We start from the raw sequence: 56,034 nt of genomic DNA on the forward strand, positions 1-56,034 counted from the left end.
TCAGCCGCGCCCGACTGGCGCTGCTCGAAGCCATTGAAGGCGACAATGTTCGGCCTATCGTTTCAGGCCGCAGCAATGCGAAACGATGACATGAAGATCACTTGGGAAACCCTCAACGCCTATGTCGATGGCGAGCTCTCGCCCGATGCCGCAGCGGCAGTGGCGGCGGCGATCGCCGCCGACAAGGCCATGGCCGCGCGCGTGGCCACGCTGACCCGCCTGCGCGCGGTTTCCAGGAGGCTCGCTGCCCCGGCGAAAGCTGAACAGCGGCGCCACCGGCCGGGCTGGAAGCCTGTTGCGCTGACTGCCTCGCTCGCCGCAGTGCTGGTAGCGGGCGGGCTTTCGTGGTCGCTGCGCCCAACGCCCGGGTCCGAGGTCAATGCGGCAATTGCCGCGAACGAGACATGGCTGGCGGCGGACCTCCATCCTGACGCCGATGGGGTGATGAAAGCGGCGGCCGCGACATCCGTAGCCGGCGCCTTGCCCGACCTTTCGGCGGCCGGCCTGCAACTCGTCTATCTGTCGTCGCAGCCTTTCGACGCTGGCGAGGCGATATTCGCCGGCTATCAGGGGCCGCACGGTTGCCATCTTGGCTTGTGGAAGGCGAGATCGGGCAGCGAGACGGCGCTTTCGGCGCTCGCACCCTCCAAGCAGGCCGGTTTGTCCGTGCGTCAATGGGCAACCGACAACGCCCGCTATGTGCTGGTCGGCCATGGCATGGATGCGCAGCGCTTCGACCGCATGGCCGATCTCGTGGAACAGCTCATCCAGCAAGGCCACGACGCGACGCCCGAACAACGTATCGCGCTTGAGGAAGCCAGCCGCATCGGTGCCCCCTGCCAATCCTGACCCGCATTTTGCCGGGTTCGCGCCATGTTCCCCGACGGCAGCGTTATTCTCTTTAGGTAAAACGGAATAAAGGGCGCCGCGTCTGCGTCTTTTCCCGCGATGTGAACACATCCAAGGAGAAACGCGATGTTCAACAGACGACAGATTTTGAAATCTGCCGGGGGTGCGGCGCTGGGTCTGAGCGGGGGAATGCTGGCCGGATCTCCGCTGGCCGCCTTCGCCGAAGAAATGATCAAGCTGCCTTTCGACAATGGCGAGCGACCGCTGGTCAAATATCCAGGCAAGCGCCCGTTGATCGGGCATACGGCGCGCCCGCCACAGCTGGAGACGCCCTTCAGCGTGTTCGATGAGGGCATAATCACGCCCAACGATGCCTTCTTCGTGCGCTACCATCTGGCCGACATCCCGCTGGAGATCGACCCGGAAGAGTTCCGCATCGCTATCAAGGGCAAGGTCGACAAGGAACTGTCGCTTTCGCTGAACGACCTCAAGACCGACTTCGAGCCCATCGAGATCGTGGCAGTGCATCAATGCTCAGGCAACAGCCGCGGCTTCGTCAATCCGCGTGTAGGCGGCGGCCAGCTCGGCAACGGCGCCATGGGCAATGCGCGCTGGAAGGGCGTGCCGCTCAAGGGCGTGCTCGACAAGGCCGGGGTGCAGGCCGACGCCGTGCAGGTGTCCTTCGGCGGGCTCGACGGCCCGGCCCTGCCCGAGACGCCCGACTTCGCCAAGGCGCTCGACATCGATCACGCCCGCGACGGCGAGGTGATGATCGCCTATGAGATGAACGGCGAGGATCTGCCCTGGCTCAACGGCTTCCCCGTGCGACTGGTGGTGCCCGGCCATTACGGCACCTACTGGGTCAAGCATCTCAACGAGATCACCGTGCTGGACAAGGCTTTCGACGGTTTCTGGATGAAGTCGGCCTACCGCATTCCCGACAATGCCTGCGCCTGCACCGAGCCAGGCGGCAAGATGGACAAGACCCGGCCGATCGGCCGCTTCACCGTGCGCTCCTTCATCACCAACGTCACCGATGGCGCAAAGCTTGCCGCCGGCAAGGTTCCGTTGCGCGGGATCGCCTTCGACGGCGGCTACGGCATCACGAATGTCGAGATCTCGGCCGACGAGGGACGCACCTGGCGCTCCGCCACACTGGGCGAGGACCTCGGCAAATATTCGTTCCGTGGCTGGACGATGGAGATCGATCTGCCCAAGGGCGAGCACAGGCTGATGGTGCGCGCCACCAACCGCATCGGCCAGTCGCAGCCGCTGGAGCCGCTGTGGAGCCCACCCGGCTACATGCGCAACGTCGTCGAAACCACCCGCGTCGTGGCAGCCTGAAGGGGAAGCAATCATGAGCATCGCAAGAACAGCCATTGCCGCTTTCGGCCTCCTCGCGCTGGGTGGCAGCCTCGCGCTCGCCGCGTCGAAGACCTACGAACTGCCTGACGAGACGGCGACCTTCAAACCCGGCCCCGGCGTGGAATTTGCGGAGAACAACTGCACTGCCTGCCATTCGGCCGACTACATCAACTTCCAGCCGCCGAAGAAGGGCGCGGCTTTCTGGGAGGCCGAGGTGCAGAAGATGATCAAGGTCTACCACGCGCCGATCGAAGAGGCAGACGCCAAGGCGATCGCCGACTATCTGGCCAAGACCTACTGAGCCCCCGCTCGCGCCTGTCCCGCAGCTTCCCGGCGGGGCAGGCATCCTCACTACTCGCCGTAAATCCGCTCCTCCAGCGGTGTCTCGGCGATCAGCGCCTGCAGGCCTGCCAACAGCGCGCGCTCGGCGCGGTTCATGGTCTTTTCCGGGTTCACCACCAGGAAGATGTCGATGGCAGGCGGCGCATCATAAGGCGGCAGGCGCCACAAAAGCCCGTCGGCCACGTCGCGGCGGGCGACATGGAGCGGCAGCGGGCCAATGCCGAGCCCGGCGATAATCATGCGCCGCACCTCTTCGAGGCTTGAGGACACGCCCACCACGTTGGCGTCCAACTTGGCCTCGCTCCGCAAAAGTGCGACCGGGCGCAGAGCATCCGAAATATGGTCGGTCTGGAAGGAGACCGAAGGCTCGCCCTTCAGATCGGCAAGCGTCTGGCCTTCGCGACCGTAAAGCCGGTGCTGCGGGCCGCAGAAGAAGCCGAAGAACTCGCGGTACATCATCGTGTAATCCAGCGCAGGGTCCTTCTGCGCCACCAGGCAGATGCCGAAGGAGACCCGGCGCTCGCGCACCTGCTTGGTCACCTCCGTGCTCGCGGCGATGGACACGGTGAGGCTGGCGCGCGGATAGTTGCGGTGGAACTCGGCCAGCGCCCGGTCGTAGAGCGGCGAGACGACATGGCTGGCCGCGGCGATGGTGATGTGGCCGGTTACGTCGTCGCTCACTCCGCGCACGAGCAACGGAAGCTGTGAAATGGAGCCGAACACCTCGATGCTCTGCTCGTAGAGCAGCCGCCCAACTTCGGTCAGTTCAAAGCGCGTCGCGTCGCGCTCCACCAGCCGGCGGCCGATGCGATCCTCGAGGCGACGCAGCGCGTTGCTTACGCTGGGCTGCTTGAGGTTCAGCCGCTCGGCCGCGCGCGTGATGCTTTTGACCTCCGCGATCACCACGAAGGTGCGCAGGAGGTTCCAGTCCAGTTCCCAGACCAGTCTTTCGGAACGCGGCGACATCATTCCTGAAATCTATGTCCTCTATTCCGATTATCTATTTGCGCAATGCTATCGCAAAGGCAATCATGAATTCGGACCAGCGCAACGGCGCCTCCCAAGAACATCGACGCCAAGCGCTCACTCCAGAGGACAAGGACACCAGATGAACAAAATTCTATCCGGCCTCGCGGCCGCAGCCCTGATGATTGCCTCGAGCTTCGCCGCGGTGTCGGCCCAGGCCGACGATCTGGAAAAGATCAAGGCAGCCGGCGAAATGAAGATCTCCATGAGCGGCCAGTATCCGCCGTTCAACTTCGTCAACGAGCAGAACGAAGTGGTCGGCTTTGACGCTTCCGTCGGCAAGGCCATCGCCGAGCGTCTCGGCGTCAAGGGCACCATCGTCACCACCGCCTGGGACGGCATCATCGCTGGCCTGCTCGCCAACAAATACGATACCATCGTCGGCTCGATGACGATCACGCCGGAGCGCGAGAAGGTCGTGGACTTTGTCGGCCCCTACTATCACGCCGGCCGCGCCGTTTTCGTCAACGAGGAGTCGCCAGTCAAGAGCCTCGAAGACCTTAAGGGCAAGACGCTCGGCGTCACACTCGGCGAAACGCATGAGAAGTGGGCACGCGAACAGGGCGGCTGGGATATCCGCACCTACAAGGGCCTGCCGGAACTGCTTCTTGAGCTGAAGGCCGGCCGCGTAGACGCCATCGTCGTCGACAACATCCCGGTCATGGTCGCCATCAAGGAAACCGGCGACAAGATCCGCAAGCTCGAAACGCCGGATATCGAGGGCGGCAGCGTCGCCATCGGCATCGCCATCCGCAAGGGCAACCCCGAGCTGAAGGCAGCGATGCAGAAGGCGCTGGACGAAATGCTTGCCGACGGCTCCTACGAGAAGATCTCGAAGGAATGGATCGGCGCCGACATCCGCTGATCATCTCCTGAACGGCTTTCGGCCGCAGACACTGCGGCCGAGCCAACCGCCCGCCTCGCTACCGGAGTTCCCGATGGACTTTGCGCTGATGCAGCGCGTCTTCCCCTTCTTCGTGGAAGCCGCGCTGGTGACGGTCGAGATTTCCGCGCTCGCGCTTGCGCTCGGCCTCTTGGTCGCCGCGCTGGCTGCAGCCGCGAAACTGTCGCGCTCGCGGCTGCTGAGGGTGATCGGCACCGTCTATGTCAGCGTCTTTCGCGGTACTCCCTGCCTGATCCAGCTTTTCGTGCTCTATTTCGGCGGTCCGCAGATCGGCATCAATCTGGAGCCCTTCGCCGCCGGCGTCATCGGGCTGGGGCTGAACATCGGCGCCTACATGGCCGAGTCGATCCGCGGCGCGTTGCTGTCGGTCGATCGTGGCCAGGCGGAGGCGGCGCGCTCTATCGGCTTTAGCCGCTTTCAGACGCTGCGCAAGGTGGTACTGCCGCAGGCTGCAAGGCTGATGATCCGTCCGCTCGGCGTCAACACGGTGGCGCTCGTGAAGGGCTCGGCGCTGGTCTCGACCATCTCGGTGGTGGAGCTGACCTACACCGCCCAGCGCTTCATCGGCTCGACCTACAAGCCCTTCGAGATCTTCGGGGTGGCCGCGCTTCTCTACATGGTTGTCGTCTATGTCGTGGCCAAGGTCGTCGACCTGCTCGACCGGCGCTTCGCAATCGTCTGACGGGAGGGCGCGATGCAAGGTTTGGATTTCAGCATTGTCCTGCCCTACACCGACCTCTTGTGGATCGGCGCCTGGTGGACCTCCGTGCTCACCGTCTCGGCGGCGGCGCTCAGCTTCGTCTTCGGCATATTGTTCGCAGTCGCGGTGCTCTATGCGCCCAAGGTAATTGCCTGGCCGGTACGCTTCTTCATGTGGCTGTTCATGGGCACGCCGCTGCTTTTGCAGCTGTTCCTCATCTATTTCGGGCTGGTGCAGATCGGTCTCAACATTCCGGCGCTCGGCGCGGGCATTATCGGCCTCGGTTTGCATTTTGCGGTCTACAACGCTGATGTGCTGCGCGCCGGCATCGTCGCAGTCGATCCGGGGCAGACTGAAGGCGCGCGCTCGATCGGCTTCGGCCGCTGGCAGACGCTGCGCTATGTCGTCATCCCACAGGCGGTGCGCAACACGGTTCCGCCCATCGGCGGCAACATGATCGCGCTCTTGAAGGAATCTTCGATCGTCTCGGTCATCGGCATTGCCGAGCTGGTGCATTCGGCGCAGCTTGCCATCAGCGAAACGTTCCGCCCCTTCGAATTCTACATCACCGCCGCCGCGCTCTATTACATTCTCAATCTCGTTCTGGAGGGGGGCTTGCGCCTCGTCGAACGGAAAGTGGAGGTCTCGCGATGACCAGTCAGCAGCCAATGGTGGAGGTGCGCGGCGCGCACAAATCCTATGGCGCCTTCGAGGTGCTGAAAGGCATCGACCTCTCGGTGAACCGTGGCCAGATCGTCGCCATCATTGGCCCAAGCGGCTCGGGCAAGTCGACGCTGCTGCGCTCCATCAACCATCTGGAGACGCTGAACGGCGGCGAAGTGTGGCTGGACGGCGTGCAGGTGAACCAGCCGCTGCGCGGCCAGGCCTTCGAGCGGCACATCAACAAGGTGCGCCAGCAGATGGGTATGGTGTTCCAGCACTTCAACCTGTTTCCCCACCTGACCGTGCTCGACAACATCACTATGGGACCGGTGATTCTGAAGGGCATGGGTAAGGGCGAGGCGCGCGAGCTGGCGCTCGAGCTCCTCTCCAAGGTGGGACTCGCCGACAAGATCGACGCCTATCCGTCGCGGCTTTCGGGCGGCCAGAAGCAGCGCGTGGCGATCGCGCGGGCGCTAGCCATGCAGCCCAAGGTGATGCTGTTTGACGAAGCGACCTCCGCGCTCGACCCCGAGCTGGTCGACGAAGTCAACGCGGTCATGAAGCAGCTCGCCGCCGAACACATGACCATGCTGATCGTGACCCACGAAATGCGCTTTGCCGGCGAAGTGGCCGACCGGGTACTGTTCATGGATGGCGGCGTGGTGGTGGAGGAAGGCCCGCCATCCGAAATCTTCCGCGCGCCGCAGCAGGAGCGCACCCGCAGCTTCCTGCGCAAATATCTCGCCGCAGCCTGAGACCGACCATGCAGAACAGAACCAACGAATTTCCCGATTTCGGACTGACGCCGGAACAGCGCCGCGAGGCGGTGCTGGGCCACTATTACGAATATCCCGGCATGGACGGGGCGCGCGGCGAGATCTGGTGCTACACCGACACCTACTCCTACGCGCCAGGCGCCACCGCGCGGCTGCATGTCAGCTCCACAGCAGCTAGCTACCGGCTGGAGATCGTGCGCGACGGCGCCACCGAAACGCCAGTGTTGACGCGCGAGAATCTTGCCGCTCGCTGGCAAGACACACCGGACCAATGCTCAGTCATAGGCTGCGGCTGGGAGGCCTCCTTCGAATTCCGCGTGGAAGAAAGCTGGCCGTCGGGCGCCTATCGCATCACGCTGACGGCGGAGGGACGCGACGGCAGGCCGATCCAATGCCACCACCTTTTCATCCTGCGCCCAGCGCTGGGCCGCAAGCCCGGCCGCGTGCTGCAGGTGGCCGCCACCGGCACCTGGACAGCCTACAACACCTGGGGCGGCTCCAACCATTATCAGGGCATCACCGGGCCCGGTCGGGATCAATATGCGACGACGGTGAGCATCGAGCGACCCTTCTGCCGTGGCTTTGCGCTGCTGCCGGCCGATGCGCCGCGCGTACCGCTGGAAATCTATACGCCACCGGCAGCCACGCCGCGCTACCCGCATATGGAATGGGCTTTCGCCAACGGCTATTCGAAGAAATACGCTTCGTCGGGCTGGGCGAGCTATGACAGCCATTTCTTCCGCTGGGCCGAACGCGCCGGCTATGCGGTCGACCTTGCCAGCCAGCACGAGTTGCATTTCGAACCCGAAATCCTCGACGGCTATGACTGCGTCGTCTTCGTCGGCCATGACGAATACTGGACCTGGGAAATGCGCGATGCGGTCGACAACTATGTCGAGCGCGGCGGTCATGCGGCCCGCTTTGCCGGCAACTTCATGTGGCAGACGCGGCTTGAGGACAGTGGCAAGCGCCAGACCTGCTACAAATACCGCGCCCGCGCCGAAGACCCGGTCTATCGCTCAGCCGACCCCAGCCGCACTTCCGGCTGCTGGGAGGCAGCGGAAACCGGCCGGCCGGCCGCGCAGACCTTCGGGCTCAACGCCCTGCGCGGCCTTTATGTCGGCTGGGGCGGCTGCGCGCCGCGCGGCGTGCGCGGCTTTCCGGTCTACCGGCCGGAGCATTGGGCCTTTGCCGGCACCGGCATCTATTACGGCGACCTGCTGGGTGCTGACGGCCATGCCTTCGGCTACGAGGTCGACGGCCTCGACTACATCATTCGGGGCGGGTTGCCGGAACCGGCCGAGAATTCCGGCGCGCCGGAGGGCCTCGAAATCCTGGCGCTTGGCATGTCCTCGTTGAAGGAAGAAAGTGCCGACATTCCCGCCGACGACCAATTCCTCTCGGACGCCGATGCCAAGTTCGTCGCCGACATCATCGTCGGCAATGAGGGCGAGGCGGCTGTGGACCGCGTCAAGCGCGGCTGCGGCATGATCGTGAATTTCCCGCGCGGCAAGGGCGAGGTGTTCCACGCCGGAAGCTGCGAATGGGTGGCGGCGCTGAAGCGCCAGGACGCGATGGTCGAGCGCGTCACCGCAAATGTTCTCGACCGCTATCTGGGAGGCAAAGGGGCATGACCGTTCATTCCACAACGGCCGAGACTGGCCGCAAACCGAACCTCTTTCATTTTACCCGCGCGCCGCGGCCGATGGTGGACCGCGCCGACGGCATCTATCTGTGGGACAAGACCGGCCGCCGCTTTATCGACGGATCGAGCGGGGCGGTAAACGTCAATATCGGCCACGGCAACCACGTTGTCATCGACGCGGTAAAGCGCCAGATGGACCGCGTGAGCTTTGCCTACACCATCCATTTCGAGAGCGAGCCTGCCGTCGAACTGGCCCGCGAGCTAGCCAAGCGCCTGCCCAACGGGCTTGAGCGCATCTATTTCGTTTCCGGCGGCTCGGAGGCGGTGGAAGCCTGCCTGAAGCTCGCCCGGCAGTGGGCGGTTGCAACAGGCCAGCCGAACCGCTGGAAGATCATCGGGCGGATGCCCTCCTACCACGGCATCACCGTGGGCTCGCTCGGCGTCACCGGCGACGATGTGCTGACAAAAACCTTCGAGCAGATGGGCCAGCCGATGCCGCTCATCCCCGCGCCGATGGTTCATCGCGACAACGACAATCTGTCGCTCGAACAGCGCGGCCTGCGCTATGCCGACATGCTGGAAGCGAAAATCATTGAGGAGGGCCCGGAAAGCGTGCTGGCCTTCGTGATGGAGCCGATCGGGGGCGCGGCCACCGCAGCACTTGTTCCGCCAGACAGCTATTTCGCGCGCATCCGCGAAATCTGCGATCGCTACGGCATCCTGCTCATCCACGACGAGGTGATGACCGGCATCGGCCGCACCGGCAAATTCCTCGGCGGCGACCACTGGAACTGCAAGCCCGACATCATCTCGCTCTCCAAGGGTCTTTCCTCTGGCTATGCGCCGCTCGGCGCGCTGGCCGCGACAGAACGGATCGTCGGTCCGGTGATCGCCGCCGGCGGCTTCCTGCACGGCCACACCTACGGCGGCAACCCGGTGGCCTGTGCGGCTGGCCTTGCGGTGCTGGGTGAAGTCGACCGGCTGGGGTTGATAGGCAACTCGGCCGCGATGGGCGAAGTGCTGAAGGGCGAGCTTGAAGCGTTGACCAAGCGTTTCCCCTTCGTGGGCGATGTGCGCGGCAAGGGCCTGCTGCTCGGCGCCGAGCTCTACGCCGATCCGGTGACCAAGACGCCGCTGCCGGCAGAGCTCAGCGCCAATGTCCGGCTGATCGACCTCGCCTTCGAGCGCGGGCTGATCATCTATTCGCGCCGCGTGCGCGGCGGGCCGTTCAGCGACAATTTCATGGTCGCCCCGCCGCTCATCGTGACGCGCGAGGAGATCGGCGAAATCGTCTCCGTCCTCGGCGATACGCTGGAAGCGCTCGCCACCGAACTCGACCTTCCCGTGAACCGCTGAGGCCAATCATGACGGCTCCCACAAAATCATCGCGCCGCAAGGTCATCATCACTTGCGCTGTCACCGGTTCGGTCCACACGCCGACCATGTCGCCCTATCTGCCGATCACGCCTGACCAGATCGCTTCGGAGGCGATTGCGGCGGCGGAGGCCGGCGCCTCGATCCTGCACCTGCATGCCCGCGATCCGAAAGACGGGCGGCCGACCGCCGATCCGGACGTGTTCATGCAGTTCCTGCCGCGCATCAAGCAGGCGACCGAGTCGGTGATCAACATCTCCACCGGCGGCTCCTCGTTGATGACGTTGGACGACCGGCTCGCCGCCTCCCTGCGGGCAGAACCGGAAATGTGCTCGCTCAACATGGGTTCGATGAACTTCGCCCTGTTCCCCGCCCTCGACAAGCCGGCCGAATGGCAACACGAATGGGAGCCGAAGCTGCTCGAAGCCACGCGCAGTTCGATCTTCAAGAACACCTTCGCCGACATGGAATTCATCCTCGACCGGCTGGGCAAGGGCTGCGGCACACGCTTCGAGTTCGAATGCTATGATGTCGGCCATCTCTATTCGCTCGCGCATTTCCGCGACCGCGGGTTGGTCACCGGTCACCTGTTCATCCAGTTCGTGTTCGGTGTGCTTGGCGGCATCGGAGCCGACCCGGACAATCTCGCCCATATGAAGCGCGTTGCCGACAAGCTGTTCGGTGACGGCTACAGCTTCTCCGTGCTCGCTGCGGGCCGCCATCAGATGCCGATGATCACCATGGCCGCGGCCATGGGCGGCAATGTGCGCGTCGGACTAGAAGACAGCCTCTATGACGGGCGCGGCCAGCTTGCCCGCTCAAACGCCGACCAGGTCCGGCGCATTCGCAAGGTTCTGGAGGCGCTGTCGCTGGAAGTGGCCAGCCCCGCGGAGGCGCGCGACATGCTGGGCCTCAAGGGCGGCGACCGAGTGGCGTTTTGATGGTAGAGCGGATTGCTCGCAATTGATGCCGAGGACGCCGATGAGCCCCCCTCCCCCGAATGTCACCGTCAGGCCGGCTGAGCCCGCCGACGCGGAGATGATGCACGAAGCGATCCTGAGGCTCGGCCACCATCTCGGCATGAAGCTCAAGATCGCCAGCACGGCCGAAGATTTCCGCCGCTTCGGCTTCGGGCCGAATGCCGCGTTCTCGAGCCTGATCGCGGAAGTCGATGGGGAGTTCGCCGCGCTCTGCCTGTTCTTCCCGATCTTCTCGACCTGGCTCGGGCGACCCGGCGTCTATGTGCAGGACCTCTATGTCGACGAGCGGTTCCGCGGACGCAAGATCGGCGAGTGCCTGCTGCGCGAGGTGGCAAGGTGGTCGCGGGAGCGCGGCGGCGTCTATCTGCGGCTAGCGGTCGATGTCGACAATGTCTCTGCGCAGGGCTTTTACGAAAGGCTCGGTATCGGCTGGCTCGACAGCGATCGTGACCACGGTGCGTATGGCGAAGCCTTTCTTGCGCTGGCGCGCACCGATGCGAATTAAACCAGATATTCAGGAGCTCCCATGAAAGCCTTCTACGCCGACGAGCAGAAGCGTCACGACCCCAAGGCCTTTCTCTCCAGTGGGGCGCCTAAGCCCAATCCGGAGCAGCCTGAGCGGGTGGAGCGGCTGTTGATGGGCGCACGCGCCGCCGGCTGCGAGATCGTTCGGCCGCGCGAGCACGGGCTGGGGCCCGTCGCGGCTGTTCACACACCCGAATATCTTGATTTCCTCGAGCACATCTACGAGCGCTGGCAGCGCATCGAGGGCGCTTCGCAGGAGGTCATCCCCAACATCCATCCAATCGCGCGTGGCGGCAGCTATCCGGCCTCAGCTGTCGGCCAAGCCGGCTACCATATGGCCGACACCTCATGCCCCATCTCGGCGGACACCTGGGAAAGCTCTCTCTGGAGTGCGTGGAGCGCTGTTGACGCTGCGGAAGCCGTGATGTCGGGCGAGCCGGCGGCCTATGCGCTCTGCCGCCCGCCCGGGCACCACGCCTTTGCCGATGTGGCTGGCGGCTTCTGCTTTATTAACAATTCGGCGGTTGCCGCGCAGCGCCTACGGAAGAATGCCGCGCGTGTCGCGATCCTCGACGTCGACCTGCATCACGGCAACGGCACGCAGGGTATCTTCTATGCGCGGCCCGACGTGCTGACGGTATCGATCCATGCCGACCCGATCCGCTTCTATCCGTTCTTCTGGGGTCATGCTGACGAGCGTGGGGAAGGCCCCGGCCTCGGCTACAATCTCAACTTGCCGCTGGCGCGCAAATCAGCTGACGCGGAGTTCCTGGCGGCACTCGACAAGGGGCTGCAGCGCATCCGTGCCTTTGCGCCCGAGGCGATTGTCGTGGCGCTGGGGCTCGACGCTTTCGAGGGCGATCCATTCGGTGGCCTGTCAGTGACGACACCGGGCTTTGCGCGCATTGCCGAGGCGATTGCAAAACTTCGCCTGCCCACCGTCATCGTGCAGGAAGGCGGCTATCTCTGTGATGCCCTTTCCGACAATCTGACCTCGTTCCTCATCGGATTTGCTGGAGCGTGATCAAAGAGGACGTTGTTCGGTCATCGTTTCTTGCCGGCAGAAGTTCTTCGCGAAGGAATGCGATCGGGTGTTGGCGGAGGGTGGCCTACGGGTTCTAATTCGACCGAGCGGCGCTGGTGCTTTCGACTTGCAACGGCTTTCTGGTGGATCAGGACGGAAATATCTGCCGATGCGCTTGTGACCGAGAGCGGTCAGGTGCGCAGTGGCCGCAAAGCCGCCCGCCACCTCGCCCGGCACGATTGCCGCATGCTGGCGCGGATCGGCGTAGCAATTGAGAAGCACCGTCGGCATCGATTTCAACTCCGACGGCACGCGCACCTTGCGAGTGAAGATCGTGGCATAAACGACGCGGGCAATGGATGGATCGCGTAGCACTGCGCGCAGGACCGCCTGCTCGAGACCCGGATTGGATTGTGTGACATGAGCAGAAACCAGTAACCCTTGCTCGAAGGCATAGTCGCGAATGCCGTCGAGGATCCCGAGCACCAGACTGAGAGCGGAGATGCTGTCGACCGAAAGCTGGGTGCAGCGCTGCGTCTCGCTCGGCGAATAGCTGATCGCCGAGCTGGATGAGAACCGGCAGCAGGCGTGAAGTGGGACTGGCGCAATGGCTTTCGCGACACCGACGTCGGCACATCCGGACACGTGCAATCCAATGGTAAACCGAGAAGACATTCGTCGGCCACGCGCAAACAGAACGGACCGAAGGAGAAGATCCGCATCGTGTTGAAGCGCCTGCGCGGCGAGGAATCCATGCCATGACAAGTGCGCCTTAGGTGTGCGAATGCCGGCACCCTGCCGCGAACCGCTCCTGGAGCACGATCGCCTACCACCGCGACGCTGCCTGACGCCTTCTTCGCCCCCGACGATTTACCAATGTACATCATGGTCGAGCGGATAAATCGGCCTACTGATCTTGCGAAAAGAAAACAGTTCATAATCGGAACTGGTCACGCCCGAGCTTGCGCATTCCACAACCACCTTGCAGCGCGGTTCGAAGACCGGTCTGCAATACATGCGCGATTTAAGCACAAGATAGCGCGCCGCCAATGGATCGATTGCTGTGCACTGGAAGACGCCGAGGTCCCATGGCTCATGAGGAAGTTCGGTGATCAGGATGACGGCATCGTCCGTTTCGAACTTGACGGCACGACCCATCTGGCAAAGCTGGCCGGTATAGATTGGCCCCGAGACAATATAGGTCCCATCGCCGATCGCCGCGACGCGGCCCTCAAGTCTCAAGGGCGCGTGGGGCGGCACAAAGCCCTGCGCCTTTACCTTGTTGCCAAGCTCAATGGTGAGCGTGGCGCCGACGCCTGCAGCGATCAGCGTCGCGACAATTTCTGGGTCGCAGATCGGACCGGCGACAATTCCATCAAAGCGGGCGGCCAGCATTTCTTGCAGCACATCCATGTTGTCGCACGTGCCGCCGGACATGCAATTGTCGCCATGGTCTAGTAACAGAACCGGGCCGCTTCCCGGAAGCCCAGACCCTTCTCTTGCGGCGGCTAGCGAAGTCTCCAGCGGACCTTGTTCGTAAAGGAATTCCTCCCGCCTGCGCCACGCTTCGGCGGCAACTTCAATTGCCAGAGTTTCAGAAGTCGCAGCATCTTTTGCGACGGCAACGACCGAAACTCCGGTGTCGGGCGTGTCGGCAATCGGAAATCCGCCGAAAACCGTGACTGCATAAACGCCTTCCCCTTTCTCGGCCTCGCGCGCCAGATTGACTATGTCAGTCATTGCGCAGGGAACATTCGTGTTCATGCGCAGCGTTGCCGCGAGCATGGGCGGGTGAACACAGCTCTGATGTGGCCGTGGACCACCTTGCAGCATCATATCGATGATGCGCGTGACATGCTCGCCCGTCGCATACATATCGACATGCGGGTAGGTCTTGAAACCAACGATGCAGTCGCAGTTCTCAACCATGCGTTGCGTGACGTTACCATGAAGGTCCAGCGCCACACCCAAGGGAACCTCGGGCGTCTTGCGCCTGATCCGGGCGAGCAATTCCCCCTCGCCATCGTCAAACCGTTGCGTCACCATCGCGCCGTGCAGATCGAGCAGGATGGCGTCGCAGCTTTCGTCCACGGCCTGAAGAATGGCCGCCACCATCTCCTCAAAAGCTTCGTCGTCGACAGGACCGCTAGGGTTGGCGGTGGCTGTCAGCGGCAACACCAGTTCAGCGCCAATACGCAAGGCATAGTCATAAAATGCACCGAGCGCGGTATTGGAGCCTTGAGCAAAAGCGAGCGCCTGCTGGCCCGTCTTCGGATCGAAGGAGCCAAGCTTTGTCGGCACCGGCGAGAACGTATTGGTTTCATGATTTAGCCGGGCAACGACAATCCGCATCTGAAGTCTCCACGCGAAGCGACTCACAAGCCTTAGGATAGCCGGGTGTTGGCGGACCCAAAAAGGGGCCGCAGGAACTCAATTGGGCGACGCCGGGACGCAAAACCTCAACCTCGAGGGAGCCAGAGGGCAGTTGCAGACCAGGGCATTGCCCTCCTTGCGGCGGGGTCGGTCCTACAGGTGACGGCATTCCCGAGCCGGGCATTACGCCCGGCTTATGCCGCCATCCCATAATAGGCGCACATGCCCGTGGTCCGCTGCAGTCGAGAGGTCAGCTTGATCAAGTGGGACGCAGGAGCGATGCAGATGGACTCGGCTCTGATACCGCGCAGCCCCTGCGAAGCGCCCGATCAATCGCGACGGCATCGGCCCACTCGACGTCATGGTCGCGCACGGAACGCAAGCGCCTTATCGGCTTTTCGGCCCGCCGCGACGGGGGATCAAGCCTAGAGGGTCGCCCGCACCAGATGTCGTCGGCCCCGTCGCGGGGTTGCAAGCCCCAGCGATATGCAGCAAGCGAAACCGAGCCCGGCATCGTAGCTTGCCTGATCTGGCATGTACATTTGGCAGCAAAACAGCCCTGCCCCCCTCTCCCGACGAGTGACCGGCCGCCTTCTATCCTCTTGTAAGCATTTGATGTTTCCTCAAAACGGAAGTGAAGTAGGCCTTTACTTCCGTTACAGGTGAAACAGCGTTTCCAGGAGAAACTGACCTGGTCAAACAGGAAGGATCCGGCACGGACAATTCAGTCCCACGCCGGATCCCAAGTCTTTAGCCAGCCCTCACACTTGGGCCACATGAACCTCGCGCGGCAACTCGGACAGGATCTCGGGACCGTCCTCGCGCAGGATGACGATCTCCTCGAGACGGATACCGAAGCGGCCCGGCAGGTAGATGCCGGGTTCGATGGAGAACACCATCCCCTCCTCCAGCACCGTTTCCGAGGTCGCGGTGACGTAGGGCGGCTCGTGACCGTCGATACCCATGCCGTGTCCGGTGCGATGGACGAAGAATTCTCCGTAGCCAGCGTCCGCGATCACGCCGCGCGCCGCCGCGTCGACATCCCTGGCCTTCACGCCCGGACGCGCTGCCTTGAGTGCCGCCTGCACTGCCCGCTCGACGATGGTGTGGATCTGGCCGTAGCCTTCCGGCGGTCGGCCGACCACTGCCATGCGGGTGATGTCGCTCGGGAAACCGCTCTTGCGGCCGCCGATGTCGACCACTACCGCATCGCCCTCGGCCAGCTTGCGCTCGCCGGTCTGATGGTGCGGGAAAGCACCGTTCTGGCCGGCGCCGACAATCCAGAATGCGGGAGCTGCGCCCTCTGAGGAGAAGTGGCCGCGAATGATTTCGGCCAATTCGCGCTCGCTCATTCCGACGCGTATCGAAGCAAAGGCCTTCTGCATGGCGCGGTCGGCGATGCCGGCATTCATCTTCAGCTTGGCATACTCGCCGGCATCCTTGCGCATCCGCAGCGCGCCGATCGTGTCGGCGGTGAAGGCATGCTGGGCACCAGGCAGTGCGCCGAGCAAAAGCAGTGCGAAGTCGGCGCGCATCGTCTCGTCCAGCACCACCTTCTTCGCCTGGGCTGCGCCGATGTCGGCGAGCGCAGCTGTCAACGCCGCATCCGGTCCGTCAGCATCGGCCCAGTTATGGAAGCCGATGTCGGTGCATTCCCGGGTGCCCTCGGCGTTCAGGACCGGCATCAGGAAGGTCTCCTTTTCGCGCGCCACGAGCAGCAGACAGGGCCGCTCGTCGGGGTGCGGGTGGAAGCCCAGCAGCCAGTCCATATGCGAACCGGGCGCGATCGCCACGAGATCGGTGTCGGTGGCACGCATTCTTTCGCGCAGCGCGGCCAGCCGCTTGGCAGTATCTATGGTCATCTCTGCTCTCCTCGTATTACGTGGGTTCCGGGCATCGTATGCTCAGATGCCGCCGTTGCGGTCGTTGAGCATGACGCAGATCGCACCAGGCAGCTTCAGCGCTTCGGATGCTGCAACCCGTTCGGGCGTGTAGAAGCCGGCCTCGTGCAGGCAGTTAATGGTAGCGAGAACCTCGCCTTCGACCACCACCGGCACGTTGATGACGGATTCACAGCCGAGCGACTTGATCAGTTCATGGTCGGGGAAGACCGCCGCGATATCGTCGATGGCATTGGCAACGAAGGTGCGCTTTTCATCGATCACCTGCCGCGACCAATCGGTCTTGTCGGCCGGCTTGGTGCCGGAAACCGGATAGGCTTCGGGCATGTTGGTATAGATGCGGCGCGCGACTTCGGCGACCGGATCGTTGATCGTGATGGTGAAGAGTTTCACACCGACGGTGTCTTGAGTGAGCTTGTAGAGCGCCTCGCAGGCGGCTTCCGGCTGGTTGCCAGCTGCGGCCATGGCGCGAACGAATTCCTGATAATCGGGCTTTTGCATTGGGTCTTCTCCATTGCCGGCGGGCCGGCTTTTCGCGGTTTTGGGAATGTTGCGACGGAAGTGCCGCATGGGGGAGGGAACTAAAGAGTCCGGCAGCCGAGCCGGTTTGGTCGGCGTCTCGCTATGTCATGATCGGTGAAGCTTCAAATGGGGGTGCGTTGCGACATTGCCGCGCCCGGCGCGACGGACGGCGACGGGCGCCTGTGAGTCGGTGTCACTTGCGCTGTTGCTGAACACGTTCATCGTGCAAGTGTGCAGAATGGTGGTCGTTTCGCCGGTATGGTTCCAGCTGGCATGCAGTCTCGTCGAAGCGAAGTGTACGGAATCGCCAGCCTCCAGAACCGTCGCCTCGCCGTCAACTTCGACGGTGAGCGCACCCTGCAGCACGAAGAAGATCTCCTCGCCCTCGTGCGACGTCAGTTCGGTGCGGTAGCCGGCGGGGTGGTGCATCAGGACACTTGTCAACGCGCTGCCTGGAAAGGCGGCCGAGAGCCGCTCATAGGTTATGGCGTTGGAGCTGTCGCCAATCGCATAGGCCGGGCGCTGTTCGTGCCGGGTGACAGGCCCCTCACCGCGCGCCTGCGACAGGAATTGGCTGACATCGGCATCGAGGACACGGCAGACTGCGACCAGCGAGGTGAGCGATGGTGTGGTGATGCCACGCTCGATCTGGGAGATGAAGCCGACCGAGAAGCCTGCGCTGTCGGCAACCTCTTTCAAAGTAAAGCCGAGACCAGTTCGGCGCTCGCGCAGCCGCTGGCCGAGGGAGTTTCTTTCCTCACTCGCAACTTGGCTGGTGGCTGGTTCCCCGCTCAAGGGTGATCCTCCGAGAGTTTTAGCGTGACTAAAATTTGGCTCCGCAACCGGGGTGTCGTCAAGCGGTTTTTAGCAATACTAAAACTGTGGTGACTGGCGCTTCTGCAGGACGGGTCGCGCCACGGGGTTGCGATGTATCGAATTTTGCGGGGTGCGCGGCCGGCCGGGAACGTGGCTGGCATATCTGAAGATCACGGCAGATGGCCTCCCTCGAGAGAGAGCGTTCGATGACTGAAAGACCCCTCGCCCAACCGCAGATGGATCGCGCCGTCATCGGGCGCCGTGTGCGCACCTTCTATGTCAGGATTCGTAGCGACCCGCGGCTGGGCGCTATCTTCGCGCGCGAGATTGCCGGTGACTGGGAACTGCATCTCGGAAGATGGTCAAGTCTTGGCGCTCGCTGACCCTCAAGACCGGGACCTATGACGGGCCCGGTACCGGCTCATGTCATACTCAAGGACGTGGCGGAAAGCGACTTTGCAATCTGGCTCGACCTGTTCGGCGGAACGGCGCCCACCGGAGGCGGTAGCTCCGATCGGACAGCGCGCAGGCTGCAAATGGCGACGTGCTATCATTTGGCCGGCGTAGCCAATCGTCAGGTATAGGGCGCGGCCCTACATTGACAGCTGTCAACGGCCATCCCAGTCTTATTCCTTCCGGTATCGTAACGATTGCTCTGGCGGCTCCATTGGGCTTGGCTGGTTCGACAGTTGAGGGAGTGAGGACGTAGATGGGCTTGCCAAGGGAAGCCGGAATGCCGGCCGTAAATTCGCAGGTGACGTTCTTCTATTATGAGGACCTCACTGCACCTGAAGCCTTTTATGGCGATCTGCTCGGCTTCGAGAAAACCTTCGACAAGGGTTGGGTGAAGTTCTTTCGCATCACGACAAATTCCTATGTCGGGCTTGTTGCTTCGGCCCAAGGGCACCACAAGGCGTCAGAGGCGAAGGCCGTGATGCTCAGTATCGAGACGCCGGAACTCGAGGCTTGGTATGCGCAGGCAAGTGAGCGCAGCGCCGCGATAGAGGTGCCGCTCGATCTGGACCAGCCGACGAACAAGCTGGTGACGACGTTTCTGCTGCGCGATCCCGGGGGCTACAGCGTGGAGTTCTTCCGCTTCAACGCGAACGTCTGACGGGCTGGCTCCGCTCAGCGCGGAATGGAACGCCAGCGGTTCGCGACGAATGGCGGGCCCATTCCTTCTGCCTTCTCAAGCGCTGGCGTTGACAGCTGTCAACGCCAACGGAAGAGACCATACGCATCCGAAACGATCCCTTGACAGGACGCCGAATAGTTAATTTCCGTTAACCATAAATCCCTTGACGCGAATCGCCCCCGACTGCACCTTGGTTACGGAGTTGGGACGTAATTCGACTATTCCGGCGTAACAGAACTTCAGTTTCGTTACTGCGGCTTTTGCACGTTAAAAATTGGGCTGGCGTAGGTCGAGATTCGACCTGCACGCCCGAATCGGAGCATGGTCCGCAAATAGCCTGTATTTCCGCGTCAGACGCGGAGGGATTGCGTTCAAAATGCGATAACCGGACTGACAGGAATTAAAGAATGATTGCCGAGGCTAAGGTGCAGGAACAGGATTGGGGACAATTTGAGGGGGCGGCCATGTCGACGGATCGGACCATTGCGGCCGATGCCGAGATGCTGTCGGCACAGCTTCAGGCGATGCGCGATCGCTTGTTCCAGCCCGAATCCCGCAAGATGCTGCGCAAGTTCACAAGCGGCGAGGCTGCCAAACTGATCGGCGTATCCGACGGCTATCTGCGACAACTGTCGATCGCAGGCGAGGGGCCGCAGCCCGAGACGGGCACTGGCGGCCGCCGTCTTTATACATTGGCCGACATCAATGCGCTGCGTCGGCATCTGGCCGATCAGGGTGGCGCCAAGGCGCGCACCTATCTGCCGCGCCGTAATCCCGAATTGGGCGAACATCTGCAGGTGATCGCTGTCACCAACTTCAAGGGCGGCTCAGGCAAGACCACGACCAGCACGCATCTGGCACAGCATCTCGCACTGTCGGGCTTCCGAGTGCTTGCCGTTGATCTTGACCCGCAGGCTTCGATGTCGGCGCTGTTCGGCTATCAGCCGGAGCTGGACCTCAACGGCAATGACACGCTCTATGGCGCGATCCGTTACGACGAAAACCGTCGGCCTCTCAGCGAGATCATCCGCAAGACCTATTTCGACGGGCTCGACCTTGTGCCAGGCAATCTCGAACTGCAGGAGTTCGAGCACACCACCCCGCATATGCTTTCGGCGCGGCAGCAGGGCGGCGATGACGGCCAGCCGCTGTTCTTCGCACGCGTGCAGGCAGCCTTCGCCACTATAGCCGACGACTACGACGTCATCGTCGTGGACTGCCCACCGCAGCTTGGCTTTTTGACGCTATCGGCGCTGTGCGCTGCAACTTCGGTACTCGTGACCGTGCATCCGCAGATGCTCGACGTCGCCTCGATGAGCCAATTCCTGTTCATGACCGCCGACCTGCTGGCGGTGGTGCGCGAAGCCGGCGGCGAGCTCAATTTCGACTTCATGCGCTATCTCATCACGCGCTACGAGCCCAATGACGGGCCGCAGACCCAGATCGCTGGCTTCCTGCGCTCGCTGTTCGGCTCGCGCGTGCTGACCGCGCCGCTGGTGAAATCAACAGCCTTCTCCGATGCTGGCCTCACCAAACAGACACTCTACGAAGTGTCCCGCGAAAGCTTCACCCGCACGACCTATGACCGCGCGATGGAATCGTTGACAGCTGTCAACTCCGAGATTGAGAGCCTTGTGCTCAAAGCTTGGAATCGGACGGCTTGAGGGGGGCTGGCATGTCATCAAACCGCAAGGACCAACTCAAAGCCCTCTTCGGAATGGACCAGGCGCCGGCGCCCACACCGCGGCCGGAACAGAAACCTGCCGCCCCGGAGGCGGTAACGCCGGCCGAGAAGCCACGCGCCGCCTCGGGGGCGGTCAAGGCGATAGGCCTGTCGCTTGGCGGCCTGTCGCGTGAGCTTGAGGATGCAAGGCGGCTGAAGGAGAGCCTGGAAGCCGGCGAGCGCATCGTCGAGCTCGATCCGGCGCTGGTTGATGCCTCCTTCATCTCCGACCGCCTGAGTTTCGACGACCAGCACGACCCGGACTTCGCCGCGCTGGTCGAAAGCATCAAAGGCAGCGGCCAGCAGGTGCCGGTGCTGGTGCGTCCGCATCCGGAAAAGCCTGGGCGGTTCCAGGCTGCCTATGGTCACCGCCGCCTGCGCGCCGTACTGCGGCTTGAGCTGCCGCTGCGCGCCATTGTGCGCAACCTGACCGACGCCGAACTGGTGCTGGCGCAGGGCAAGGAAAATAACGAACGGCGCAACCTCTCCTTCATTGAGCGGGCGCTGTTCGCTCATGCGCTGATCAAGCACGGCTTCGAGCGGGGAGTGGTGCAGGAAGCCCTTTCGCTGCACAAGGCCGATATGACCCGCTTCCTGCAGGTGGCTGAGGCACTGCCGTTCCAGATCGCGCAGGCGGTGGGTCCTGCACCGAAGGCTGGGCGCGCCCGCTGGATGGAGCTTGCAGACCTTCTGAAGAGCGAAGCCGCGCAGGTGAAGGCTTCTGATGAAGTGACGAGCGAGCGTTTCCGCGCAGCCGACAGTGATGCGCGCTTTGCCCTGTTGTTCAATCGCCTGGCGCGCAAGCCAAAGGTGGAGGCGGCGGCAACCGAGATTCGTGACGAGCGTGGGCGCATATTTGCCCGCCTTGGCAATCTGTCAAAAACGCCGCGACTTGAACTGACGGCCGCGCCGGCTGGATTTGCCGAATTTCTCGGTGAAGAACTGCCGGCGCTGCTGGAGCGGTTCGTAGAGCGGCAGCGCGAATAGACCGAATTTGTCCACTTCCGGCCGAATCACCACAACAATAAGCGGCCGGCGGGTGGGAGTGTCAGTGTGTAGGATGCGTCCAGGAACCCCTTAGAAAGAAAGGACCCGGCAAGAAAAAGGCCCCCGAAACGTCGCCATTCCGGAAGCCCTCATCAATGTAGCGATTGTGAGAGAATCACTTCCGACCTGACTTGTCAAGTGTTGGGCACGTTCCGGCAACGGCTTTGCTTGCCTCGAATCGAGGTTGAAGTGATGACAGAGCGTTTTGCAACGACGCCATTCGGTGGTCGATCGCTTTCGCATGCCATGTTCGCAGCCCAGGAAAAGGTCGCTAAAGCACGCCAGAAATTACTGGCTGCCGATAGCGAAGGTAACCCGACTCCGGCGGCAGACAAATGGCGGCTATTGCGATCGCTGACCGAGGCGAGGGCCGTCTATGGCCTATCCGATCGCACCATCGCAGTGCTTGAGGCGCTGCTGAGTTTCCACCAGAGCGCGGAACTCAATGGGCGTGAGCCCCTGATCGTGTTCCCTTCCAATGCCGAACTGTCCATGCGCACACGCGGCATGGCACCGGCAACGCTGCGACGGCACCTAGCTGCGCTGGTCGACGCGCAGATGATCATTCGCCGCGACAGCCCCAACGGTAAGCGTTACGCACGCCGTGGCAACGATGGCGAGATCAAGAGCGCATTCGGCTTCGACCTGGCACCGCTGGCGCTCAGGGCGGACGAGATCGAAGGTCATGCAGCGGCCGCGCGTGCCCTGGCGCGCTCTCTGCAGGCGCTGAGGACGGAGATCACCATTCATCTGCGCGACATCGCAAAGACGATCGGGGCGGCCGCAAGCGAGGGCAGGGCAGGTCACTGGGAAGAGTTCGCGGCCCGACTGACCGGATTGTCGGGACGAGTTGCTCGCAACGCCGCCAAGGACGAGCTCTCGAACCGTCGACAGGAGCTGTCTCGGCTGCGCGCAGATGTGGAAATCGCCTTTCTAAATGCGCTTCCAAACGAAGAAATGAGCGCCAATGAGTCCGATTCTGAGCGCCACATACAGAATTCAGATTCAGATTTCTATTTTGAAGATAGCTCGGAAAAAGAGCTGAACCGAAATCGGCAGCGACTAGCTGGAGCGAAAAGCGATGAGGCGTGGCAAGATGATGCCGTCCAGCCCGGCGAAATCGAAAGAACGGTACCTGCGCCGCTTGAAACGGTAATGGCGACATGTCCGCAATTTGCGCTCTACGCCCGCAGGGGCATCGGCGACTGGCGCGACTTCGTTCAGACCGCGGGATTGGTGCGAACCATGCTTGGCGTGTCGCCAGATGCCTGGGACGAAGCGCGGCAGGCGATGGGTGAACTCACCGCAGCGGTTACCATCGCCACCATTCTGGAGCGTTCAACTGAAATCAGGTCGCCGGGTGGCTATCTGCGTGCGCTGACTGAACGAGCCGAGAACGGGCGTTATTCGGTTGGCAGGGTGCTGAATACCCTGTCATCAGCATCCAGGGCACAGGTTGGACAAAAAGGACAAGCAGCTGATGCGGAGATGCGTGTTCAGTCCGGCAGACGAGCGGCTTGGCCAGGTTCCCGAAGGGCCTCGTTGTAGTAGTTCGAGGCTTGCCGGACCGATTTGTGCTGTGACTGTTGCATTACTTCGGGCAGTGGAATTCCACGGCGGGCGGATTCAGTGAGGTAGCCTACGCGCAAACCGTGGGCGCTGAACTGAACTGGATCCATTCCCGCTTGGGCGATGCGCCGTTTGAGGATGAGATTGACCGCCTGAGGGGTGAGAGCACGGGCTTCGAGGTTGCCCCACCGGTCGATGGCACGAAATACTGGCCCTTTGGCGATGTTTGCCCGCTCGAGCCAAGCTTTCAGAGCGAGGGCCGGGCGGCCGACGAGCAGGACGGTAGCATCAGCTCCGGAGGCGGTGGTTTTGGTTCGGCAAAGACGAATGGACAGGCAGGGTAGGGGACTTTCGGCTGGTTCGGAAGCGACAGGCTCTTCTTCCCTGAGCTGCTCACAGCGCAGCGACGCGATCTCGCTGCGGCGGCGCCCACCGGATGCGAACGCGGCAAGCAGAATCGCGCGGTCGCGTAAGTCAGTCAGGCTATCGCCAGCACAGGCTGCGAGGATCTGGTCCAATATGTCCGCGGTTACGGCTTTTGCGCTCTTGCGGCCAGGTGACCGCGCCAATGCTTGGACCGCGAGTCTGAGTGCTGATTGCAGGGAGGGGGCGCCAAATTTGCCCGTCGGCGAGCGCCGGCGCGTCAGCGTTGACCAGCTCGACAGGCGCCGCCGCACAGTCGATGGAGCATGCGGGCCTTCGACGCGCAAAAGGCCCTGTGAACGGAGCGCTTCGGCTACATCTCCCGGCATGCCGTGGGCGGGATCACTTTCGCGCCTCACCGGATCCCACAGATGGTGCGCGACGAACTTCATCAAAAGCGCTTGCGGCGCAGGCCAGGGCAGTGGCGCTCCGGTTGCCGCCTGCGCCCAGGCTTCGAGATAGTGGCAATCGCTGGCTAGTGCCCGCAGCGAGTTCTCCCCCATGCCCTCGCTGGCCAGATGCCGGAGTATGGCGACATCCTCGTCGGTCAGGACTTCAGCTAGTCGATCGCGGCGATGGAAGGGCAAAACCGAATCCAGCGCGTCGAGTTCCTCAGCTCGCCGGGCAACGGCGTCGGAAACAGGATGTTTTGGCGCCCTCGCCATCTCAGAATCCGTGGAAGACCATGTCGAGTGCGGCCACGATGTGGTCGTGATGCGCTGAGAGGTTGGCAACGGGCGTGGCAAGTGCCGAGATCGGCACGGCGGCCATGAACTGGGTGACCATGGCGCAGCTTTCCCCTTCTATCTCGAAGACCGGGTTGAGCCGGCGGGCCGGCAGCGGCGCAGCGTCAAGCGGCAAAAGCGGCACGACGACACGCGTCTTCAACTCATCGAGAAGATCGGCCTGGACATCGAGGATATAACCGCCGCCGGGATTGGCGTACACGTTGTAGCGCGCCATCAGAATTGACGGTAGTGCCCGAGCGGCAGGCCATTCGCCTCGACATAGGCGTTCGAACTCTGCAGGGCTTCCAAATTTTCAGCGCGCCACAGTGCGGCCTTGGCGCCTGCGACCGCCTTGGCGATGCCCTCCTCAGCCGCGCGCGAGATGTTGATGTCGAGCCGGCGTGCTTCGCTGAGCAGTGCCGCGTCGATCGACAGGTTTGCGGCGCGCTTGGTGTGCGCGGAACGCAGATCGGCAGCCATGATGATTTTCTCCGTTTCCGTGAGAAGCTATGCGCATTTTTCTGCGCATTCAAGCTTGCGGCCGTTGATCAAGGCAAAAGCCTCTCGCTTTCAAGTCGCGTTCCGGAGTCGATACGATGCCCGATTTCGGGATTCTCATGCGGCTTAGACCTCACTATCGATAAAAGTCACATCAATTGCTCAACAGAGTGTATCGCAGCTATCGGAAGTAAATGTCAGGATAGCTTCCGTTGCGCGAATCATTTACATAAAAAGCAATGGTTTATGATTGGTCAGGGCCGTCTCCATCCGAGTTCATCGGGCTGCTCGTGCGGGCCGAGGATTTCGTGGCGCGTCTCGACGAACGGCTGCGAAAGAGCCAGGCCGCTGTCGGCTTTGTCGAACGCGCGCATTTCCACGACGCGGTAGCGGCACTGTGGATCGAGGGCGAGCTGGTCCATATCGAGGATCTGGTGCTCCACGACGCCATGATGGATGTGCGTACGCCGACCCATGAGCTGACGCGAGCGCATGCGGTGTTACGCACGCGCCGTCGAATTTTTTCGCAGGCATCGGATTGGGCCCTGTCACGCGCTGGACTATCGGCATTGGTCGGGCGCGAAAGTGCTACCCGCCAAGACCAAGAAGCATTGGCGGTTGAGCGATCTGCCGATGCGCAGCCAGGGGGGGAGAATGATGCACCTGACGATGATGAGCCGGTTGACGAGCTAGCCCTGCAACTTGCCGAGATCGATGCGGTGCTGGCCCGTTCGCAGCGTCTGCTGGACGGGAAGCCGGCTGCTCGTCAGCCAAAGAACGATGCGGATGTCGAGCCCGCCCCATCGAATGAGGGCGCGGTCGGAAGTATCGGCCAGCCCGCGACGAACGCTGCTCGATCCGAACGAAATGCGCTCGTCATGGATGAGGACTGGGACGAGGAGCAGCGCCTTGCCCAATGGCTGGAAATGGGGGGGCAACCTCATGGCGATGCGCCGCCGCTTCTGGCCGCGGCCCTCGCCTGGGACGCATGGGAGCAGATCGAGCCGCTGCAGCGCCAAGCCTGGCTGGGCAATTTGCTTGCGGCGTCCACGCTGCGCCGCGACGGCAAGACTGCTTCTCACCTCTTTGCGCTCAATACGGGGCTGCGCACGGTAGCGCGCGACAGGCGGCGCGCCCGCGACCGGCACACGCGGCTTGCTGCTTTCCTCGAGGGTGCGGCGGCTGCCGCCGAGGCCGGATTGAAGGAGCTCGATCGACTGGCGATGGCGCGGGTTCAGATGGAACGCCGTCTCAGGAACCGGCGCAGCAATTCCAGCCTGCCTGCCCTGATCGAACTCGTGTTGGCTCGGCCGATGGTGTCGACCGGGCTGGTGGCCAAGGAACTCGGCGTAACCCAGCGCGCTGCGCTCGGTCTCATCGGCGAGCTTGATCTGCGCGAGATGACGGGGAGGGGACGATTCCGCGCCTGGGGGATCGTCTAGGCATTTTCGCGGGCAGGAGAGGGAGGTGTTGCGACCCAACGCATGGATGACGCAACACCAAGGCGCAAGTGGGAGCGTACGGAGTTGTCAGGCGCGGCGCGCTGCGGAATGCTCCGAACCAAACCGTTCGATCGTGTCGACCGTTGCGACGCCGCCTTGCGGACCTTCGATCGTGACCGCCCGCGACGCTGCCGCAACGGCGAATTCCAGGGCCGATGCAAGATCGGGGCTGCGGTCGATCGCGTAGACGAGGGCACCGCCGAACGTGTCGCCGGCTCCGGTCACGTCGACCACTGCCACCTCGTAACCAGCCACTTTGACAATGCCGCTGCCGTCATAGGCTTCTGCGCCGGCGGCGGCGAGAGTGCGGATGACGATGCGGACCTGATGCTCGCGCATCCAGTCATTTATCGCAGCAAGCTCGGTCGTACCGAAGGCGAGGCCAAAACCGATTTCGTTCATGATGACGATATCGGCGCCGCACAGATATTCGACGTCAGCCGGCACAAAGCCATCGACATCGAGGTCGAACACCAGCTTGCGGCCATGCGCGCGCAGATCCGCCAGAAGTTCTGCTCCAGCGAGACCGTCGCTGCGCAAGCGCTTGGAACGGGAAATGGTGGTGTAGAGATAGCCGGGCTTGCGCAACGCTTCCAGCGTGGATGCGGGGAGCTGCATGGGCGCATTGCCGGTCTCGCCGATTAGCACCACATGCTCGCCGCCGACGAGGAAGATCATGTTGTGCGAATTGGCCGTCCCGGCATCGTGCAGCATATGCGTGGTGGCAACGTCGAGCCGGTTGAGTTCGTCGCACAGCCGCCGCGACAGATCGCTGTGATTGAGCAGCGAGATGAACTCGGTGCGCCCGCCCAGCCCGGCATGCACGCTCGCGGCATTGGCAATCATGCCGCCGACATAGCTCTTGTTCTCGCGGATATCGGCCTTGTCGGCGAGGCCGGGCCAGCGCTCGGCCGTGTAGTAGTCGTCGAGCGCGACATCGCCGATGAAGAACGCAGTCTCCTGCAGGTCAGCCATGCGTCGGCTCCGGAGCGGTCACCAGCACAGGGCCGCCCTTCACGTCGACCCAGGGAGAGGCGCCAAGGCCGCAAGTCGCCATCCAGTAGTAGCGGGCCTCGCGCGCCACGCCGTGGCAGGCGTCGTGCCAGGTGCCCTTGTTGAGCACGACGACGGTGCCCGGCTCGATGACGAAGGCGCGGATGTTCTCGGCGCTCGGGTATTCTTCTTCTGTCGGTGCTGCCACCGCCAGAACGATCGGGTCAGCCGCGCAGAACAGCGCTTCCTCGGTCAGCAGGTGCCGCTCCATCTTGGCAGAGTTGAAAGGACAGGCGGTGCCCAGCGTGAAGCCGAGGCTGCCGTTTGAGCTGATGAGCGGGTTGGCGGTATAGGTGTCGGCCCAGCCCGGCCCCTCGGAATGGATGGTGCGGGTGGCCGCATCCGTCGAGGGTTGAGACGACTTCATGTCATAGACGCGACCGTAAGGCGAAAAGTCGCCTTCGAGCACATTGATAGCTTCGATCTGCATTGCTCAGGCTCCCACGCGCATTGCGCTTGGCGCGCTTTCGGCGCGCAGGCTCTTGACCACTTCCAGAAGCTCGGCGACGTGCGCGCCGTCAACGATGCCGGTGTCGGCATAGGTGTCCTTGAAGTAGCTGCCGACGATCGCGCCCTCGACTTCCAGAAGCTGCTCACGGGCATTGGCGGCGGTCAGGCCGGCGCCTATGAGAAGTGGAAAGTCGGTGCCGGTCGTGGCGCGGAAACGGCGCACCTTGTCGAGATCGGTCACCTGGCCAGTGGCGTCGCTGGTCACCACGATGGCGTCGCAGCGCGCCTTGCCGATGATCAGGTCCTCGGGTTCCGAGCGACCGGACTTGACCGGCTGGTACTTGAAGCGCACGCCACCAAGCAGGGCCGACGACACTCCGTTGCGCAGTTCGGCAAGCTCGTCCGCAAAGTCCTTGTCCTCCTCCGGCGGCAGGTGGCCGGCGACCGAATCCATCTGGATGAAGTCGACCCTGAACTGTTTCGCCAGTTCGAAGGCCAGATGGTGGTCGCGCAGCACGTTAAGGCCCACGAGCACGTCGGGATTGCGCGTCTCCAGCCATTCGAGCATGTTGCGGACGTCGTCCTTGTCGCCGAAATAGTTCTCAACGATCACTGCGTCGACACCGTTTGCGATCAGCGTCTCGGTCTCCTTGCGAGCGATTTCCAGCCGTTCCTCAGCGGACGTGCCCGTCAAATGCAGCATGCCCAGGATCGGCTTGGGAGTGACGAAGATCTCGCTGAAACGGTTATTCAAGTGACTGTCCTATCTGCTGGTACATGCCGGTGGGAGGGCCGGCGAAAAAAGCTAGTCGGAGGCTGGGTGTTGCGGCGCGCGCGGCTGCACGCCGTTCCACGAAGTGCCGACCTTCATTTCGAGTGTCGGCGAGTAAATTACAGAGGTGCGTTCCACGAGCTGATCGGTGCTGTCGTAGACATCGCCGCTCGCACAGATGAAGCCGGGCACCTCGGGAGAGGGGCCGAACACCTGCCGCGTGAGATCGGAATGCGGGGCAATGGAGAGCGTGAGCTCCGAGCGTGTGGGCACTACGCCATAGTGCTCGCGCATGACCTGGTAGAGCGACTGCTGTTCGAAATCGAATTTGTCCAACCCCTGAAACCGTCGCAGATCGAGCCAGGAGGTATCGAGGTTGAGGAAGGTCTGGGTTTCTTCGGTGGCCACGCCACGCGCACGTACCAGCTTCAGGATCTTTCCTTGCGGACCGTCTTCGATGGACCGCGACAGAAGCGAAGTAACTGGCCGCTGGCCGCGGGCGCGGGAAAAATCGGTGAAGCCACCGAAGTTCCAGATGCTGTGGTTGATGGGGGTATAGGTGACTATCGTGCCCTTGCCGCGGATCTGCTGGACAAGGCCTTCCTTGGCCAGCAGCGCCACGGCATTGCGGACCGTGCTGCGCGTAATGCCATGCACGTCCCGCAGCACCGTTTCCGATGGAATTGCTTCACCCTCCGCATACTCGCCGTCGAGGATACGCACGCGCAGCATCCTGTAGAGCTGCGCGTAGAGCGGTGTCGGCTCGTGCGGATTGAGAGCAAATTCGTTAGTCATCGAATGAAGTTCCCCCTTTTGGGATTACTTCCCTGCGTTGACAGTGAAGGAATCCACGGCTGCTTCCTTCAGGCCATAGCGGTCGAGGATTTCCTCATATGCGCCATCGGCCTTCATGGCTTCAAGCGTCGCCAGGACGGCTTCGCGCAGCTGGGTCGATTCCTTGGCGAAGCCGATGCCGTAGTTGCCCGGATCGTAGAGGTCGCCGAAGGTGTAGAATTTGTCGGGCTGCTGCTTCTGCAGGTCGAGCACGCCTTCGAAGCCCATCATTACCGCCTGCGCGCGATCCTGCTTGAGCTGCATGAGCTGTTCGCCCAGCGTGCCGATCTGCAGGAGGTTCATCTGCTTGGAGGCGTCGCAGGTCTGCTTGCTCAGTTCCTCCATGAAGCCGACCCAGCTCGTGCCGGTGGCGACCGAGACAGTCTTGCCGCACAGGTCTTGGACGGACTTGATGCTGTCCTGGTAAGCGACCGGCGCGAAGATCCGGTTACCGGTCTTGAAATAGTCGATGAAGTCGAGCTGTCCCTGGCGCTTGGTCAGATCTGAGAAGGCGGTCCAGATCATGTCCGAGCGGCCAGTGGTCACCGAGGTGATGAGCTGCGAGAAATCAACGTTCTGGAAATCGATCTTGAGACCGAGGCGATTAGCCACTTCCTTGGCAAGGTCGATGTCCGCACCCTTGAGGTCAGTGGAGCCGGCATCCGAATATTCCATCGGCGGATAGGCGAGGCTGATGGCGACTTTCATCGTGCCGGCATCGCGCACATTGGCCGGCAGCATTTCGCGCAGCTGCTCGTTGGACTTGCCGGACTCGGCTGCCGAAGCTGCCGAGAAGCTACCGGCAACGCCGATCGCAAGCGCCGTCGCCGCCGCCAGGCGGGCAAATGACAAGCCCGCGCGGCGGGACGTTTCGTTGGATTTCATGACATGCTCCTCTTTCATGTTCATTGAGCGTTGGTCAGCATTAGGCCAGCACGCGTGCCAGGAAGCTGCGCACACGGGCATCGGTCGGGTTCGCCAGCACTTCGGCAGGCGGCCCCATTTCGCGGATTTCCCCGTCGACCATGACGGCGACCCGGTCGGCCACCTCGCGGGCAAATCCGATTTCATGGGTGACGACGATCATGGTCGTGCCGGAGGCGGCCAGTTCGCGCATCACGTCCAACACCTCGCCCACCAGTTCGGGGTCGAGCGCGGAGGTCGGTTCGTCGAACAGCATCACCTTGGGATTCATGGCGAGCGCGCGGGCAATTGCCACACGCTGCTTCTGGCCGCCTGAAAGCTGTGCCGGATAGGCATCACGGCGTTCGGCAAGCCCAACCGAGGCCAGCAGCTTCTCGGCACGCGCGATTGCGGAGGCGCGCGGCTCCTTGCGGACGGTGACCGGTCCTTCGATGATGTTTTCCAGCGCTGTCATGTGCGGGAACAGGTTAAAGTGCTGGAACACCATCCCGATCTCGCGCTGCTGCCGACGCACCTTGCGGGCAGGAAGCTCCTTCAAAACGTCGTTGCGCATCTCGTAGCCGATGATCTGGCCGTCGATCCAGACGACGCCGTCATCGAGCGTTTCGAGATGGTTGAGGCAACGCAGCAGCGTGCTCTTGCCACTGCCGGAAGGGCCGAGGATGCACAGCACTTCGCCATTGTGCACCTCGAGATCCACGCCGCGCAAAACCTCGCGGCCGGCGAACTTCTTATGGATGTTGATTGCTTTGACGATAGTGGCGGTCATTGCGCCTTCTCCAGTGCGGGCGTGCCGGCGGAGCCAAGGCCGAAAGGCAGCTTGAAGTACGACCGCGAGCGGTTCTGGGAGGCGCCTTTGCCGTAGCGCTTTTCAATGAAGTACTGGACAATGCTGAGGACCGTGGTGGCCGCCAGATACCAGACGGCGCAGACGAACAGCAGCTCGATCACCGCGCCGTTGACGAAATAGACCTGCTGCGCGGCGTTCAGCATTTCGGTGCAGGAGATCGCGGCGGCAAGCGACGAGAACTTCAGCATGCCGATGGCCGAGTTGCCCAGGACGGGTACGATCAGCCGCATGGCCTGGGGCAGGATGATACGCCGCAGCGTCTGGAAGCGCGACATGCCGAGCGTGTTGGCGGCCTCGGTCTGGCCATGGTCGACCGAGTTGATACCGCCGCGCACGACTTCCGTCATATAGGCGCCTTCATTGATGCCCAGACCGAGCAGGGCGGCAACGAAAGGCGTGACGATGTCGACGGTCCGGCCTTCGAAGATGCCAGGGATGATGATGCGCGGGAAGACCAGCGCAATGTTGAACCATATGAGGAGCTGGAGCAGCACCGGCGTGCCGCGGAAGATCCAGACATAGAGCCAGGCGACGAAACGGGTCACCGGGTTGGCCGACAGGCGCATGATCGCAAAGATGGTGCCGAGGCTGATGCCGAGCATCATCGCCAGCGCGGAGATCAGCAAGGTGATGCCGAAACCGCGGATAATAACGCCGGCGGTCAGGAACTCGCCGACGACGTTCCACTGGATTTGTCCATGCGCGAAGGCCTGCACGAGCAATGCGAGCGCGGCCAGAACCACCGCGCCGGCGAGCCAGCGGCCGGGATGTTTTAGGCGGACGATTTTATAGCTTCGCTGCCGAAGAGCCTCCACTTCGACGCGGTGCGGACCTGAAGCCGCTTCTAAAGCCATCGGCGATGTCCCCCAAAGTTGTAGGGTTAGGTGTACAACTTTGATAGCGATGGAAGGTGGCCGAGTCAATTGGGGGAAAGACGCTTTTGGCGGCCAAGTCTCGGCTCGCCGAAACGCCAGGCTGTGCGACGCGGGCGAACTGCCGCTCGAATGACGGATTTGAGCGAGAACCGCGACACGTGGCACACGGCATGCTACTGGCCCGCCGCCACCTGCCCAGTGGACACAAGGGAAAGGCTCCCTCCTCAACAGTGATGGAGGCGGTGCCGGCGTAGAAATCTTGGACCGGCCTTCCATCCAAAGCAAAAAAAGCCCGCTCCAGCGAGCTGGAGCGGGTACACTTCCTTTGGCGAAGAGATAGCGAATGAGGACGCTACGGAAACCTATTTTAGCTAAGTCGCAACTATCGGTCAGGTCGGGCAAAACGGCTGGCAAAACGAGGACAAAGGAGCAGGAGCAGAGGCGTCTGCCTTACGCAAGCTGACGGACTTTTGACCCCAGGGAATAGGTGCATTGCCGGTGGGAAAATGATGCACTGGCCATGTCGAAAATACCTTCCCACTCATGCCGCAGCACCCTCAGACAGCCGAGGCGGACGCCCTGAAAGCCGGCTAAAATTCATGCTTCAGACAAGCAGACGGGGAATACTTCGTTTCCAGTTTCGACTTGCGATCCGCACGTCGCCTTCGAAAGCATCCATGGTGGCGGTGATCTCGAATGTCTGCGGCGTACAGCTCACTTGGGTATAGGTCTCGGTGCGCACGCGCCATTCTCCGCGCGAAAGCCGCCAGACCGCCTTCGCATCGGCGCTGGTGGCGGAAGGGTCGCCCTCGCGAATGCGGTAGTGCTCCTCGGCCTGTGCCTCGAAGGCGAGGTCGATCGCCGGCAAATGGTAGGAACTGCGCTCGCGATGCACAGTCACGACCGTCTCGTCGGTCATCGGGTCTTCCGCGATGGTGCGGTTGCGTCCGGCAAGCTTGGTGATGACATGCGGCTCGGCTTCGGCCTGTTCCGGCGCCGCGAAGGGGGGCAGGTCTTCATCGAGGGCGGTGGGCGTCCTGACCGGAAGCGCTAATGCGCTCTCGCCGGTCGATACCGTCAGCGTGGCGGGTTCCGGCGACGGCCAGGCGATCGGCCAATGCGAGGTCGCCAGCGCCAGCCGGATGCGATGGCCGGCGGGGAAGGCCTGCGCGATGTCGTTCAGCACGACTTTTACGCGATAGGTCTTGCCCGGCTCCAGAGGTTCGGGGTGCTCGTGGCTGTCGCGGTGCGTCAGGTTCATAACGCCGTAGGAGACATGCGTCGAGGAGCCGTCGGGCGCAACGCCCTCGAGGCGCGCGGCGATCATGGCCACCGGCTTGTCGGAGGAAAGGTCGAGCGTCACCACCGGCGCGCCGAATATCTCGATCCGTTCGGGCAGGGGTGCGGTGTCGAAGCAAACCGAACGCCCGTCGTCCGGCCGCTGATCCGAAGGAAGCTCGCCGACCAACCCATAGGGGCACCACTCTCCGAAGGTGACACCGGTCGACAGGCTGGAGGCGACGATGATCTTGGTGTCCGGCCGTTGCTCACGCGAAAGGCCGCTGCCGGAAAGATGCAGGATCGACGGCTTGCGGTCCTTGACCGGCCAGGCGCTTTCGGCCACCCAGCGGCCGGGCCGCTCGGGATAGGTGGTTGCCGGCCGCACGCTTTCCTGCATCCAGGCGCGCAGCATCGGCTCTTCCATGATGCCGGTCTCGATGCCCTTCAGCCAATGATCCCACCAGCGTAGCGCCTCCTGCAGGAAGCCGATGCGCGGGCCCGGATAGGCTGCGTGGGGGTAAGCATGCGCCCACGGGCCGATCAGTCCTTTCTTCGGGCCGGGCAGGCCAGCCAGCATGCGCGGAATGGCGTTGGAATAGCCGTCGGCCCAGCCGCCGACCGCATAGACGGCCGCCGTGATGGACGAATAATCCTCGCAGACGGAGCCTTGTTTCCAGTAGTCGTCGCGATGTTGGTGTTCGATCCAGGTCGCGGCCATCAGCGGGTTGTTTTCGAGGCGCTCCAGCCACATGTCGCGCCAGCGCACGCCCACCACCTCTGGGTCCGGCGGCTGGGCGCCGAAGGCGAACATTGTGGACGCCCAGGCGATGGAATTGTTGAGCAGGCAGCCACCCATGAAATGGCAGTCGTCGGCGTAGCGGTCGTCCGTCGAGCAGGCGGTGATGATGGCTTTGAGCGCGGGCGGCCGATGGCTCGCCACCTGCAACGAGTTGAAGCCGCCCCAGGAGATGCCCATCATGCCGACCGATCCCGAGCACCAGGGCTGGGCCGCCAGCCAGGCGATGACCTCGACGGCATCAAGCTGTTCCTGCGGCAGATATTCGTCCTCGAGCGACCCATCGGAATCGCCTGAGCCGCGCATGTCGACGCGCACCCCGGCATAGCCGTGGCCGGCGAAATAGGCGTGCATCTGCCGGTCGCGCAGTACGGTCCCGTCGCGGCGGCGATAGGGCAGGAACTCGAGGATCGCCGGCACCGGGTTTTCCCTGGCGTCTTCTGGCAGCCAGATCGTGGCGGCAAGGCGCGTGCCGTCGGACAGCGTGATCCATTCGGTCGTGATAGTTCTTACGCGACGCGGAAGTTCAGTGACCGTTCTGATATCCATGGCCGTCTCCCCGAAAGAACCGTGCGGACCATGCCGGATATGAGACGAAATACAAGCATGGCGGGCGCTGTCAGCGGCACTTAGGAAAGACCTTTCCCTATTGGGTCGCCTGCAGGAATTTCATGCCCCAACTGGACATGGCTCGCCTTTCGCTGTTTCTTGTTATGGAAGCGGCTCTTTTCTAGCTTGCCCTCGACGAAGCAATGACCAGTCCGGTGCGCCGGCAGAGCATTATGGAGAGGTGTCTGATGAGTTACGAGCTTACACGCCGGGGGTTCCTGGCAGGCGCTGCCGCAGCAGGCGTCACTGTCCTTGGCCAGCCCTGGGCAAATGTTGCCTACGCCACCGATGGCAAGATCGTCGTGCGGGTTGACGAGGACCTGCAGAACCTCGACCCGGCCAACCGCGCCGGTCCCATTGACGTCAATGTCATCCTTGCCGTCGGGCAGGGGCTGGTGAAGTTCAAGCCCGGCACGACCGAGTGGGAGAACGACGCTGCCGCCGAGATCAAGCAGGTCAGCGACACGCTGATCGAGTTCAGGCTGAAGGAAGGCCTGAAGTTTACGGGCGGCTATGGAGACCTCACCGCCGAGGACGTAAAATTCTCCTTCGAGCGCTTCAAGCCCGCAGCGGACGGCTCCAAGGTCACCTATGCCGACGACTGGGCAGCGCTGGATTCGGTCGAGGTGACCGGGCCGCTCACCGGAAAGATCCACCTCAAGGCGCCTTCGCCGGCAGTGTGGCTGATCGCGCTGGCCGACGGCTCGGGCGTCATCATCTCCAAGAAGGCCTTCGAGGCGCTGGGCGACAAGTTCAAGACCACTGCGATCGGCTCCGGCCCCTATATCCTAAAAGAGTGGGTGCCCCGCGACCACTTCACCCTCGTCGCCAACCCAGACTATATCGGCGAGAAGCCTGCGTTCAGCGAGATCGTGGGCAAGCCGATTACCGATGACAAGACCGCGCAACTTGCGTTGCAGGCCGGCGAGATCGATTTCTCCCGCATCGACCCGGCAGTCGCCAAGGACGTCGAGGCTAGCAAGGGGCTCAAGGTCGAGAAGCTCTCGGCGATCGACTATGTCTGGATCGGGCCCAACATCGAGAAGAAGCCTTTCGACGACGTGCGCGTGCGCCAGGCGATCCGCAAGGCCATTGACGTGCCTGCCATCATAGCCGCCGCCTATAACGGGGCGGTCGACCAGGCCTTTGCGCTCGAGGCACCGGGCCTGCTGGGCCATTGGCAGGATGCGCCACGCTACGAGCGCGACCTCGACGGCGCCAGGGCGCTGCTCGAAGAGGCAGGCCTCGGCGGTGGCTTTTCCACCAGGCTGACAGTACTCAACAAGGCAGTGACGCAAGCGACGGCTGCGGTGGTGCAAGCCAACCTCGCCGAGATCGGCATCGACGTGCAGATCGAAGCGCTCGATCCGGGTGCCTACTGGGCCTATGGCGAGAACGACGCCAGCAAGAATCTCGAACTCGTGCTGGTCGAGTATCGCGGAAAGTTCGATCCCGGCTTCCAGACGCAGTGGTTTACTTCCGACCAGATCGGCACCTGGAACTGGCAGCGCTGGAGCAACAAGGATTTCGATGCTCTGCACAGGCAGGGGCTGATCGAACCCGATCCGAAGAAGCGCGAGCAGATTTATATCGACGCTCAGAAGCTGATGGACGAGTCGGCCGCCTTCTGGTGGATCACGCACAACGCCTACACCTTTGCGTTCAAGGACGGGCTGCTGCCGGGCATCCTGCCCAACGGCAACCAGTGGCAGTACGCGTCGTTCAAGAAGGCTTGATCGACAGGCGACACGAGACAAAACTGACAAGCGCCCGGCGACGAGCCGGGCGCTTGTCATTGACGCGGGTTTCTGGGCGGGAGTGGCATGAACGGGTTTTGGAGCAAGGGCAGCCTTGCGCGCTATGGTGCGAGCCGGCTGGCGACCGCCGTGCTGGTTCTGGTCGGCAGCATCGCGCTCTTGTGCTCGCTGACCCTGATCGTGCCGGGCGACCCGGCGCGCATCCTCTTGGGGGCGCGGGCAACGCCTGAGCTGGTGGAGACTTTTCGCCAGCAGATGGGGCTCAACCTGCCCCTTTATGAACGCGTGTTTGTCTTCTTCAGGCACGCGCTTCAGGGCGACCTGGGCACCGACGTGATCAGCGGCCGCTCGGTGACCGACATGGTGATGGCGGCCTTGCCCAACACCATAGTGCTTGCCCTATCGGCCATCGGGCTTGCCGTTTTGCTCGGCATTCCGATTGGCTGCTACGCCGCGGTACGGCCGGGCAGCCTGCTCGACCAGGTGCTGGCGGTGTTCAGCGTGAGCCTGGTGGCAACGCCCAGCTATGTCGTGGCGATCCTGCTGCTCTACTTCTTTTCTGTGCGGCTCGGTTGGTTCCCGGTGCTCGGAGCTGGCGAGCCCGGCCATTTCCTCGACCAGTTGCACCATCTCATCCTGCCCATGGTTGCGCTTGCGGTAGGTTGGGTCGGCTACATAGCCCGGCTGGTTCGTTCCTCGCTGCTCGAGGTGCTGAGTGAACCTTTTATCCGCACCGCGCGCGCCTATGGGCAGCCCGAACGGCGCGTCGTCATGAAATATGCGCTGAAGCTCGCCTGCATTCCGACTGTCGCTATCCTTGGCGTGGGCATCGGCGAGCTGATGGGCGGGGCGGTGTTTGTGGAGGTCATCTTCAATCGGCCGGGCCTTGGCTCGTTGGTGTTCGATGCGATCCGCGTGCGCAACTATCCCGTGGTACAGGGCTGCATCCTGATCATCGTCGCGATCTTCGTCGTGACCAATCTCCTGGTCGATTTCGCCTATGCCTGGCTCGACCCGCGCGTGCGCGAAACCCTTGGGCGCGCGCGCAGCGGAGGCGGTGCCTGATGGATATCCTGCGCCGGATCTGGAGAAGCCCGAGCGGCCGCATCGGGCTCATTGCAACGCTTCTCGTCATCATCGGCGGGCTGGCTGCGCCACTGCTTGCCACGCACATGCCCAACCAGATCGACGTCGCCGCGCGGCTGTCGCCGCCTTCGGCCACGCATTGGCTGGGCACCGACCAGCTCGGCCGCGATCTCTTTTCGCGCGGGCTCTACGGAACGCGTGTCGCAGTCGGCGTCGCGCTCGCGGTCACAGCCATCGCGCTGCTGATCGGAATCCTGCTCGGCATTGCTGCAGCCTATGCCCCGGCGCCGATCGAGCGGATCATCCTGGCGGTCTTCGACATCATCAGCGCCTATCCGAGCCTGATCCTTGCACTCGCGCTGGTCGCTGTGCTGGGGCCCGGCCTGCAGAACATCATCATCCTCGTCACCATCGTCTTCGTGCCGAGGTTCGGCCGCATTGCGCGGGCGCAAACGCTGACCATCAAGGAGCAGCCGTTCCTCGAAGCCGAGCGCGCGCTCGGCGCTTCGGGCGGCCGCATCATGCTCTTCCACGTGCTGCCCAATATCGTCGGCCCCATCGTGGTGCTGGCCAGCATGAACATTCCGGTCGTCATCACGCTTGAGGCGGGCCTGAGCTTCCTCGGCGTCGGCATCCGCCCGCCCTTGGCAAGCTGGGGTTCGATGCTGTTCGACGGCTTCACCTATATTGGCCAGTCGGTCTGGCCGGTGCTGGTCGCAGGCGGAATGCTCACGCTGGCAACGCTCGGTTTCACTTTATTCGGCGAGGCCCTGCGCGATGCCATCGACCCGAAACTGAGGCGGGAACCATGACCCGAGAATCCCTCGTCGATATCAACAACCTGTCGATCGACTTCGCGACGGGCAGGGGCGCGGTGCATGCATTGCGCGACGTGAACCTTTCGGTCGGGCGCCGGCGCATTGTCGGGCTCGTTGGTGAAAGCGGCAGCGGCAAGTCCACGCTCGCGCTGGCCCTGCTGGGCCTGTTACCCGAGAACACCTCAAAGGTGACCGGCAGTATCGAACTGGATGGCAAGGACCTTCTGGGGCTCAAGCCCGAGCAACTGGAACATCTGCGCGGCCGGCGCATCGCCATGATCTTCCAGGACCCGATGACCGCGCTGAACCCGGTGTTCACCGTCGGCACACAGTTGGTCGACGCTCAGCGCAACCGCCATCCCGACCTCGGCCGCAAGGAATTGCTCAAGCGCGCCGCGGCGATGCTGACGCGCGTCGGCATTTCGGATCCCGGCGCCCGACTTGCCGCCTATCCGCACCAGCTCTCGGGCGGCATGCGCCAGCGTGTGATGATTGCTATGGCACTTCTATGCGAGCCGGACGTGCTGATTGCCGACGAGCCGACCACCGCGCTCGACGTGACCATCGAGGCCCAGATCGTCGACCTCATCAAGGACATCCAGGCCGAGTTCAGTGGCTCGATCATCTTCGTCTCGCACAGCCTCGGCCTCATCTCGGAACTCTGCGACGAGGTGGCGGTGATGTATGCCGGCAAGGTGGTGGAGAGTGGGCCAACACGCAGCCTGTTCGCGCGCCCGAGCCACCCCTACACGCAAGCTCTGCTGGCCTGCGAGATCGACCCCGACAGCGAGCCGGGCGAACGGCTGGTGACGATCAAGGGCGCGCTTCCCGATCTAGTCGACGTGCCTTCGGGCTGCATATTCGCCGACCGCTGCCCGGCACGCTTTGAAAAATGTTCGCAGGAACCGGCGCTGCGCGAAGTTGCGGCGGGCCACAATGCCGCGTGCTGGCTGGTGTGACGATGGCTGACTCCAACATGATCGACGTCGAAAATATCAGCGTGACCTTCGCGGGCGGCGTGCAGGCGGTTGCAGGCATCAGCCTGAAGCTTGCCGTGGGCGAAACGCTCGGGCTGGTGGGCGAAAGCGGCAGCGGCAAGACGACACTCGCCAAGGCGCTGGTGGGGCTGAACCGGCCGGAGTCGGGACGTGTAGTCGTGGAAGGCCGTGACCTGACCGGGCTGACGCGCACCGACCGGCTGTGGCTGAGACGGCGCGTCCAGATGATCTTCCAGGATCCGCTGTCGTCGCTGTCGCCGCGCTTCACTATCCGCAAGCTCCTGGCCGAGCCGCTGGCCATTCATGGCCTAAATGCCAAGGAGCGCTGGCCGGCAGTTCTCGATCTCATGTCCCGCCTCGGGCTGTCGCAAGCGCAGCTCGACAAGTTCCCGCATCAGGTCAGCGGCGGACAGGCGCGGCGCGTCGCGATTGCGCGCGCGCTGGTCATTGATCCATCATTCCTGATCGCCGACGAGCCAACTGCAGGGTTGGACGTTTCCGTTCAGGGTGAATTGCTTAACCTGCTGTCCGATCTGCAGCTGCGCTTCTCGCTCGGTATCCTGATCGTCAGCCACAACCTCAACGTCATCGGCCGTGTTACCGACCGCGTCGCGATCATGTATCTAGGCAAGGTGGTGGAGGAGGGGCCGACACGCGCAGTGTTTCGCACGCCAAGACATCCTTATACGCGCGCGCTGCTGTCGGCCAATCCGGTCATCGATCCGGAACACAAGCGTAAGAAGATCGTGCTGGCGGGCGAAATCCCGAGCCCGTCGAAACCGCCGGCGGGCTGTCGCTTCCACACCCGTTGCCCCAATGTGCAAGCGCGCTGCCGGGTGGAGGAGCCGCTGCTGACCGAGGCGGAGAACGGCAGGCGCTATGCCTGCCACTTCCCGCTGGAAAGCGCGGCATAGAGAGCTTCGGCATCGGCCCCGTGCGGCCGATCCTGCTGAAGCGGCCGCACCAGCGACCGCACGGCGGCGTGCACGCGGGCCGTGCCCGGCGCGAGCCTTGAGCCTTTGCGCAAATCCACGGCCTGCGCCGCCGCCATCAGTTCGAAGGCGACCAGCCGGCGCCACAGCGCGATCATCTCGACGGTTTTGGAGACGGCAAGCGGCGTCTGGGTGGCATGGTCCTCGACGCCCTCTGAGACGGGCAAGAAGTCGAGCATCACCGGGTTTGCCTTGTGGCGGATGGCGGCAACGATCGCCGCCATCGTCTTCTGCAGGGGCACGAAACCCGCTGAGGCGCCACCGACGGGCGACAGATATTTCGGTAGGTCGTTGCGGCCCGAGCCGGTGAGCTGGATGAAGCGGGCGGCGCTCGCCGCGGCCGTCTGCGCGATTGCCAACCCGAACGCTTCGAAGGCAAGCGCCAGCGCCGGCGTATGGAAATTGCCGGTCGACATGACGATGCCGTCGTCGGCCAGCACGAGCGGATTGTCGGCAGCGCCGTTGAGTTCTATCTCTACGGCCCGCCGCGCGCCGTCAATCGCCGCGATCAGCGCGCCGTGGATCGAGGCCATGCAGCGGATGGAGAGCGGGTCCTGTAACGTGGTTGGGGCAATCTCGCGATCATCGGCCAGCAGGGCGCGAAGCCGGCTTGCGGCTTCCGCCTGTCCTGCGCCCGGCCTTGCCGCCTGCAGGCGCGGGTCGAGAATAGTGCGGTTGGCGCCGATGCCTTCCATGGTTAGCGCGCCGGCCTGCTCCTGTTGCGCGAGCGCCGCCGCCGCATCCGCAACCGCAAGCGCGCCCTGCCCCGCCGATACGGCCGAGGCGTTGATGAGTGACAGCCCGTCCTTCGGCGCGAGGAGCACAGGTTTTAGCCCGGCCAGCGACAGCGCCTCGGAAGCGGGCATCGTCCTGTTCCCATAGGTCGCCTCGCCGGCGCCGATCAGCAAGCGCCCGAGCGCCGACATCAGCACCAGATCGCCGGCGCCGATGGAGCCGAGCGAAGGCATCACCGGATGGACGCCGGCATTGAGCGCCGCGACGAGCGCGACCAGGATTTCGGGCGAGATGCCCGAGCCGCCGACGCTGAGCATTGCGGCGCGGGCGAACATCGCCGCGCGCACGGCGTCGGTCGGTAGCGGCTCGCCGACCGCACCGCTTCGCCCTTCCAGCAGTTGCCGCTGGAAGGCGCTGGCATCGCCCGCCACCGAGGTGCCGAGATTGGCGCCGAGACCGGTGTTGAGGCCATATATCTTCTGGCCGGCGCCGGCGGCGCGATCGAGCACGGAGCGGGCCCTGGCTAGCCGCTCAATAACCTCAGGTGCGATCTCGACCCTGCGCCCCTCGCGCGCGACGGCGACTACATCCTCGATGCGGATGCCACCGCCGTTCAGCACCAGGGCGCTCACGCGAACCTCAGCCGCTGGCCGATGCCGTTAGCCTGCGCCTTCTTCAGCATCGCAACGCCGAGCGCGATGTCCGACAGCGACAAGCCTCGATGCCAGAACAGGATGGTTTCGTCCTCGCTCTCGCGCCCGACCTTGCGGCCAGCGGCGATCTCGCCAAGCTCTGCGTGGAGCGTCTGCTCGGTCAGCCGGCCGATTTCGACATGAGCGCGCAGCGAGCCGAACTTGCCGCCCTTGCACTGGCCCCAGTCGTCCACCACGATCTTGTTCATGATGTCGGTCAGCGAAAGCTCCACCGCGCTCATCGTGCCGTAGGGGACCACCAGCGCGCCTGGCTTGATCCATTCGGTCTTGAGCAGCGGCTGGGGTTCTGGAAGGCGCGAGGCCTCGACCACAATGTCGGCACCAACGACGCAACTCTTCCAGTCCTCGACCGCCTTCACCGGCTTGCCGAGATCAGCCGAGAGTTTTGCCGCAAAACTGTCGCGACTTTCGGGCCGGCGCGAATGCACACGGATTTCCTCGAAATCGTAGAGGTGGTCGAGCAGCCGCACGTTCCAATAGGCCGTGCCGCGCGCGCCGATATGGCCGAGTACGCGCGGCTTCTTGCGGGCGAGATGCTTGGCGCCGATTGCCGTCAGCGCGCCGGTACGCATGTCGGTGATGACCGTGGCGTCGAGGATGGCGCGTGGCATGCCGGTGCGCGGATCGAACAAATTGAGGATGCCGAACTCGGAGGGCAGGCCGCGCAGGTAGTTGTCGACATAATCACCGACGATCTTCACGCCCGCCGCATCCAGCGGCGCGACATAGCCACGAAGTACATTGAAATGGCCCCGGAATTCCGGGTTCGGCTCGAGGTGCACGCGCGGCTCGACCACCGTCTTGCCATCGCCCTGGGCAACCAGTCCCGCCTCGACAGCGGCAATGATTTCCGCATCGGTCATGGCAAGCGCCTCGATATCGAGCGCATTCAGGTAATCGATATGGATTTCTTGCATTGTCGTCCAATTCTCCTGCGGCAGACGCATCCGGCGCGCACGGGCCATCCCATTTTCCTAGCGCAGAAGAGCCGCTGCAGAAACCGAAATCCGGGGAAAGATTTTGCGTAGATTCAAGGTGTTACGCTGCCTTGTGCTCCGTAGGCCTCCCCATGGCGACCTCGCATTCCAACAGCCCGATATCGCGGTTAATGGAAGCGGCGGCGACCGTTCGTCCTCCTTTCTTGTAGGCGACGATGCAGTCCTGTTTTTCGATGCTTCCGTCGATCTCGATCGCATCCCACGAACTGGCATAGCCGATGTACCGGATGGTCACGTCGTAATGCGCACTCCAGAAGAACGGCACGCTCATGAAGGGTCGGCGCATGCCGAGCATGTTTTCGGCGGCGACCTGGCCTTGGCGCTCGGCGACAACCCAGTGCTCGACCCGGCGCCTCTCGTTGTGGGCCCTATCCTGCCACTCGGCGATGTCGCCGGCGGCGAAGATGCCCGGCACGCTGGTTTCCAGGAATTCGTCTACCAATATGCCCTTGTCGGTTACGATACCGGCCTTTGTGGCAAGCGCAATGCGCGGTTTCACACCGACGCCGAGGACCACGAGATCGCCATCGATCGATTTGCCGTCGCTCAGTTGCACAGTGCGATCGTCGATGCGCGACGGCGTCGTGCCAAGGTGGAAATGAACGCCGTGTCCCTCGTGCACCGAGCGGATGAAGGCGCCGAACTCCTTACCGAGAACTTTTTCGAGCGGGTAGGTTTCGGGCGCGACCACGTGCACTTGAAGGCCGCGGGTGCGCAGGGCGGCGGCGACTTCCAACCCGATGAAGCTCGCACCAATGACTGTCACCGACTTGGCGTTCTGCGTGGCCGAGATGATCGCGCGGCTGTCGGCCAGCGAGCGCAGCACGAAGACATTTGGCTGCTCGGCACCGGGCAATGGCAGGCGCACGGGCTCCGCCCCGGTTGCCAGAAGAAGCCGATCGAAGGGGATTGCTTGTCCGTTCGCAGTGACCACCGTGCCGGCATCGCGATCAATGCGATCGACGTTCGTGCGCAACTGCAGATCGATATTGTTGCGGGCGTAGTATTTTTCCGAACGGAGCGGAATCCAGGATTCCTCGGCCGTTCCGGCGAGATAGTCCTTGGAGAGGTTGGGCCGATCGTAGGGCGTGTCCTCATCGGCGCTTAGCATTGTCAGTTGCCCCACATAGCCCCGGCGGCGCAGCATTTCGGCCGCCGCAAATCCGGCCGCGCCTCCACCTAAAATCACGATCCGCTTCGGATCATTGCGCGCGTCACGGGCCGGCTGCGGCTCAGCCTTGAGCTTGTCCGTTACGAAGACTCTTCCGTCGCGCTGCTCTACCTTCCAGCGCCCCAGCGGGGAAAAGGCTGGTGCGGCGAGCGCTTCGCCCGTGCGCAGGCTGAAGCGGGCGTGGTGCCATGGGCAGTGAATTGTATCACCCTCGACAATGCCGTCGCCTAAAGGTCCGCTGTAGTGAGTGCATGCCCCGCTTACCGCCAGAATTTCGTCGCCAACGCGCGCAAGAACCACGGGCTCGTCGCCGACATGGCCCTTGAGCAGCGCGGTCTTGTCGAATTCCGAAGCCGGCACCCCGGTAACCAGGTCAGGGTCGGAATCCTGATTTTCCTGCGAAGCCATTGCAACCTCCCTTGCAGCCTTGGCGGCGTCGCTCGATACGATGCCGAGAATGGCTGGTTGACGCGGCTGGATGCAATAGGTTCCCGACCTTCATGCGTGCAGTCGGAATTTTGTTGCGAGGGCGCTTAGGCGTCCAGGGGGAGGGTCGGATCAGGGCTCGCTATAGCGATATCCTATACGATCGTGGCACCCTCGGTTTCAGCGATATCGGCCTGGGACAGCGGGCCCATATTCGTGGATAGCACGTTAACAACTTTCTAATAAAGCAATCCCATATGATCGATATGGATGCGAGCCTCAAGCCTTTCCGGGTGAGAGTTCGGCGCCGATGCCCCTATATTCTGGGGCATTGTTCTATTAACATTGTTATTGGTTGAGCCGGCCTTTGCGGAAGCGAAGGGCTGTGTCCGGCATCATTTCAGGGCTTGGTTTTCGCACAAATGAGACTGATGCAGCTTCTTCGGGGATATTGGAGCCTGGTCGCCACCGTCCTGCTGTTTGGCGGCTACCTCGCCTTCGAATTCGACGTCTATACGGACTCCAGAGACGCCTCGCCCGAGAGGGAGCGGGGCGACCTGTTGCGGCTTCTCACCGTCAGCTCGGTCATGATGTTCGGCTTCATGGTCCTCTCGCTCCGGCGCGTGCTGGAACACGCGCGTGAGCGCACCATGCGCAACGCCGCCGAGTTTCGCGCCCGAGCCGTCGAGCGAACGGATCTTTTGACGGGCCTCGCCAATCGGCTTCGGTTCGAGGAACTGGTGGCCGATGCGCTTTCCGAGCGCGCGAAGTATGGCGCGCAGGCCGTGGTGCTGTTCATCGACCTGGATGGCTTCAAGCCGGTGAACGATACGCACGGCCACGCCGCCGGCGATGCCGTCCTTCGCGAAGTGGCGGCGCGTCTGACGAAGCATGCCGAGGATGCGGTGTGCATTGCGAGACTGGGCGGCGACGAGTTCTCCGTGTGCGCCAGGACTGCCCATGGCGTGCAGCATGCGATGAGGCTGGCCTCGACCTTGCTTGAAGCGATCGAGAGGACGATTCCCTTTGAGGACAAGCAGCTTGCGGTGAGCGCTACTATCGGCGTCGCGATCTGCACGGATGAGATGCAATCGGCGTCCGATCTTCTTAAGGCGGCCGACAGCGCTATGTATTCAGGAAAGCGCGACGGTCGCGGCCAGGTGGTGCTTCATGGTTCGAAACCGCAGGCCGTTACCTGGTCCTCGCCGAGGGTAGCCTGAAGATCGGCGGGGTCCGATAGCTTGCAAATCAAGCTTGCCATCCTGACAATATACATTATATGATATTGTAAATTGTTTCAGCAGAGGCAGGTACCCATGCAAACGGTCAAGATCACCGATCGGCTTTCGGTCTCCGCGCAGCCGCAGCTCTCCGATATCTCGGACCTGGCGCGCGCGGGCTTTTCGGCGCTCGTCAACGCCCGGCCTGACCAGGAAGACGCGGCCCAGCCCGGGATCGTAGCTGAGAGGCAGGTGGCATGCGACGCCGGCCTTGGCTACCGCTACATTCCTGTTACCGGTGCGACGATCACCGAGGCTGATATCCGCGCCTTCCAGTCTGCTGTCGTCAACGCAAATGGGCCGGTGATCGCCCATTGCAAAAGCGGCGCGCGCGCGCTGGCGCTCTATGCACTCGGCGAAGTGCTCGACGGCCGCATGAAGGCCGACGACGTGCTTGCCTTCGGCAAGCAGCATGGCTTGGATCTCTCCATGGCTGCTAACTGGCTCGTGCGGAACGCCGGGCGCAAGCCGCAGGTGAAGGCCTTCTTCGAGCCGCGCACCTTCAGCGTGCAGTATGTCGTCTCCGATCCGGAGACCAAGATGTGCGCTATCATCGATCCGGTGCTCGATTTCGACGAGAAATCAGGTTCCACGGCGACGACGAGCGCCGACGCCATCCTTGCCTACATCGCCGAGCAGGGGCTGACTGTGGAGTGGATTCTCGATACCCACCCGCATGCCGACCATTTTTCGGCGGCCCAGTATCTCAAGCAGAAAACTGGCGCACCGACAGCGATCGGTGAGCATGTGGTCGACGTGCAGAAGCTTTGGAAGGGCATCTACAACTGGCCCGAGCTCAAGACCGACGGTTCGCAATGGGACCGGCTGTTCGCGCATGGCGAGCGCTTCAGGCTCGGCAATATCGATGCGCATGTGCTGTTCTCGCCGGGGCATACGCTGGCATCCGTCACTTACGTTATCGGCGACGCCGCCTTCATCCATGACACCATGTTCATGCCGGACAGCGGCACGGCGCGGGCGGATTTCCCAGGTGGCAGCGCACAGGCGCTCTGGCGGTCGATCCAGGGTATTCTCGCCTTGCCCGACGAGACGCGTCTGTTCACCGGCCACGACTACCAGCCGAACGGCCGGGCCCCGCGCTGGGAAAGCACGGTTGCCGAGCAGAAGCGCTCCAATCCGCACATTGCCGGACAGGACGAAGTCTCTTTCGTGAAGCTGCGCGAGGCGCGCGATCGCACGCTGCCGATGCCCAAGCTCATACTGCATGCGCTGCAGGTCAATGTTCAGGCCGGCCGGCTGCCGGAGCCTGAGGCCAACGGCCGCCGCTACCTGAAATTCCCGCTCGACGCGCTGGAGGGTGCGGTGTGGTAAACGTATTGGACAAGCCCCGCCTTGACGGAGCGAACCCGATCGATATGGGCGCGCGGGCCGACGAGGTCGCTCTGCTGCTCAAAACCCTCGCCCATCCGGCGCGCCTCTTGCTCGCCTGCGCTCTGGTCGATGGCGAATATTCGGTGGGAGAGCTCGAAGACAAGCTTGGCATCCACCAGCCAACGCTGTCGCAGCAGCTGACCGTGTTGCGGCAGGCCGGGATCGTCGAAACGCGCCGCGAGGGCAAGCAGATCTTCTACAGGCTGACGGCGGAGAAGGCCGCCCGGTTGATCGAGGCGCTTTACGGCATCTTCTGCGTGGAAGGAAACGGCCAGAGCGCCTGACGGCCGGGCTGCGCCCTGCGAAATCGCCGAGATGCACACGCTATCGATGGCCTGAGTGAAGGCGCGCAAAATAATCACCTCAGGGTCTCGGCAAGGTGCCCGAAAGCTTTGTGCTCCGGCAGATATTCCATCGAAAAATCTTCCGCAGGGCTGGCGCACCTGGCTAGACCGTCTCGCTGCTGCGGAAGATGCGTTGCGGGCCTTTGTGGTCGCTGGCCCGAAAAGACCGGTCTCAGTGACTGGTGGACGCGCCGGAGCTAACCTTGATGTGGCGGGAGCGTTCCTGCGCCGGGTTCTTGGGCAGGGTGATGGTCAATATGCCGTCGGCGACATGAGCATGCACCTGTGCGGCATTGACCGAACGCGGAATGCGTATGGAGCGTTGGAACTGGCCGAAAGAGCGTTCGACAAAGTGGAAGTTCTCCTTGTCCTCTTTCTTCTCCATTCTCTTTTCTCCGCGGATGGTCAGTACGTCGTCGTCCAGGGTTACGTCGACATCTTTTTCAGCGACGCCCGGCAGTTCGGCGGTGATGCGTACCTCGTTCTCCGTTTCGGAGACATTGAGGTGCGGCATGATCATGCCTTCGTGCCCTTCAGTGGGCGTCATGCCGGTGCCGCGGAACACGTCCTCGAACAACCGGTTCATACCTTGCTGGAAGGATGCAAAGGGGTCGCTGCCTAGCAGGTTTCTGCTGCCAAGGGGCATGAGCGGGTGGCGTGCCATGGCTCAATCTCCTCCTGTGTGAGAGAGCGGCCGACATTCGATTGCGCATACTTCCGGACCGGCCGGCCCTTGCGGACCGGAAATAGTCCCCCGGGTAGCGCAGCCATCCAAGCTTGGCCTTGATTTCGGGCGGCTGTTCGTCACTTCAAGTGGTGCGATCATCAAAATCGCCGCAAGACATGCTGCATCGCTGCCGCTGCGACTTCAAACCCGGCCGAGGGGGCTTGCTACGCTTGTCGAGATCGAGCATTTGGGGGCCAGCTTGCCGGAGATGCATCATGACCCAGCCCCAATCCACCGCATCTGCCCCACTCGGAGAAGATGTGCTGTCGCAAATCGAAGCCATTGCCGGACCAGTGATGCGGGAGGACAAGCTTCGCGATTGGGACCCGGGCTACCACGCCGACAATTTCGCGGCCGGCATTGCTGTCTCGCCGCGCTCGGTCGAGGAACTGTGCGCTCTGCTCGTGCTCTGCCATGAACAGCGCATTCCGGTAGTCACCCATGGTGGGCGCACCGGTCTGGTCGGGGGCACGGCGTCCGCACCCGGCGGGATTGTGCTGAGCACCCGCAAGCTGAACGGCGGCATCGAGATCGACCCGGTCGGCCGCGTTGCCATCGTGGATGCGGGCGTGACGCTCGAAGCTCTGCAACAGGCGGCGGCGGAGCACGGCCTCAGCCCCGGCATTGACCTGCCGTCGCGCGGCAGCGCCACGGTCGGCGGACTTGCCGCCACCAATGCCGGTGGCATCGAAGCCTTCCGCTTCGGCACCATGCGCGACCGCCTGCTGGGTTGCGAATTCGTGCGCGCTGATGGCTTGCTGGTCAGCGACCTTGCCCGCGTCCTGAAGAACAATACCGGCTATGGCCTGACCGATCTGATTGCCGGGTCCGAGGGCACGCTCGGCGTTATCACCCGCCTTGCGGTCCGGCTCGAGCAGCTGCGTCCGGTCGCGGCCACCGCCCTGTTTGCCTTCGCCACCATCGAGGACACACTGGCCGTCGCGCAGAACCTGCGCGATCGTTTCGGCGATCGGCTGCGGGCGGTCGAGATACTCTGGCGCGAATATGCCGAAACGATCGCTGCCCAGCACGGGCAGTCGCTGGAGGCAGTCGGCATCGGCGAGGGCGTCTTCCTGCTTCTGGCCGAAACCGAGGAGACGCCGGACGGCGACGGCCAGGACCGCTTCGTGACCCACCTCGAGGCGCTGTTCGAGCAGGGGTTGGTCTCGGAGGCGGTGCTTGCCCAGAACAGCAGCCAGCGCGATTTCTTCTGGATCTTGCGCGAGGATGCCGACGTCCTGTTTCGCGTGTGGCCGCACATTCATTCGTTCGACGTTTCGGTGCCGCTCGCCAATCTCGGCACCTATGCCCGGGGCATCGAGCCAAAGCTGAAGCAACTGGCCGATCCGGTCGGCGTCTACATATTCGGCCACCTCGCAGACGGAAATCTCCATGTGATGATCGGGCTCAATGACGACCTACCGCATGAGGCTATAGAGGCGGTTCTCTATCCGGGTCTTACCGAAATGGGCGGCGCGTTTTCAGCCGAGCACGGCATTGGCCTGGAGAAGCGCGAGGCTTTTGTCAGCTTCAACAGCGCGGCCAAATGCCAGACGATGGCCGCAATCAAGGCGGCGCTCGACCCGCGCAATATCCTCAATCCCGGCAAGATTTTCATGCCTGCGACGGCTTGATGGCGTCGGTCTGAACCTTATTGGTTGCCGCATGGCCCGGCAGTTGCGGGCCATGCGTATCCGGGCAGAAGACCAAGAAAATCAGTATGATAGTGGTGCATAACAAGCCGCGCGGCAACGCGCGGCTTGTTTGCCTTTGCGGTCGAATTTGACCGCTGCGCTGTTAGCCAAAGAATTTTTCGGCGGCAAACGATCGAACCCGGCTTGCTTTCAAATAAGCAAGCTGTACAGTTGACTGGACAAGTTTGGAGGAGACCGATGGCCGCTGGTGCGCGCGATCGTGAGGGGCCGCTCTATCTGCAGATCGCGGATCGGCTGCGTGAGGATATCGCCGCGCTCGGCGAGGGCACCCGTATTCCGAGCGAGCCGCAGCTTGCCCGCGATTGGGGCGTCAGCCGTTTCACCGTCGCCAAGGCCGTGGAGCAACTCGTCGACGAGGGACTGATCACGCGTCGGCAGGGCAGCGGGTCTTTTGTGGCCCCCGCGCCGCTGCGCCGCCAGCCGGGATATCTGCTCAGCTTCACCGAGGCCGTCGAAGCTGCGGGCCACACGGCAACTCATCAGCTTCTGGCGTTCGAGGAAGCGACCTGGCGGCCCGACCTGCCGTATCCGGAAAGTGCAGCCCTCATTCATCTCGACCGTCTGCGCCTTGTCGATGGCAAGGCTGTGGCGCGCCACCGTTCGGTGATCTCGGCCGAGCTTGCGCGCTTGACTGGTTTGACGCGCGAGCTTGCCTCGCTGCCTTCCTTTTCGCTCTATCGCTTTTTCGAGGAACACGGCTTTTCGGTTCACAGCGCGACCGAGCGACTGGTCGCCCGCCCCGCAGAGCCGGCAGATCGCAAGCTGCTGAGCCTTGGCAGCGACGCCGTCGTCGTTGCCGTCACCCGTCATTCCTTTGCCACCGACGGCACGCTGCTCGATGCCGTCGACGCCATCTATGATGCGCGCCGCTATTCCTACGAGGCGACGCTGGTGCGCCAGCAACGAAACAACGGATCCAACACGGAGACACATGATGAAAACCACTTCGATGGCGCTCGCGGCCACGATGGTCCTCGCCTCGGTCCTTGGCACGGCTAATGCCTATGCCGAGGACAAGCCGGTTGCCCTCATCGTTTCGCAGGGCGGGCTTGGCGACCAGTCCTACAACGACCTTGCCTATACCGGCTTCGAGCGTGCGCTGAAGGACGCCGGCCTTGAGGGCAAGCCGGTCGAGTCCAAGGAAGTGGTTTCGCAGGCGACAGAGATCCTGCGCCGTGCTTCGGATGCGGATTTCGGCCTGATTGTCGATCTCGAATATGCCCATGGCGAGCCGATGCTGGAGGTCGCCAAGGACTATCCCGATACGAAATATGTGATCCTGAACCAGGTGCGCGAGGGCGCCAACATCGCCTCCGTTTTGTTTCAGGAACAGGAAGGTTCCTACCTCGCCGGCACGCTCGCGGCGCTGGTGACGACCGACACCTCGATCAAGGGCATCAACGACAAGCCCGTCATCGGCGTGATCGGCGGCACCAAGTCGGCCGGCATCGACAAGTTCATCGCCGGCTTCATCCAGGGCGCTAAGGCAGCCAACCCCGATGTCGTGGTGAAGGTTGCCTATTCGAACACTTTTGGCGATCCGGCGGTCGGCCTGCAGATGGCCAAGGCCATGATCGAGGAAGGCGCGGACGTGATCTATCACGTGGCCGGCGGCACCGGCATGGGCGTCATTCAGGCGGCCAAGGAAGCCGGCGTCTACGCGATCGGCGTCGACACCGACCAGGACGGCATCGCCCCCGGCAACGTGCTGACCAGCATGGTCAAGCATACCGACATCGCCGTCGAGACTGTGATGAAGGGCTATGCCGCCGACAAGTTCCCGGGCGGCCAGACCATCTCGCTCGGCCTCAAGGAAAACGGCGTCGGCCTGTCGGAGATGAAGTACACCAAGGAGCTTATCCCGGCCGCGATCCTCGAAAAGGTCGAGACGGCCAAGCAGGACATCCTGTCGGGCAAGGTGAAGGTCTGGAACGTGGTCGACCAGGGCTACCCGGACTTCATGAAATAAGCGCTCGCGTTTCCTTAAGAGCAGTCCATGTCAACGGCTGAAACTTTGCCTGACGCGTCGGTCCGTCTGGGTGCGCAGAGCGTTACCCGGCGGTTCGGCTCGCTCGTCGCTAACGATCGCATCACCTTCCGTGCTATGCGCGGCACCATCCACGCTATCGTCGGCGGCAACGGGGCGGGCAAGTCCACGCTGATGCGCATCTTGCAGGGCATGGACCGCCCCGATGAAGGCGTGGTCGTCGTTGACGGCGTGCCAACCTTGTTCTTTGGGCCGGCCGATGCTTTCTCGCGTGGCATTGGCATGGTGCATCAGGAATTCATGCTGGTGCCGGGGCTGACGCTTCTTGAAAATCTGGTGCTGGCGCACGAGCCGACCGAGGGGCTCGGCCGCATTGACCGCAAGGCCGCGCTGGAAGCGGCGCGCAAGCTGGAACGCGAAGCCGGCGTGAGGCTCGATTGGGACATGCCGGTGGACGACGCGCCGGTGCATGTGCGCCAGATCGTCGAGATTCTGCGGCTGCTCTATCGCGGCGCGGATGTGCTCATTCTGGACGAGCCAACGGCCGTGCTGGCGCCGGCGCAGGTGCAGGAACTGATCGTTCTCCTGCGCAAGCTGCGCGCCGAGGGCCGCACCATTCTCTTCATCAGCCACAAGCTGGACGAGGTGATGGCGCTGGCCGACGAGATCACCGTGATCCGTACCGGCAAGGTCATCGCTACCATGGCGGCTGCTGACACGAGCAAGGCCGCCCTTGCTGAAATGATGATCGGCGAAATTCTTGGCAAGCCCAACGCCCGCCCGAGCACGGTGGGGCGCCCCGTGCTCGAAATCCGCGAGCTGGCAGCGCGCGACGCACGGCGCAGCCTGCGCCTCAAGGAACTCGACCTCGATGTCCGTGCCGGCGAGATCGTCGGTATCGCCGGCGTGGCCGGCAACGGGCAGGACGAACTGATCGCCGCTGTGACCGGGCTTGGCCGCATCGAGCGCGGCCGGATCGTGCTCGACGGCAAGGACGTGACGAAGCTCGACCTTCGTGCCCGGCGCGAACTCGGCCTGAGCTATCTCAGCCCCGACCGCGCCGCAGAGGGTCTGTGCCTGACGGCGCCGATCTCGGAAAACCTCATTGCGGGCCGGCATCGCTCGTCCAAACTCAGCAAGGGCGGCATTCTGCAGAAGGGCGCAATCAAGCGCCATGTCGAAACGCTGCTCGACCGCTTCTCCGTCAAGCGCGCTTCGTCGGCGCTGCCGATTGCCAGCCTGTCGGGCGGCAACCAGCAGCGTGTCGCCATGGCGCGTGAACTCGATGGCGGGCCGAAGCTGCTGCTCGCCTGCCAGCCCACACGCGGTGTGGACATTCGCGGCATCGCCTTCATCCACCAGTGCCTGCTCGACTACCGCGAGGCGGGCGGCGCGGTGCTGGTGATCTCGGAAGAACTGGAAGAACTCATCGCGCTGTCGGATCGCATCGTCGTTCTCTATGACGGCCGAGTTACCGGCGAGGTGGCGCGCGGTTCGGCGAAGGTTGAGGAGCTTGGTCGCATGATGCTGGGCGAAATCCGTCAGGAGGTCGCTGCATGAGCGCCGTTGCTTCTTCCGCGCGCACGGCTCCCGGCATCGGCTGGCGCGACGTTGCGCTAGCGGTCGCGCCGCTGGTTCTTGCGCTGGTCGTGGCCGCAGTGGTCCTCGGCGTTGCCGGCCACAATCCGCTCGAAGTCTACTGGCTGCTGCTGAAAGAGTCCTTCGGCGGCACAAAGCGCATCGCCGCCACGGTTGCCGCTTCCACACCGCTGATCCTCACCGGTCTTGCGACGGCAGTGGCCTTCCGCACCGGCGTCTTCAATGTCGGCGTCGAAGGCTCCTTGCTGGTCGGCGGACTGGCCGCTGCTTTCGTCGGCTTCACCTATGTCGACCTGCCCCCAGCGCTGCTGCTTCCGTTGGCGCTGGGTGCTGCCGTTGTCGCCGGCACGCTGTGGATGCTGGTGCCGGCGGTGCTCAAGGCACGCCTCGACGTGGACGAGGTGGTGACGACGCTGATGCTCAATTTCATCGCCGTCAGCCTCACTGCATGGCTGGTCAATGGTCCGCTGCTCGCGCCGGGCTCGGCCAACTCGGCTACGCCCATGGTGGTTGAGGCGGCACGTCTGCCAAAGCTCATGCCGCCTTCAACGCTGAACGCCGGCTTCCTCATCGCGGTTGCACTTTTGGTTCTCTACTGGCTGTGGGGGCGCGGCACCGCACTCGGCCTTGAAACCCGGCTTGCCGGCCTTAACCCGCGCTTTGCCATCGCGTCGGGCATCAATGTGCCGATGCTGGTCGTGAAGATGATGTTGCTTTCGGGCGCCATCGGCGGGCTTGCCGGCGGCATCCAGGCGCTGGGCACGGTCAATCGCTTCGTCGTTGGCTTCTCGCCCGGCTACGGTTTTACCGGCATTGCCGTGGCGCTGCTCGGGCGAGGGTCTGCAATAGGCATCTTTCTTGCGGCGTTGCTGTTCGGCGCGCTGGCGACTTCGGGTGCGACCATCCAGCTCTTCAGCGACGTGCCGATTGAGATCGTCAACATCCTGCAGGGCACGGTGATGATCTTCGCGGTCGCCCGCTTTGGCTGGCTCCTGAAAACTCGGCGGGGCGGCAAATGATCGACAACATCATTCATGCGGCGTTCGTCATGACGACGCCGATCCTGCTCGCCGCACTTGGGGGCCTGGTCAACCGCATTGCGGGATTGGTCAATATCGGCCTCGATTCAATGATGCTGGCCGGTGCGCTCGTCGGGCTGATGGTTGCCTCCCAGACCGGAAGCTGGCCTGCGGCGCTGCTTGCGGCTGCCTTCATCGGCGGCTTCCTCGGCCTGCTGATGTCGCTCACCGTCACTCGGCTGGAGGCCAACGAGATCATCGTCGGCCTTGGCTTCAACATCGCTGTTGCCGGGCTGGTGCGCTTCTTCCTGAAGAGCTGGTATGGCACATCGGGCACGCTCAACCTGCCGGATGTGGCGATGCTGCCGCGCATCCACATCCCGTTGGTGGCCGATATTCCGGTGCTGGGCGCGATCCTGTCGGACCATGACCCGCTCACCTGGGCGGCGTGGCTTTTGGTGCCGTTGACGGCGTGGTTCCTGGCGCGCACCCGGCTGGGCTTACGCCTGCGCGCTGCGGGCGCAGCACCGCAAGCCGCCCGGGCGCTGGGCCTCAACCCACTCAACCTGCGCGATGCCTCCACCGTCTTTGCCGGTATGATGTCGGGACTGGGGGGCGCCTATCTTTGCATCGGCGTGGTCGGCATCTTCAATGAAGGCATCACTGCCGGCCGCGGCTTCCTCGCTCTCGCTGCCTTCTATTTCGGCCGCAACCGGCCGCGCGCCACGGCGCTCGGCGCGCTGCTTTTCGGCCTCTTCGACGCGATCCAAATCCGGCTGCAGGGCAGGGGCCTGCCGTCTGAGCTCGTCCAGACGCTGCCTTACGTCATGGTCATCGTGATCCTCACGCTGGTCGCCATCACAGTCAAACGCGCGCGGAACAAAGGAGCCTGACATGGTCGAAAAGGAAAAGACCGCGCTCATCCTGGTGGATGTCATCAACTCGTTCTTCGAGCCTGGCCAGCCCAACTACTATGCCGATGTCGAGAACGTGCTGGAACCGATGCGCGCGCTGCTCAAGGCCGCCCGCGAGTCGGGCACCATCGTCGTGCACGCGGTGGAAAAGCACCGGCCGGAGTTCCACGATTTCGAATGGCGCAAGCTGCCCATCCATCATCTGGAAGACGCGCACGACGCCGCCTTCTTCGAGGATTTTCGTCCCGAGGGCGCAAACGAGACGACCATTTTCAAGCGTCGCTTCAGTGCTTTCTTCGCGACCGATCTCGCACTCTTCTTGCACGAGCAGAAGGTGACGCGCGTGGTCATCGCCGGCGTCAAGACCAATGTCTGCATCCGCGCTACCGCGCAGGATGCCTTCGCCAGCGGCTTCGAGCCGGTGGTGCCGCGCGAGGCGACGAACTCGAACCGGCCGCATCTGGCCGAAGCCTCGCTCGAGGACATCGACCGCTATATGGGCCGCGTCG

55 protein-coding genes (2 of these 55 only partly in view) are annotated in these 56,034 nt (G+C 63.1%); 34 read left to right on the forward strand and 21 right to left on the reverse strand.

All coding sequences use genetic code 11. The features are described from left to right. The 4 genes from M2281_RS22805 to M2281_RS22820 all read left to right on the forward strand — a co-directional run. Nucleotides 1-89: the 3' portion of an RNA polymerase sigma factor gene (locus M2281_RS22805; RefSeq protein ID WP_280823473.1), read on the forward strand. Its footprint begins 433 nt before the window's first position; only the last 89 of its 522 coding nucleotides appear in the window; the start codon falls outside the window, past its left edge; its stop codon occupies nt 87-89. Between the two features lies 1 nt (nt 90). Beyond that, complete coding sequence (locus tag M2281_RS22810) at nt 91-849, forward strand: anti-sigma factor (RefSeq protein WP_280823474.1); 759 nt, start codon at nt 91-93, stop codon at nt 847-849. A 126-nt stretch (nt 850-975) separates the two neighbouring features. Beyond that, a complete protein-coding gene (locus tag M2281_RS22815; RefSeq protein WP_280823475.1) occupies nt 976-2,193 on the forward strand; it encodes a molybdopterin-dependent oxidoreductase in 1,218 nt (405 codons plus the stop codon). Between the two features lie 13 nt (nt 2,194-2,206). Beyond that, complete coding sequence (locus M2281_RS22820; protein WP_280823476.1) at nt 2,207-2,515, forward strand: cytochrome c; 309 nt, start codon at nt 2,207-2,209, stop codon at nt 2,513-2,515. A 50-nt stretch (nt 2,516-2,565) separates the two neighbouring features. On the opposite strand, the gene M2281_RS22825 is transcribed toward M2281_RS22820, so the two are convergent. Beyond that, nucleotides 2,566-3,525: a LysR family transcriptional regulator gene (locus M2281_RS22825; protein WP_280823477.1), complete on the reverse strand. Its 960-nt coding sequence runs from the start codon at nt 3,523-3,525 to the stop codon at nt 2,566-2,568. 139 nt (nt 3,526-3,664) lie between these two features. Between M2281_RS22825 and M2281_RS22830 the strand changes: the two genes are divergently transcribed. The 9 genes from M2281_RS22830 (at nt 3,665) to M2281_RS22870 (ending at nt 12,173) form a co-directional block, all read left to right on the forward strand. Next, entirely contained in the window at nt 3,665-4,447 is a 783-nt protein-coding gene (locus M2281_RS22830; protein ID WP_280823478.1) for an ABC transporter substrate-binding protein, read from the forward strand. 73 nt (nt 4,448-4,520) lie between these two features. Then, nucleotides 4,521-5,168 carry an amino acid ABC transporter permease gene (locus tag M2281_RS22835; protein WP_280823479.1) on the forward strand — a complete coding sequence of 216 codons (648 nt, stop codon included), beginning with the start codon at nt 4,521-4,523 and terminating at the stop codon, nt 5,166-5,168. 12 nt (nt 5,169-5,180) lie between these two features. Continuing rightward, entirely contained in the window at nt 5,181-5,840 is a 660-nt protein-coding gene (locus M2281_RS22840) for an amino acid ABC transporter permease (RefSeq protein ID WP_280823480.1), read from the forward strand. Then, entirely contained in the window at nt 5,837-6,604 is a 768-nt protein-coding gene (locus M2281_RS22845; RefSeq protein WP_280823481.1) for an amino acid ABC transporter ATP-binding protein, read from the forward strand. Before M2281_RS22840 ends, M2281_RS22845 begins: the two co-directional genes overlap by 4 nt. 8 nt (nt 6,605-6,612) lie before the next feature. After that, on the forward strand, nt 6,613-8,259 hold the full coding sequence (locus M2281_RS22850) for a N,N-dimethylformamidase beta subunit family domain-containing protein (RefSeq protein WP_280823483.1): 1,647 nt from the start codon (nt 6,613-6,615) through the stop codon (nt 8,257-8,259). Continuing rightward, the gene (locus M2281_RS22855) at nt 8,256-9,626 is read left to right on the forward strand and encodes an aspartate aminotransferase family protein (protein WP_280823485.1); all 1,371 of its coding nucleotides are present in this window, start codon (nt 8,256-8,258) and stop codon (nt 9,624-9,626) included. The genes M2281_RS22850 and M2281_RS22855 overlap by 4 nt, the downstream gene beginning before the upstream one ends. Nucleotides 9,627-9,634: 8 nt before the next feature. Beyond that, nucleotides 9,635-10,585, forward strand: coding sequence for a 3-keto-5-aminohexanoate cleavage protein (locus tag M2281_RS22860; protein WP_280823486.1), 951 nt, complete (start codon nt 9,635-9,637; stop codon nt 10,583-10,585). 40 nt (nt 10,586-10,625) lie between these two features. Continuing rightward, nucleotides 10,626-11,129: a GNAT family N-acetyltransferase gene (locus M2281_RS22865; protein WP_280823487.1), complete on the forward strand. Its 504-nt coding sequence runs from the start codon at nt 10,626-10,628 to the stop codon at nt 11,127-11,129. Nucleotides 11,130-11,150: 21 nt separating this feature from the next. Then, nucleotides 11,151-12,173 carry a histone deacetylase family protein gene (locus M2281_RS22870; protein WP_280823488.1) on the forward strand — a complete coding sequence of 341 codons (1,023 nt, stop codon included), beginning with the start codon at nt 11,151-11,153 and terminating at the stop codon, nt 12,171-12,173. On the opposite strand, the gene M2281_RS22875 is transcribed toward M2281_RS22870, so the two are convergent. The 5 genes from M2281_RS22875 to M2281_RS22900 all read right to left on the reverse strand — a co-directional run bounded on the left by M2281_RS22875 (nt 12,174) and on the right by M2281_RS22900 (nt 17,764). Then, nucleotides 12,174-12,818 carry a hypothetical protein gene (locus tag M2281_RS22875; RefSeq protein WP_280823489.1) on the reverse strand — a complete coding sequence of 215 codons (645 nt, stop codon included), beginning with the start codon at nt 12,816-12,818 and terminating at the stop codon, nt 12,174-12,176. A 225-nt stretch (nt 12,819-13,043) separates the two neighbouring features. Further along, on the reverse strand, nt 13,044-14,525 hold the full coding sequence (locus M2281_RS22880; protein ID WP_280823490.1) for a M81 family metallopeptidase: 1,482 nt from the start codon (nt 14,523-14,525) through the stop codon (nt 13,044-13,046). A 782-nt stretch (nt 14,526-15,307) separates the two neighbouring features. Further along, on the reverse strand, nt 15,308-16,408 hold the full coding sequence (locus tag M2281_RS22890; protein ID WP_280823492.1) for a M24 family metallopeptidase: 1,101 nt from the start codon (nt 16,406-16,408) through the stop codon (nt 15,308-15,310). A gap of 42 nt (nt 16,409-16,450) precedes the next feature. Then, the gene (locus M2281_RS22895; protein ID WP_280823494.1) at nt 16,451-16,948 is read right to left on the reverse strand and encodes a GAF domain-containing protein; all 498 of its coding nucleotides are present in this window, start codon (nt 16,946-16,948) and stop codon (nt 16,451-16,453) included. A 126-nt stretch (nt 16,949-17,074) separates the two neighbouring features. Next, complete coding sequence (locus tag M2281_RS22900) at nt 17,075-17,764, reverse strand: helix-turn-helix domain-containing protein (protein WP_280823495.1); 690 nt, start codon at nt 17,762-17,764, stop codon at nt 17,075-17,077. 227 nt (nt 17,765-17,991) lie between these two features. On the opposite strand from M2281_RS22900, the gene M2281_RS22905 reads away from it, so the two are divergent. From M2281_RS22905 to repC, 5 genes are all read left to right on the forward strand, one after another. Beyond that, the gene (locus M2281_RS22905; RefSeq protein WP_280823496.1) at nt 17,992-18,168 is read left to right on the forward strand and encodes a hypothetical protein; all 177 of its coding nucleotides are present in this window, start codon (nt 17,992-17,994) and stop codon (nt 18,166-18,168) included. A gap of 350 nt (nt 18,169-18,518) precedes the next feature. Further along, the gene (locus tag M2281_RS22910; RefSeq protein WP_280823497.1) at nt 18,519-18,899 is read left to right on the forward strand and encodes a VOC family protein; all 381 of its coding nucleotides are present in this window, start codon (nt 18,519-18,521) and stop codon (nt 18,897-18,899) included. Nucleotides 18,900-19,384: 485 nt separating this feature from the next. After that, entirely contained in the window at nt 19,385-20,584 is a 1,200-nt protein-coding gene (gene repA / locus M2281_RS22915; protein WP_280823563.1) for a plasmid partitioning protein RepA, read from the forward strand. Between the two features lie 11 nt (nt 20,585-20,595). Beyond that, a complete protein-coding gene (repB, locus tag M2281_RS22920) occupies nt 20,596-21,630 on the forward strand; it encodes a plasmid partitioning protein RepB (RefSeq protein WP_280823498.1) in 1,035 nt (344 codons plus the stop codon). Between the two features lie 252 nt (nt 21,631-21,882). After that, the gene (gene repC, locus M2281_RS22925; protein WP_280823499.1) at nt 21,883-23,238 is read left to right on the forward strand and encodes a plasmid replication protein RepC; all 1,356 of its coding nucleotides are present in this window, start codon (nt 21,883-21,885) and stop codon (nt 23,236-23,238) included. Here the strand turns inward: repC and M2281_RS22930 are convergent. The 3 genes from M2281_RS22930 to M2281_RS22940 are packed head-to-tail and all read right to left on the reverse strand — an operon-like array spanning nt 23,187 to nt 24,890. Next, nucleotides 23,187-24,347: a site-specific integrase gene (locus tag M2281_RS22930; protein WP_280823500.1), complete on the reverse strand. Its 1,161-nt coding sequence runs from the start codon at nt 24,345-24,347 to the stop codon at nt 23,187-23,189. The genes repC and M2281_RS22930 overlap by 52 nt on opposite strands. A 1-nt stretch (nt 24,348) precedes the next feature. Then, nucleotides 24,349-24,645, reverse strand: coding sequence for a CcdB family protein (locus M2281_RS22935; RefSeq protein ID WP_280823501.1), 297 nt, complete (start codon nt 24,643-24,645; stop codon nt 24,349-24,351). Next, entirely contained in the window at nt 24,645-24,890 is a 246-nt protein-coding gene (locus M2281_RS22940; protein WP_280823502.1) for a type II toxin-antitoxin system CcdA family antitoxin, read from the reverse strand. The genes M2281_RS22935 and M2281_RS22940 overlap by 1 nt, the downstream gene beginning before the upstream one ends. A gap of 257 nt (nt 24,891-25,147) precedes the next feature. Between M2281_RS22940 and M2281_RS22945 the strand changes: the two genes are divergently transcribed. Then, nucleotides 25,148-26,350 carry an RHE_PE00001 family protein gene (locus tag M2281_RS22945; RefSeq protein WP_280823503.1) on the forward strand — a complete coding sequence of 401 codons (1,203 nt, stop codon included), beginning with the start codon at nt 25,148-25,150 and terminating at the stop codon, nt 26,348-26,350. Nucleotides 26,351-26,437: 87 nt separating this feature from the next. Here the strand turns inward: M2281_RS22945 and M2281_RS22950 are convergent, their stop codons facing one another. The 8 genes from M2281_RS22950 to M2281_RS22985 all read right to left on the reverse strand — a co-directional run bounded on the left by M2281_RS22950 (nt 26,438) and on the right by M2281_RS22985 (nt 34,794). Further along, a complete protein-coding gene (locus M2281_RS22950; protein WP_280823504.1) occupies nt 26,438-27,385 on the reverse strand; it encodes a carbohydrate kinase family protein in 948 nt (315 codons plus the stop codon). Beyond that, complete coding sequence (locus tag M2281_RS22955; protein WP_280823505.1) at nt 27,378-27,893, reverse strand: ureidoglycolate lyase; 516 nt, start codon at nt 27,891-27,893, stop codon at nt 27,378-27,380. Before M2281_RS22955 ends, M2281_RS22950 begins: the two co-directional genes overlap by 8 nt. Nucleotides 27,894-27,896: 3 nt before the next feature. Then, complete coding sequence (locus tag M2281_RS22960; protein ID WP_280823506.1) at nt 27,897-28,667, reverse strand: BtpA/SgcQ family protein; 771 nt, start codon at nt 28,665-28,667, stop codon at nt 27,897-27,899. 51 nt (nt 28,668-28,718) lie between these two features. After that, on the reverse strand, nt 28,719-29,480 hold the full coding sequence (locus M2281_RS22965) for a GntR family transcriptional regulator (RefSeq protein ID WP_280823507.1): 762 nt from the start codon (nt 29,478-29,480) through the stop codon (nt 28,719-28,721). A 24-nt stretch (nt 29,481-29,504) separates the two neighbouring features. Further along, nucleotides 29,505-30,404: an ABC transporter substrate-binding protein gene (locus M2281_RS22970; RefSeq protein ID WP_280823508.1), complete on the reverse strand. Its 900-nt coding sequence runs from the start codon at nt 30,402-30,404 to the stop codon at nt 29,505-29,507. A 40-nt stretch (nt 30,405-30,444) separates the two neighbouring features. Beyond that, on the reverse strand, nt 30,445-31,212 hold the full coding sequence (locus tag M2281_RS22975) for an amino acid ABC transporter ATP-binding protein (RefSeq protein WP_280823509.1): 768 nt from the start codon (nt 31,210-31,212) through the stop codon (nt 30,445-30,447). Continuing rightward, complete coding sequence (locus M2281_RS22980) at nt 31,209-32,147, reverse strand: amino acid ABC transporter permease (RefSeq protein ID WP_280823510.1); 939 nt, start codon at nt 32,145-32,147, stop codon at nt 31,209-31,211. The genes M2281_RS22975 and M2281_RS22980 overlap by 4 nt, the downstream gene beginning before the upstream one ends. Nucleotides 32,148-32,772: 625 nt before the next feature. Further along, nucleotides 32,773-34,794: a CocE/NonD family hydrolase gene (locus tag M2281_RS22985; protein ID WP_280823511.1), complete on the reverse strand. Its 2,022-nt coding sequence runs from the start codon at nt 34,792-34,794 to the stop codon at nt 32,773-32,775. A 248-nt stretch (nt 34,795-35,042) separates the two neighbouring features. Here M2281_RS22985 and M2281_RS22990 point away from each other — a divergent pair, with 248 nt between their 5' ends. From M2281_RS22990 to M2281_RS23010, 5 genes are all read left to right on the forward strand, one after another. Further along, nucleotides 35,043-36,590: an ABC transporter substrate-binding protein gene (locus tag M2281_RS22990; RefSeq protein WP_280823512.1), complete on the forward strand. Its 1,548-nt coding sequence runs from the start codon at nt 35,043-35,045 to the stop codon at nt 36,588-36,590. An 87-nt stretch (nt 36,591-36,677) separates the two neighbouring features. After that, nucleotides 36,678-37,676, forward strand: a complete 999-nt coding sequence (locus M2281_RS22995; RefSeq protein WP_280823513.1) for an ABC transporter permease — start codon at nt 36,678-36,680, stop codon at nt 37,674-37,676. Further along, complete coding sequence (locus M2281_RS23000) at nt 37,676-38,509, forward strand: ABC transporter permease (RefSeq protein WP_280823514.1); 834 nt, start codon at nt 37,676-37,678, stop codon at nt 38,507-38,509. Before M2281_RS22995 ends, M2281_RS23000 begins: the two co-directional genes overlap by 1 nt. Next, nucleotides 38,506-39,474 (forward strand): ABC transporter ATP-binding protein, encoded by a 969-nt coding sequence (locus tag M2281_RS23005; protein ID WP_280823515.1) that lies wholly within the window; start codon nt 38,506-38,508, stop codon nt 39,472-39,474. Before M2281_RS23000 ends, M2281_RS23005 begins: the two co-directional genes overlap by 4 nt. A 2-nt stretch (nt 39,475-39,476) precedes the next feature. Further along, entirely contained in the window at nt 39,477-40,427 is a 951-nt protein-coding gene (locus M2281_RS23010; protein ID WP_280823516.1) for an ABC transporter ATP-binding protein, read from the forward strand. On the opposite strand, the gene M2281_RS23015 is transcribed toward M2281_RS23010, so the two are convergent. The 3 genes from M2281_RS23015 to M2281_RS23025 form a co-directional block, all read right to left on the reverse strand. After that, nucleotides 40,391-41,872 carry an HAL/PAL/TAL family ammonia-lyase gene (locus M2281_RS23015; RefSeq protein WP_280823517.1) on the reverse strand — a complete coding sequence of 494 codons (1,482 nt, stop codon included), beginning with the start codon at nt 41,870-41,872 and terminating at the stop codon, nt 40,391-40,393. The two genes, M2281_RS23010 and M2281_RS23015, sit on opposite strands and share 37 nt — an antisense overlap. Then, nucleotides 41,869-42,870 carry an ornithine cyclodeaminase family protein gene (locus M2281_RS23020; RefSeq protein WP_280823518.1) on the reverse strand — a complete coding sequence of 334 codons (1,002 nt, stop codon included), beginning with the start codon at nt 42,868-42,870 and terminating at the stop codon, nt 41,869-41,871. The genes M2281_RS23015 and M2281_RS23020 overlap by 4 nt, the downstream gene beginning before the upstream one ends. A gap of 121 nt (nt 42,871-42,991) precedes the next feature. Beyond that, complete coding sequence (locus M2281_RS23025; protein WP_280823519.1) at nt 42,992-44,530, reverse strand: FAD-dependent oxidoreductase; 1,539 nt, start codon at nt 44,528-44,530, stop codon at nt 42,992-42,994. A 449-nt stretch (nt 44,531-44,979) separates the two neighbouring features. On the opposite strand from M2281_RS23025, the gene M2281_RS23030 reads away from it, so the two are divergent. From M2281_RS23030 to bigR, 3 genes are all read left to right on the forward strand, one after another. Continuing rightward, a complete protein-coding gene (locus tag M2281_RS23030) occupies nt 44,980-45,768 on the forward strand; it encodes a GGDEF domain-containing protein (protein WP_280823520.1) in 789 nt (262 codons plus the stop codon). 96 nt (nt 45,769-45,864) lie between these two features. Further along, entirely contained in the window at nt 45,865-47,160 is a 1,296-nt protein-coding gene (blh, locus tag M2281_RS23035; protein ID WP_280823521.1) for a bifunctional sulfur transferase/dioxygenase Blh, read from the forward strand. Between the two features lie 44 nt (nt 47,161-47,204). Continuing rightward, nucleotides 47,205-47,504, forward strand: a complete 300-nt coding sequence (gene bigR, locus M2281_RS23040) for a sulfite-sensing transcriptional repressor BigR (RefSeq protein ID WP_280823564.1) — start codon at nt 47,205-47,207, stop codon at nt 47,502-47,504. 232 nt (nt 47,505-47,736) lie between these two features. Here bigR and M2281_RS23045 read toward each other — a convergent pair whose 3' ends face one another. Then, a complete protein-coding gene (locus M2281_RS23045) occupies nt 47,737-48,228 on the reverse strand; it encodes an Hsp20/alpha crystallin family protein (protein WP_280823522.1) in 492 nt (163 codons plus the stop codon). A 278-nt stretch (nt 48,229-48,506) separates the two neighbouring features. On the opposite strand from M2281_RS23045, the gene M2281_RS23050 reads away from it, so the two are divergent. From M2281_RS23050 to M2281_RS23080, 7 genes are all read left to right on the forward strand, one after another. Next, nucleotides 48,507-49,925 carry an FAD-binding oxidoreductase gene (locus tag M2281_RS23050; protein WP_280823523.1) on the forward strand — a complete coding sequence of 473 codons (1,419 nt, stop codon included), beginning with the start codon at nt 48,507-48,509 and terminating at the stop codon, nt 49,923-49,925. A gap of 258 nt (nt 49,926-50,183) precedes the next feature. Beyond that, complete coding sequence (locus tag M2281_RS23055) at nt 50,184-51,005, forward strand: GntR family transcriptional regulator (RefSeq protein ID WP_280823524.1); 822 nt, start codon at nt 50,184-50,186, stop codon at nt 51,003-51,005. Further along, nucleotides 50,938-51,975, forward strand: a complete 1,038-nt coding sequence (locus M2281_RS23060) for a BMP family lipoprotein (RefSeq protein ID WP_280823525.1) — start codon at nt 50,938-50,940, stop codon at nt 51,973-51,975. Before M2281_RS23055 ends, M2281_RS23060 begins: the two co-directional genes overlap by 68 nt. 27 nt (nt 51,976-52,002) lie before the next feature. Beyond that, nucleotides 52,003-53,553 (forward strand): ABC transporter ATP-binding protein, encoded by a 1,551-nt coding sequence (locus M2281_RS23065; RefSeq protein WP_280823526.1) that lies wholly within the window; start codon nt 52,003-52,005, stop codon nt 53,551-53,553. Further along, a complete protein-coding gene (locus M2281_RS23070; protein ID WP_280823527.1) occupies nt 53,550-54,611 on the forward strand; it encodes an ABC transporter permease in 1,062 nt (353 codons plus the stop codon). Before M2281_RS23065 ends, M2281_RS23070 begins: the two co-directional genes overlap by 4 nt. Further along, nucleotides 54,608-55,504 (forward strand): ABC transporter permease, encoded by an 897-nt coding sequence (locus M2281_RS23075; protein WP_280823528.1) that lies wholly within the window; start codon nt 54,608-54,610, stop codon nt 55,502-55,504. The genes M2281_RS23070 and M2281_RS23075 overlap by 4 nt, the downstream gene beginning before the upstream one ends. A 1-nt stretch (nt 55,505) precedes the next feature. Beyond that, on the forward strand, nt 55,506-56,034 hold the 5' portion of the coding sequence (locus M2281_RS23080) for a cysteine hydrolase family protein (protein WP_280823529.1). 35 nt of this gene lie beyond the right edge of the window; the window shows 529 of its 564 coding nt (coding positions 1-529); its start codon is at nt 55,506-55,508; its stop codon lies beyond the right edge, outside the window.

It is taken from the genome of Pseudaminobacter soli (ex Li et al. 2025) (assembly GCF_029892515.1).
GTDB lineage: Bacteria > Pseudomonadota > Alphaproteobacteria > Rhizobiales > Rhizobiaceae > Pseudaminobacter > Pseudaminobacter soli_A.

What these genes read in the sequence shown, in the direction of transcription:
- M2281_RS22810 (WP_280823474.1), top strand. Translation starts at nt 91, where the DNA reads ATGAAGATCACTTGGGAAACCCTCAACGCCTATGTCGATGGCGAGCTC.
- M2281_RS22815 (WP_280823475.1), top strand. Translation starts at nt 976, where the DNA reads ATGTTCAACAGACGACAGATTTTGAAATCTGCCGGGGGTGCGGCGCTG.
- M2281_RS22820 (WP_280823476.1), top strand. Translation starts at nt 2,207, where the DNA reads ATGAGCATCGCAAGAACAGCCATTGCCGCTTTCGGCCTCCTCGCGCTG.
- M2281_RS22825 (WP_280823477.1), bottom strand. Translation starts at nt 3,525, where the DNA reads ATGATGTCGCCGCGTTCCGAAAGACTGGTCTGGGAACTGGACTGGAAC.
- M2281_RS22830 (WP_280823478.1), top strand. Translation starts at nt 3,665, where the DNA reads ATGAACAAAATTCTATCCGGCCTCGCGGCCGCAGCCCTGATGATTGCC.
- M2281_RS22835 (WP_280823479.1), top strand. Translation starts at nt 4,521, where the DNA reads ATGGACTTTGCGCTGATGCAGCGCGTCTTCCCCTTCTTCGTGGAAGCC.
- M2281_RS22840 (WP_280823480.1), top strand. Translation starts at nt 5,181, where the DNA reads ATGCAAGGTTTGGATTTCAGCATTGTCCTGCCCTACACCGACCTCTTG.
- M2281_RS22845 (WP_280823481.1), top strand. Translation starts at nt 5,837, where the DNA reads ATGACCAGTCAGCAGCCAATGGTGGAGGTGCGCGGCGCGCACAAATCC.
- M2281_RS22850 (WP_280823483.1), top strand. Translation starts at nt 6,613, where the DNA reads ATGCAGAACAGAACCAACGAATTTCCCGATTTCGGACTGACGCCGGAA.
- M2281_RS22855 (WP_280823485.1), top strand. Translation starts at nt 8,256, where the DNA reads ATGACCGTTCATTCCACAACGGCCGAGACTGGCCGCAAACCGAACCTC.
- M2281_RS22860 (WP_280823486.1), top strand. Translation starts at nt 9,635, where the DNA reads ATGACGGCTCCCACAAAATCATCGCGCCGCAAGGTCATCATCACTTGC.
- M2281_RS22865 (WP_280823487.1), top strand. Translation starts at nt 10,626, where the DNA reads ATGAGCCCCCCTCCCCCGAATGTCACCGTCAGGCCGGCTGAGCCCGCC.
- M2281_RS22870 (WP_280823488.1), top strand. Translation starts at nt 11,151, where the DNA reads ATGAAAGCCTTCTACGCCGACGAGCAGAAGCGTCACGACCCCAAGGCC.
- M2281_RS22880 (WP_280823490.1), bottom strand. Translation starts at nt 14,525, where the DNA reads ATGCGGATTGTCGTTGCCCGGCTAAATCATGAAACCAATACGTTCTCG.
- M2281_RS22890 (WP_280823492.1), bottom strand. Translation starts at nt 16,408, where the DNA reads ATGACCATAGATACTGCCAAGCGGCTGGCCGCGCTGCGCGAAAGAATG.
- M2281_RS22895 (WP_280823494.1), bottom strand. Translation starts at nt 16,948, where the DNA reads ATGCAAAAGCCCGATTATCAGGAATTCGTTCGCGCCATGGCCGCAGCT.
- M2281_RS22905 (WP_280823496.1), top strand. Translation starts at nt 17,992, where the DNA reads ATGACTGAAAGACCCCTCGCCCAACCGCAGATGGATCGCGCCGTCATC.
- M2281_RS22910 (WP_280823497.1), top strand. Translation starts at nt 18,519, where the DNA reads ATGCCGGCCGTAAATTCGCAGGTGACGTTCTTCTATTATGAGGACCTC.
- repA (WP_280823563.1), top strand. Translation starts at nt 19,385, where the DNA reads ATGTCGACGGATCGGACCATTGCGGCCGATGCCGAGATGCTGTCGGCA.
- repB (WP_280823498.1), top strand. Translation starts at nt 20,596, where the DNA reads ATGTCATCAAACCGCAAGGACCAACTCAAAGCCCTCTTCGGAATGGAC.
- repC (WP_280823499.1), top strand. Translation starts at nt 21,883, where the DNA reads ATGACAGAGCGTTTTGCAACGACGCCATTCGGTGGTCGATCGCTTTCG.
- M2281_RS22930 (WP_280823500.1), bottom strand. Translation starts at nt 24,347, where the DNA reads ATGGCGAGGGCGCCAAAACATCCTGTTTCCGACGCCGTTGCCCGGCGA.
- M2281_RS22935 (WP_280823501.1), bottom strand. Translation starts at nt 24,645, where the DNA reads ATGGCGCGCTACAACGTGTACGCCAATCCCGGCGGCGGTTATATCCTC.
- M2281_RS22940 (WP_280823502.1), bottom strand. Translation starts at nt 24,890, where the DNA reads ATGGCTGCCGATCTGCGTTCCGCGCACACCAAGCGCGCCGCAAACCTG.
- M2281_RS22945 (WP_280823503.1), top strand. Translation starts at nt 25,148, where the DNA reads ATGGTTTATGATTGGTCAGGGCCGTCTCCATCCGAGTTCATCGGGCTG.
- M2281_RS22950 (WP_280823504.1), bottom strand. Translation starts at nt 27,385, where the DNA reads ATGGCTGACCTGCAGGAGACTGCGTTCTTCATCGGCGATGTCGCGCTC.
- M2281_RS22955 (WP_280823505.1), bottom strand. Translation starts at nt 27,893, where the DNA reads ATGCAGATCGAAGCTATCAATGTGCTCGAAGGCGACTTTTCGCCTTAC.
- M2281_RS22965 (WP_280823507.1), bottom strand. Translation starts at nt 29,480, where the DNA reads ATGACTAACGAATTTGCTCTCAATCCGCACGAGCCGACACCGCTCTAC.
- M2281_RS22970 (WP_280823508.1), bottom strand. Translation starts at nt 30,404, where the DNA reads ATGAAATCCAACGAAACGTCCCGCCGCGCGGGCTTGTCATTTGCCCGC.
- M2281_RS22975 (WP_280823509.1), bottom strand. Translation starts at nt 31,212, where the DNA reads ATGACCGCCACTATCGTCAAAGCAATCAACATCCATAAGAAGTTCGCC.
- M2281_RS22980 (WP_280823510.1), bottom strand. Translation starts at nt 32,147, where the DNA reads ATGGCTTTAGAAGCGGCTTCAGGTCCGCACCGCGTCGAAGTGGAGGCT.
- M2281_RS22985 (WP_280823511.1), bottom strand. Translation starts at nt 34,794, where the DNA reads ATGGATATCAGAACGGTCACTGAACTTCCGCGTCGCGTAAGAACTATC.
- M2281_RS22990 (WP_280823512.1), top strand. Translation starts at nt 35,043, where the DNA reads ATGAGTTACGAGCTTACACGCCGGGGGTTCCTGGCAGGCGCTGCCGCA.
- M2281_RS22995 (WP_280823513.1), top strand. Translation starts at nt 36,678, where the DNA reads ATGAACGGGTTTTGGAGCAAGGGCAGCCTTGCGCGCTATGGTGCGAGC.
- M2281_RS23000 (WP_280823514.1), top strand. Translation starts at nt 37,676, where the DNA reads ATGGATATCCTGCGCCGGATCTGGAGAAGCCCGAGCGGCCGCATCGGG.
- M2281_RS23005 (WP_280823515.1), top strand. Translation starts at nt 38,506, where the DNA reads ATGACCCGAGAATCCCTCGTCGATATCAACAACCTGTCGATCGACTTC.
- M2281_RS23010 (WP_280823516.1), top strand. Translation starts at nt 39,477, where the DNA reads ATGGCTGACTCCAACATGATCGACGTCGAAAATATCAGCGTGACCTTC.
- M2281_RS23020 (WP_280823518.1), bottom strand. Translation starts at nt 42,870, where the DNA reads ATGCAAGAAATCCATATCGATTACCTGAATGCGCTCGATATCGAGGCG.
- M2281_RS23025 (WP_280823519.1), bottom strand. Translation starts at nt 44,530, where the DNA reads ATGGCTTCGCAGGAAAATCAGGATTCCGACCCTGACCTGGTTACCGGG.
- M2281_RS23030 (WP_280823520.1), top strand. Translation starts at nt 44,980, where the DNA reads ATGCAGCTTCTTCGGGGATATTGGAGCCTGGTCGCCACCGTCCTGCTG.
- blh (WP_280823521.1), top strand. Translation starts at nt 45,865, where the DNA reads ATGCAAACGGTCAAGATCACCGATCGGCTTTCGGTCTCCGCGCAGCCG.
- bigR (WP_280823564.1), top strand. Translation starts at nt 47,205, where the DNA reads ATGGGCGCGCGGGCCGACGAGGTCGCTCTGCTGCTCAAAACCCTCGCC.
- M2281_RS23045 (WP_280823522.1), bottom strand. Translation starts at nt 48,228, where the DNA reads ATGGCACGCCACCCGCTCATGCCCCTTGGCAGCAGAAACCTGCTAGGC.
- M2281_RS23050 (WP_280823523.1), top strand. Translation starts at nt 48,507, where the DNA reads ATGACCCAGCCCCAATCCACCGCATCTGCCCCACTCGGAGAAGATGTG.
- M2281_RS23055 (WP_280823524.1), top strand. Translation starts at nt 50,184, where the DNA reads ATGGCCGCTGGTGCGCGCGATCGTGAGGGGCCGCTCTATCTGCAGATC.
- M2281_RS23060 (WP_280823525.1), top strand. Translation starts at nt 50,938, where the DNA reads ATGATGAAAACCACTTCGATGGCGCTCGCGGCCACGATGGTCCTCGCC.
- M2281_RS23065 (WP_280823526.1), top strand. Translation starts at nt 52,003, where the DNA reads ATGTCAACGGCTGAAACTTTGCCTGACGCGTCGGTCCGTCTGGGTGCG.
- M2281_RS23070 (WP_280823527.1), top strand. Translation starts at nt 53,550, where the DNA reads ATGAGCGCCGTTGCTTCTTCCGCGCGCACGGCTCCCGGCATCGGCTGG.
- M2281_RS23075 (WP_280823528.1), top strand. Translation starts at nt 54,608, where the DNA reads ATGATCGACAACATCATTCATGCGGCGTTCGTCATGACGACGCCGATC.